The sequence below is a fragment of the Marivita sp. genome, from assembly GCF_020055675.1.
Classification (GTDB): domain Bacteria; phylum Pseudomonadota; class Alphaproteobacteria; order Rhodobacterales; family Rhodobacteraceae; genus Marivita.
Genome location: NZ_JAIPUS010000017.1, coordinates 1 through 56,747, shown reverse-complemented (window position 1 = coordinate 56,747; position 56,747 = coordinate 1). Strand labels below are relative to the sequence as shown.

Sequence of the window (56,747 nt, the reverse complement as noted above, 5' to 3'; positions counted from 1 at the left end):
CATGGGGGAAGGCGAGTTTGCCCGGGTCGAAGAATTTGCCGGACGGTTCCCCGGCTGGGCCGCGCTTCTGGCCGAGAGCCAGCGCCGGATTGAAACGCTTCAAAGCAGTGTCGAGGCGCTGACCGACCGTCTCACGCATGACCCGCACCTGGCGGCCTCGCTGCACGAAATGCTGTCGACCGTGACGGCGATCCGGTCCGCCGCCTCGATCCTAGCCGAGCCGGAGGACATCGAACCGGAGTGGCAGCGCCGGTTCAATCGCAACATCTACGAGGACAGTGCGCGTTTGGCGGACACGAGCCGCAGCCTCGCGCATTATCTCGAAGCATCCGACACCGAAGCCACCGAAACCAACGCGCCGCAGGACGAGGTGGATGCGGTGTTCAACAAGACCGGGTTTCACATCCCGGCACTGGAACGGGATGTGGCCGATGTCGAAGACGTGACGGCGGTGCTTGGGGAAGGAGTGTCGCATTCGGCGCGCTGGCTGTTGCACCGCACCCTGCGGCGCTACCGCGATGACGCGGCGCGTATGCCGCTGGCCGTTTGTGCCGATGCAGTCGCCGAAACAGGCAGCGATCCGGTGGCGCTCGCCGCCCGGTTCGGCACCGACGTGGCCAGTGCCATGCGCCGCCTGGCGAGTTTGCCGGATGACCTGTTGGCCGAGCCTGTGGGTCTTGCCATCTGTGATGGCTCCTGCGTGACCACGTTTCGCAAACCCTTGCCGGACTTTCCCTTGCCGCGACTGGGGGCCGGATGCGCGCTGTGGCCGCTTTATCGATCGCTCGCGCGGCCGATGATGGTACATTCCGAAGTGATGGAACAATCCGCCCGCACCTCGGCCCGGTATCGGGCCTATGCCATCGCACAGCCCACCGGGCCGGTCCGTGCCGGGCAGGATGTCTTGTTTGAAAGTCACATGCTGGTTGTTCCCGAACCATCACGTGATATCGCCGAACCGATCCACGAAGTCGGATTGACATGTCGGATCTGTCCCAATTCTTCTTGCGAGGGGCGTCGTGAACCATCGATCATGGGCACCACGGACGCGCGGAGGTTTTGACACTGCGGACCGTGTTCGTAATAGTCTGTGCAGGGCGATCAAAAAATACGTCTCAAGACGATTGGCGATATGATGCGTCCGGGGGGAGGATATGCATGTCGAAACAGGTTCTGTTGATCGAGGATGAGCCCAACATCATCGAGGCGATCAGCTTCATTCTGTCCCGCGACGGCTGGACCGTGAAAACCCATTCCAACGGGGCAGACGCGCTTGATATTCTGCGCGACCGCAAACCGGATGTGGTGATCCTGGACGTAATGCTGCCGGGCAAGAGCGGATATGACATCCTGCGCGAATTGCGCGAGGATCCGGTGAACGCGGCAATGCCGGTGCTGGTGCTCACCGCGCGGGGCCAGTCCAAGGACCGTGAAATCGCCGAGCGGGCAGGGTGCAATGCCTTCATGACGAAACCGTTTTCCAATGCCGACATGCTGGAGACGGTGAGACGCCTCGCCGGGACATGACATCCGGCGCTGACAGGCCGGGCTCGCCGGCGAATTTCCACGAGAAAGGCACCTATCGCAGGCGCCGCCTGACGGATGCCGCCCGACTGGCCCCGATCCTTGCGCTGATCCTTTGGTTCATCCCGCTGATCTGGCCGCAATCGGGGGCGGGCACGGTCAGCAGCGCCACCGCGCTCATCTATATCTTTCTGGTCTGGGCCGGTGTGATCGTGATGACATGGGGCCTGTCGCGTCTGTTGGCGGATGACCCGACAGACCGCGCCGCGGATGACGGACCCGAGAAATGAGCACCCTGAACCTGCTCATCGCGGTGTGTATCGCCTATGTCTCCTTCCTGTTTCTTGTCGCCTTCGCGGCCGACAGGCTGGCCTTGCAGGGCAAGAAAGCATGGCTGCGGTCGCCGCTGATCTACACCCTGTCTCTTTCGATCTATTGCACCGCCTGGACGTTTTATGGCGCCGTTGGATCCGCGGCGCGCAATGGGTTCGAATACCTGACGATCTATCTTGGTCCGACGCTGGTCATGGTCAGCTGGTGGTGGCTGTTGCGCAAGATGCTCCGTATTGGCAGAACGCAAAAAATCACGTCGATCGCCGACCTCATTTCATCCCGTTACGGAAAATCCAGCCTTCTGGCCGCCGGGGTGACGACCCTCGCCGTGATCGGAACCACCCCCTATATCGCCTTGCAGCTACAATCGGTGACACTGTCGTTCTCGGTTTTTGCCGCAGGAGCCGACGGGTCAAATCCGGACGTCTCCCGCGATCTGGGGCTTTGGCTGTCACTTGGGTTGGCCGTGTTCACCGTCCTGTTCGGGACGCGCAACCTTGATGCGAAAGAACGCCATGACGGGGTGGTCATGGCCATCGCCGTCGAGGCGGTCGTGAAGCTTGTCGCGCTGTTGTCCGTTGGCATCTTCGTGGTCTGGGGCGTCTCGGGCGGCCTATCGGAGGCGCTTTACCAGATCGACGCGTCAGAGTTCGGCCAATGGCACACGGATCGCAGCCGTTGGGCCGGTCTGATCTTCCTCTCCGCTGCCGCCTTCCTGTGTCTGCCGCGCACCTTCCAGGTGCTTGTGGTGGAAAATGACGATGAACGCCATCTGCGCACGGCCAGCTGGGCCTTCCCGCTTTATCTTTGCCTGATCAGCCTGTTTGTCGTGCCAATCGCTGTTGTGGGATTGAGCATCATGCCCGAAGGGTCGAACCCCGACCTCTTCGTGCTGACCGTACCGCTGGCGCTGGGCGAGAACGGATTGGCGATGCTGTCCTTCCTGGGCGGCTTCAGTTCGGCGACTTCCATGGTGATCGTCGCCGCGATCGCGCTTTCGACAATGGTGTCGAACCATATCGTCATGCCGATCTGGCTCCGGCTGCGACCGAGCGGAGCCAGCGTGTCGGGCGATGTTCGGGCGGCTGTGCTGATGGCGCGGCGTCTGTCGATCGTCGGCGTCGTGATGCTGGGCTACCTCTACTACCGCTTTTCCAGCGGGGGCGCGGCGCTGGCGTCCATCGGTCTGGTGGCGTTCTGCGGCCTGGCGCAGGTGTTGCCGGCGATGCTGGGCGGCATGTTCTGGCGCGGAGCCACGCGGCTGGGGGCCTTTGCCGGTCTGACAGCGGGATTTGCGACATGGCTTTACACGCTTTACCTGCCCAGCTTCGGGGTCGGCACGATCCTGCCCGCGACGATCATTGACAACGGTTTGTTCGGATGGACCTGGCTGAAACCCGATGCGCTGTTCGGGATCTCGGGGATGGACCAACTGATGCACGCTCTGCTGTGGTCCATGCTGTTCAATGTCTTGGCCTTTGTCACGGTTTCACTTCTGAGCTTCCCGTCGCCATTGGAGCGGCTACAGGCGGCGCAGTTCGTGAATATCTTTGAACACTCCGCCAACACGCGCACCTGGTCGCGTGGCGGTGCGCAGACCGAGGACCTGATGGTCATGGCGCAGCGCATCCTTGGCGCGCAGGAGGCGCAGGCGCTGTTTTCGGGCCATGCGCGCAAGCAGGGGGCGCGGGGCGATCTGCCGGAACCGACGCCTGATTTCCTGGAAGTGCTGGAGCGCGAGTTGGCCAGTTCCGTTGGTGCCGCCACGGCACATGCGATGGTGGGTCAGATCACGGGTGGTATGGCAGTGTCGGTCGAAGACCTCATGGCGGTTGCGGATGAAACCGCGCAGATGCTGGAGTACTCGGCCCGGCTCAAGGAGCAGTCCGAAGAGCTGAGCCGCACTGCCTTGGAATTGCGCAACGCGAACCAGAAGCTGACCAGACTGTCGATCCAGAAAGACGCGTTCCTGAGTCAGATCAGCCATGAGCTGCGCACACCGATGACCTCCATCCGGGCGTTCTCGGAAATCTTGCGCGACACGGATCAAATCCAGCCGGAAGACCAATCGCGCTATGCGTCGATCATCCATGACGAAGCGCAACGCCTGACACGGCTTCTGGATGATCTGCTGGATCTGAGCGTGGTCGAGAATGGTCAGGTGAACCTGAACCTGCGAGACGGCACATTGCGCGATGCACTCGATCGTGCGGTGTCATCCGCGGCCGTGGGCGAGGACGGTGCACAGCTCGATATCAAGCGCGATCGTGCGCGCGAGGATATCCAGCTGTGCACCGATCTCGATCGGTTGAGCCAGGTGTTCATCAACCTGATCGCCAACGCGCGCAAATACTGCGACGCGCCGAACCCGTGCCTGACGATCCGCGTGATGCAGGACACCGATCGCATCGTTGTCGATTTTCAGGACAATGGCAGCGGAATCTCGTCCGAGGCCGCGGACCTGATTTTCGAAAAATTCGCCCGCGTCAGCGATCAAAAGGCAGGCGGGGCCGGTCTGGGGCTGGCCATTTGCCGGCAGGTAATGACCCGTCTCGGTGGGTCGGTGGAATATGTGCCGGCCTTGCGCGGGGCGAATTTCCGCGTCGTGTTGCCGTATCGGACCGCTCTGGCGGCGCAATAGGGGCGGGATCGGTCTTTGGTAAATCCTTGGTAACCAATTCTCGCCATAACCGGCGACAGGCGATGACGGGGATAGACACACAGCCATGACAGAAGACACGGCCGACACCGTTTTGGAACGCAAGGTGCGGGCGCAGCGCAAGGCGCGGGGCGACGGCGCCCTGTTGGTTTCGCGCGCGCTTGGGCGCGGCCTGTCGATTGCTGCTGATGCGCTTTGGGGTCTTGCCCTTGCGGCGGCGCGGTCAAGCGACGACACCATGAAGGTGGACCGCGCCCTCGCCCAGGTCGGTGATGACGCGCTGCTGATCATTATCGAAAACGATCAGGACCCCTGCGGGCTCGTCGCGCTCGATCGCGAGATTGTCACCGGTCTGATCGAGGTGCAGACCTTGGGCAAGGTGACGCGCTTTCCCTCGGACGACCGCGCCTTTACCCCGACCGATGCCGCGATGATGGCGCCGCTGCTGGATGCGGCCTTGCCGCGCTTTGCTTCCTTGCTGGCGGGACAACCCGAATTGGCGCATTTGCAAGGCTACCGGTTCGGTGCGCTGGCCGAAGATGTGCAGGTCGCCGGGCTGACCCTGGAGAGCGAGGCGTACCGTGTCAGCACCTTCGATATCGCGCTGGCGCAGGAGACCCGTACCGGGCGTGCGGTGTTCCTCTTTCCCGATCCGCCAAAGCAGGAGCGAAAGGACAAGACACCCAGTGCGGGGAAACATGCCACGACGCTCCGGCTGGTCCCGGCGCGGATGCAGGCAGTGCTGACCCGCATCCATTTGCCGTTGGACAAGGCGCAAGCGCTCAAACCCGGTGACGTCTTGCCTATCTCGACGCAAGCGGTGTCATCGGCGGCACTTGTGGTTGCCGGTGGCCATGTCGCAGCGCGCGGCAAGCTGGGCCAGATGAACGGTTTCCGGGCGGTCCGGATCGGAACAGAACCTGTCCATGCGCCGACATCGGACCCCGGGCCTGAACCACCCGAGAACACGGAACCATCTGCCACGCCGCCGCCGCAGCAGGGCGGGTCACAGTCTTTGACAGGGTTTTCACTTGATACGGCGCTGGACGAAATCGCGACCGGCCTGCCAGCCGCGATCCAGACAGTCGATCCCTAACGCGGGGCGTTTGCGGCGGCATCCAATGTTGGGCGCAGGGCCGAGAGTTCGTATCCCGCCTTCGAAAGGGCGCTCAGGATCGCATCGGTGCTTTGCTGCCCCGCCTGACCAAGCGCCCACACGACCGAACATCGCGTTCCGGAGGCGCAATAGGCCAGAACCGGCCCTTCCGAGGCGTCGACAATGGCCGATTGTGCGGCCACGCGATCAGGTGTCATCGTCTGATGCGTGATCGGCAATACCTCGAAGCGTAAACCTTCTGCCTCGATCGCGGCACGAAGGGTTTCAGCCTGGTGCGATGGCGGCACTTCGGCATCCGGACGGTTGCAGATGACGGTTGTGATCCCCGCCGCCTTGATCGCCGGAGCATCTTCCGGGTCGATCTGCGGGGACACGGCGTAGCGGTCGGTGATTTGACGAATATCCATGGTCTAGGACTACTGCGCCGGTGCAGCCCTGTCCAGCCATCCGCGAAGGCCGGGCATCAAGGCCATGCCGGCAAGCATCGCACCCAAGAACACCAGCCCGGAAGTCCCTCCATAGCTGAGCGAGGCCACCGCTGGTCCGGGGCAGAGCCCGACAAGGCCCCAGCCCATGCCGAACAGGACCGATCCGACAACAACATTCCGGCCCAGCCTTGGGTCCGGCGGGGGCGGCATGGCCTCGCCCATGAGCCCAAACCGCCGTTTCGCGGCCACGCGCCAGGCAATCGCCATCGGCAGGATCGCGCCGCCCATGACAAAGGCCAATGTTGGATCCCAATCCCCGAAGATATCGAGCCACCCTTGCACCTTGCGCGTGTCGGTCATTCCGGAAACGAACAGACCGGCGCCGAACAGGCCACCGGCCAGAAATGCGAAGACATTGCGCATCAGACGATCCCCAGCAAATGACGAAACAGAACAATGGTCAGACCACCAGCGAGGATGTAGAACACCGTGGCAACCACCCCACGCAATGACAGGCGCGAAATTCCGCAGACGCCGTGACCCGACGTGCACCCATTGGCAAGCCGCGTCCCGACGCCAACCAGCAGACCCGCCGCGACGAGAAGCGCGAGGTTGCCTGTGGCATGGGTGTCTTTCGGACCCAGGAAAAACAGCACAACCACCGGGATCAGCGCCAACCCCGCCAGAAAGCTGAGCCGTTCCCACATCGTGTTGCGCGCGCTGCCATCGACCAGCCCTCCGATGATGCCGCTCGCGCCCATGATGCGCCCATTGGCGAGCAGATATACCGCGCCGCCCGTGCCGATCAGCATCCCGCCGATCAGCCCGTAAATCCAATCCGGGTTCATGTCTTTACAATCCGTTTACTGGAACTTTGAGGAAGACCTTGCCGTCATCATCTTCGGGCGGCATTTGTCCCGCCCGCATGTTGACCTGCAGGGACGGGATGATCAGCTTGGGCATGGACAATGTGGCATCCCGCGCATCGCGCATTTCCACGAAAGCGTCTTTGCTCTTGCCTTGGCCGACATGCACGTTCCTGGCCTTTTGTTCGCCAACAGTGGTCTCCCACGCGTATTCTTCGCGGCCCGGCGCCTTGTAGTCATGGCCTACGAAAATCCGGGTTTCGTCCGGCAGGGCGAGAATTTTCTGCACCGAGTCGTAAAGCTGGTTCGACGACCCGCCCGGGAAATCGCACCGCGCGGTGCCGAAATCCGGCATGAACAGAGTATCGCCGACAAACGCCGCATCGCCGATCACGTAAGTCAGGCAGGCCGGTGTGTGACCGGGCGTGTGCAGCACATCCGCGCGCATCTGTCCGATATGAAAGCTGTCGCCCTCGGTAAAGAGCTTGTCGAATTGGCTGCCATCGCGCTGGAACTCCGTGCCTTCGTTGAACACTTTGCCAAAGGTATCCTGAACAACCTGAATGCGGTCGCCGATACCGATCTTTCCGCCCAGAGCCTCTTGCAGATAGGGCGCGGCACTCAGGTGGTCGGCATGGACATGCGACTCGAGCAGCCATTGCACATCGAGATCATGCTCTTTGACGTGAGCAATGATGCTGTCCGCCGATCGAGTATCGGTGCGGCCCGAGGCATAGTCGAAGTCCAGAACGCTGTCGACAATGGCACAGGCCCGCCCCGAGGGGTCTTGCACGAGATACGATATGGTATTCGTGGCGTCGTCGAAAAAGCCGGTGACGATAGGTGTCATGCGAGAGCCTCCCTGCGCTGAAATCCTGACAAAAGAACATATAAATAAATCGGAATACGTTTCAAGCCTCTTGCAGCACGTCCATCACTCAGACTGGCCTCCCGTGGCGGGATCGGACAGATAGGCCAGAACGTCGTTCTTTCCGATCACCCCGATCGGTTTGCCGTTCTCTGTCACCGCCAGATCGGTTTCGGCACGCACAAGGGTTTTCATAACCGCTTGCACCCGTGCGTCGGCATCCACCGCCTCGGCTCCGGCCGGTGCGGACAGCGCGCGCATGACGTCGCGTGCGCGCAACACGCCAAGCGGATTCATGTGCTGCACGAAATCGGCCACATACGCATTCGACGGGTTGCGGAAAATATCCTGTGGCGTGCCGGATTGCACGATCCGGCCACCTTCCATGATGGCGATGCGGTTGCCGATCTTGAATGCCTCGTCCAGATCATGGCTGACGAAAACGATCGTGCGTTTCAGTCGCTCCTGCAATTTCAGCAGCTCATCCTGGAGCTTGGTGCGGATCAGCGGATCCAGCGCGGAAAAGGGCTCGTCCATCAGCAGGATCGGCGCATCGGTGGCAAAGGCGCGGGCCAGGCCAACGCGCTGTTGCATGCCGCCCGACAATTCCGCGACCTTGCGGTCGGCCCAATCCGACAGACCGACCAGCGCCAGCTGTTCTTCCACCCGCGCCCTGCGTTCGGTCTTGGACTGGCCGCCCAGTTCAAGGCCAAGGCCGACATTTTCACGTACCGAGCGCCAGGGCAAAAGGCCGAATTGCTGAAAGACCATCGCCACATGCTTGAGCCGGAGCCTGCGCAACACATCGGCATGTGCATGGGTCACATCGACAAGGCCAGAGCCGTCATGCACCCGGACGCAGCCGCGCACCACGGGGTTCAGCCCGTTCACCGCGCGCAACAGCGTCGACTTGCCGGAACCGGACAGCCCCATGAGGACAAGGATCTCTCCCTTGGACACGGTCAGCGAGCAATCATGCACGCCCAGCACTTGCCCGGTGTTGCGCTGGATCTCGCCGCGCTCCTGGCCCTGGTCCATCAGCGGCAGCGCCGTTTCCGGCCGATCGCCGAAGACAATGGAGACATTGTCGAATTCCACGCGTGGATCGGTCATTTCCGGCGCTCCATTCGCAGCATTCGGTCAAGGATGATCGCGACCACCACGATCACGAAACCGCTTTCGAACCCCTTGGCCGTGTTCACCTGGTTCAGGGCACGCACCACGGGCACCCCCAGCCCGTCGGCGCCGACCAGTGCTGCGATCACGACCATCGAGAGCGAGAGCATGATCGTCTGGTTCAGCCCCGTCATGATCTGCGGCAGGGCGGAGGGCAGTTCGACCTTCCACAAAAGCTGCGACTTGGTCGCGCCAAAGGCCTGTGCCGCCTCGATCAGCGGCATGGGTGTCGAGCTGACGCCAAGATGCGTCAGCCGGATCGGCGCGGGCAGCACGAAAATCACCGTGGCAATCAGGCCCGGAACCATGCCGATGCCGAAAAACACGATGGCCGGGATAAGATATACGAAAGTGGGAAGGGTTTGCATCAGGTCCAGGACCGGCCGCATCCAGGCGTATAGCCTTGGCCGATGCGCGACCGCGATCCCGATGGGCACGCCGACGCCCATGCACACGATGCAGGCCGCGAGCACCAGCGTCAGGCTTTCGGTTGTTTCCTCCCAATAGCCCTGGTTGATGATGAACAGGAATCCGAGCCCGACAAAGAGGCATACCTTCCAACTGCGCTGAAAGCCCCATGTCAGTGCCACGAAGATGGCGACGATCAGCAAGGGATGCGGCGTTAACAGCAGCCACAGGAAGCCTTCGATCATCGCGTCCAGCGCGTCCGACAGGGCGTCGAAGAAGAACGCGCCATTGCTTTCAAGCCAGTCGAATGACGTTCCGGCGATATCACCAACCGGGATCTTGTTGTCTGTCAACCAATCCATGCGTGGTCCCTATCCCGTAACGGAAAGGGCGGCCCGAGGCCGCCCTTTCCGGGTGTCAGCTTTTATTGAAGCGCAGCCGTCACGGCTGCCATGGCATCGCCACCATCCTTGGTGGTCACACCGTCGAGCCAGCCTGTCATGGCCTCCGGGTTTGCCGTGAGCCAAACGGTCGCCGCATCGCGCGCCTCTTCGCCGTCGTTCAGGATCGCACCCATGATCTCATTTTCCATGGCGAGCGAGAATTCGAGGTTGTTCAGCAGCGTGCCGACATTTTCACAGTCTTCGACGAACCCGGCCCTGGTGTTGGTGTAGACGGTCGCACCGCCCAGATTGGGTCCGAACCAATCGTCCCCGCCTTCGAGGTAGGTCAGGTCGAAATTCGCATTCATCGGATGCGGTTCCCAGCCAAGAAAGACAACAGGCTCACCGCGTTCCGAGGCCCGATCCACCTGCGCCAACATTCCCTGTTCCGAGCTTTCGACCACGTCAAAGCCCTGAAGGCCAAAGGCGTTCTCTTCGATCATGTCCATGATCAGGCGGTTGCCGTCATTGCCCGGTTCAATCCCGAAGATCTCGTCGTCGAGCGCGTCGCTGTGCTCTGCAATCGCATCAAAGCTCGTGATGCCAAGCTCGGCCCCGGCCGCGTTCGTGGCAAGCGTGTATTTCGCACCTTCGAGGTTGGCGCGCACCGTGTCGACGGTGCCGGCCTCGCGATAGGGGGCGATATCGGCCTCCATCGTCGGCATCCAGTTGCCAAGGAACACGTCCACGTCACCTTCGGCCAGCGCGGTGTACGTAACCGGAACAGACAGAACTTTCACGTCTGTCTCGTATCCGAGGGCATCCAGGACCACCGTGGTTGCTGCCGTGGTTGCGGTGATGTCGGTCCAGCCAACATCGGAAAAGACAACCGTATCGCAATTGGCCGAGGCCGCGCCGGCGGCACAGATGGCGAGGATCGAAAGCGAAGATTTCATCATGTGAGTTGGTCTCCCTGAGTGAAGTCGGTTTTTGTTGATTGACGAGTCAATTAAGAACGCCATACAGTCCGGCCGTCAACCTGGAAGGAAAAACATGCCGAAGCTCGGGATGGAGCCTATACGCCGCGAGGCCCTAGTAAAAGCCACGATCACCGAGATCGGCCGGGCAGGCTCCCTCGACGTGACCGTATCCCAGATCGCGCGGCGGGCCGGGATGTCGGCGGCGCTCGCGCATCATTACTTTGGCGGCAAAACCCAGATTTTCCTCGCCGCGATGCGCCATACGCTTGGCGTCTACGGGGCAGAAGTCCGAGGGGCCTTGGCGATGGCGCAGGGGCCGCGTGCGCGGACCGAAGCGATTGTGCGGGCCGGGTTTACCAGCTCCAATTTCCGCCGCGACGTGGTGGCGGCGTGGCTCAATTTCTATGTTTTAGCCCAATCCGATGATCAGGCGCGGCGCCTTTTGTCTGTCTATCAGCGGCGGCTTCATTCGAACCTCGTCTTCAATCTGCGCCCCCTTGTCGGGTCCAGGGCGAACGAGGTTGCCGTGCGTATCGCAGGCCTGATCGACGGGCTTTATCTGCGCGAGGCGCTGGGCAGGGACATCCCATCGGGAGACGCTGCCACGGGTCAGGTGCTGACCGCGCTGGAGCAAGACCTCAAACAGACGGAAAGGGATCCCCGGCCATGAGCTATGACACGCAACCGAAGGCGAGCCATTTCATCGATGGAACCTATGTCGAGGATACGGGCGGGCCGACGATCCCGGTCATCTATCCTGCGACGGGCGCGCAGATCGCCGAGCTTCACGCGGCGACCCCTGCGATCATCGACCGCGCGCTGTCAGCGGCGCATCATGCGCAAAAGCAATGGGCAGCGCTGTCGGGCACCGAGCGAGGGCGCATCCTGCGCCGGGCCGCCGATATGATGCGCGAGCGCAACCGTGATCTGTCGGTCCTGGAAACCTATGACACCGGGAAACCCTTGCAGGAAACACTGGTCGCGGATGCTACCAGCGGTGCCGATGCGCTGGAATATTTCGGCGGCCTTGCGGGCAGTCTGACCGGAGAACATATCCAGCTTGGCGAAGATTGGGTCTACACCCGTCGCGAACCGCTGGGCGTCTGCTTGGGCATCGGTGCGTGGAACTATCCGACGCAGATCGCCTGCTGGAAGGGTGCCCCGGCGCTTGCCTGCGGGAATTCGATGGTCTTCAAGCCGTCCGAGACGACGCCGCTCTCGGCGCTCAAGGTTGCCGAAATCCTTGTCGAGGCGGGCCTGCCGGCCGGGGTTTTCAATGTCGTTCAGGGCTTTGGCGATGTCGGGTCCTCGCTGGTCAGCGACCGGCGCGTCGCGAAGGTGTCGCTCACCGGGTCGGTGCCCACCGGCAAGAAGGTCTACGCGGCAGCGGCGGCACAGATGAAGCATGTCACGATGGAACTGGGCGGCAAATCACCGATGGTGATCTTTGATGACGCCGATCTCGACAATGCGGTCGGGGGCGCGATCATGGGCAATTTTTATTCCTCCGGGCAGGTGTGTTCGAACGGCACACGGGTTTTCGTGCAAAAGGGGCTCAAGGCGGCGTTTCTTGAACGGCTGACAGAGCGTTTGTCCAATGCGGTGATCGGCGATCCAATGAACGAGCAGACCAGCTTTGGCCCGATGGTGTCCGAGAAACAGATGAAAATCGTCCTCGATTATATCGAAAAAGGCGAAAAGGAAGGTGCCCGGCTGGTCACCGGCGGCAAGCGGCTGGATCGTGACGGGTTCTATCTGCAGCCCACGGTTTTCGCCGATGTGACCGACGACATGACCATCGCCCGGGAAGAGATTTTCGGCCCCGTCATGGCGGTTCTGGAGTTTGAGACCGAGGAGGAGGCGATCCGCCGGGGCAATGACACGGAATTCGGCTTGTCGGCTGGCGTCTTCACCCGCGATCTGTCGCGGGCGCATCGCGTCATCGGGCAGCTCGAGGCGGGGAGCTGCTATATCAATTCCTACAATGATGCCCCGGTCGAAGCGCCTTTTGGCGGCACAAAGATGTCGGGCGTCGGGCGCGAAAACTCGCGCGAGGCGATCAACCACTACAGCGAATTGAAATCCGTTTACGTGCGCATGGGTGACATTGAGGCCCCGTACTAAGGCTCTGAAATGAATGCAGATTATGTCATAGTTGGCGCGGGCTCGGCGGGCTGCGCGATGGCCGCCCGTTTGTCCGAGGCAGGTCGTTCGGTGATCGTCATCGAACACGGCGGCTCCGATGCGGGGCCGTTCATCCAGATGCCTGGCGCGCTCAGCTTTCCGATGAACATGAAGCGGTACGATTGGGGCTACCGGACCGAGCCGGAACCGCATCTGGGCAACCGCCGGTTGGCCTGTCCGCGGGGCAAGGTGATCGGTGGCTCGTCTTCGATCAATGGCATGATTTACGTTCGCGGCCACGCCAAGGATTTTGACCATTGGCGCGACCAAGGCGCAGCAGGCTGGGGATTTGCGGATGTTCTCCCGTATTATCAGCGGCTTGAGAATTGGCATGACGGTGGACATGGCGGCGACCGCGATTGGCGCGGAACCGATGGGCCGCTGCGTGTGACGCGCGGCGCACGAGACAACCCGCTGACCCGGGCCTTTGTCGACGCCGGGGAACAGGCTGGATATTCCGTCACGGGCGATTACAACGGCCAGCGTCAGGAAGGGGTCGGCCCGTTTGACATGACGGTGTGGCGCGGCGCGCGTTGGTCTGCGGCCAAAGCATATCTCCGCCCGGCGCTGAAACGGAAAAATTGTAACCTTGTCAAAGGCTTTGCGCGAAAAGTTGTAATCGAGAACGGGTGCGCAATCGGCGTGGAGATCGCAAAAGGCAACCAGATCAGCACGATCCGCGCCGATGTTGAAGTGATACTTGCAGCATCAGCTATCAACTCTCCGAAATTGCTCATGCTTTCGGGCATTGGTCCGGCCAAACATCTGCGTGAAAACGGAATCGACGTCGTCGTAAACCGCCCCGGCGTGGGGCAGAACCTCCAGGACCATCTCGAGGTTTACGTGCAGGCTGCGGCGCGCCAGAAAGTGAGCCTGTACAAATACTGGAGCCTGCTTGGAAAAGCCTATGTCGGTGCAAGGTGGCTCCTGACAAAAACCGGGCCGGGTGCGTCTAACCAGTTTGAAAGTGCTGGGTTTATTCGCTCTCGGGCAGGGGTGACCTACCCGGATCTGCAAATCCATTTCCTGCCCATTGCGGTGCGCTATGATGGTCAGGCATCTGCCGAGGGGCATGGTTTTCAGGCGCATGTCGGGCCGATGCGGTCGCCCTCGCGCGGCGAGATCACATTGCGCTCTGCCAACCCCGAGGATGATCCGCGCATTTTTTTCAACTACATGAGTCATGACGCGGACTGGACCGATTTCCGGCAGGGCATTCGCCTGGTGCGGGACATCTTTGCGCAGGAGGCATTCAAGCCCTATTACAAGCACGAGATCCAGCCTGGCGATGCCGCGCAAAGTGATGAAATGATTGATGAATTCATTCGGCAGCATGCCGAAAGTGCGTATCATCCCTGCGGCACGTGCAAGATGGGATCGCGCGATGATCCGATGGCGGTGGTCGATCCGGAAACCCGTGTGATCGGGGTCGACGGTTTGCGGGTGGCGGACAGTTCGATCTTTCCGCGGATCACGAATGGAAATCTCAATGCGCCTTCGATTCTCGTCGGCGAAAAGGCCTCGGATCACATTCTGGGTAAACCTGCTCTGGCGCCCGACAACCGGGCGCCCTGGGTGCATCCGGACTGGCGAACCAAGCAGCGCTGATCGCCGTACGCTCCGTACAATCTGCACGGTCGGATTGTACGGTTGATCCGTAAGGTCAGCGGGATCACGTCGATGCCGCAACGGAACACGGAGGCCGGAGACGGTCCGGGAACCGGCAAGGGTGCTGAACGTTTGGCCGTGACGCTACTGTTAACACCTCTATTGATCGCGTATCACACCCAAATGCCCGACTCGCTGTCCAACATGATCGCCTGCCCGAAATGCGACGCGCTGCACAATGTGCCGCGGCTCAGCCCGGGCGCGCAGGCAAAATGTGTACGCTGCGGCACGGTTCTCATGGCGCCGCGGGAAAACGCGATGACGCAGATCGTGATGCTGGCAACCACCGCGCTGATCCTCATGGTGGCTGCCGTGTTCTTTCCGTTTCTTGAACTGAGCACGCATGGGTTGGGGCGCAAGAGTTCGGTCTTTGACGCCATCCTCGCGTTTTCCGATGGGTTGATGTTGCCGCTCTCTTTTGCAGTGGCGGCGTTGATCGTGGTCCTGCCGGTGATCCGGTTCATCGCGCTGATCTACGTCTTTGCGCCAATGGCGCTGGGCTGGAGCCCGGCGCGTCATGCCAGGGACGCGTTCCGGCTGGCCGAGGCGATCCGCCCCTGGGCAATGGCCGAGATTTTCATCATCGGTGTGGCGGTTGCTCTGGTCAAGGTGGCGGGGCTGGCCCAGGTCACATTGGGACCCGCGTTCTGGGCTTTCGTCGGGTTGGTGATTGTCACCATCCTAAAGGACAATTTCATGTGTCGGGTGACGGTATGGCAAACGTTGAACGCGCGCAGCCCGTCCTGACCGCGCGCGCCGCTGGACTGGTGGGATGCGCGGAATGCGGCCATGTCTATCCCAGGGGCACGCCGCAATGCGACCTGTGCGGAACACCGCTGGTCAGCCGTGACAAGGCCAGCCTGCAAAAGGTCTGGGCCTGGCTGCTGGCCGGGATGGTTGTCTATATCCCGGCCAATGTCTATCCGATGCTGCGCACCAGCACCCTGGGGAAAACGCAGGAAAGCACCATTGTCGGCGGTGTGTTCGATCTGATCGACCACGGCTCCATCGGGGTGGCATTGATCGTCTTTGTTGCATCGGTCGTGATCCCGATCGGCAAGTTCATCGCGATCGCGTATCTTGCCCTGCGGGTCAAAAGTGGAAAACCCGGCACCTCCGTCCATCTTCACCTGTACGAACTCGTGGAGTTCATCGGCCGGTGGTCGATGATCGACGTGTTCGTCGTTGCGATCCTGTCTGCCCTGGTGCAGTTGAATTTCGTCGCCACGATCAATCCCGGTATCGCGGCGGTGAGTTTCGCGCTTTCGGTTGCATTCACCATGATTTCCGCCAATAGCTTCGATCCCAGACTGATCTGGGATGCCCCGCCTGAAGGAGCACCGGTTTGACCGAGCCTACCCCTGCCGACATGAACGTAACGCCGCCGAAAAAGTCGGTGCTGCGCAACCTGTCTTTCGTGTGGGTCATTCCGTTTCTCGCGCTTGCGGTATCACTGGGTATCGCATGGCAGAGCTTTGCCGACCGTGGCACGCTGATCGAGATTTCGTTCGAAAACGCGTCCGGCGTGGTCGCGGGAGAGACCACCCTGCGGTATCGCGAGGTCGTTGTCGGCACGGTCGAGGATGTGGGGTTTTCCAGCGATCTGGGCCGGGTGATCGTCTCGGTACGGGTGGACAATGATGTCGCCCCGTTCATCGATGCCGAAGCCCTGTTCTGGGTTGTGCGCCCCGAAGTCTCGGCGCGCGGGATCAGCGGTCTGTCCACCGTGCTGTCCGGTGTCTATATCGAAGGTGCCTGGGACAATGAGCCGGCTGCCGAAGCGCGGGATTTCATCGGGATGAGTTCACCGCCGCTGACCCAGCCGGGCCGCCCCGGCAAGCGGATCACGCTGGCCACGGATGACGGGACAACCATTTCCAACGGGTCTCCGGTGCTGTTTCGCGGGGTCGAGGTGGGGCGGCTGGAAACGCCGCGCCTGTCCGCGGATGGGCGCACGGTCATGGTCGATGCCTTTATCGACGCGCCGCATGACGCGCGTCTGACGCAGGCAACGCGGTTCTGGGATACCTCCGGGTTCAAGCTGTCCTTCGGCACATCCGGCTTTGCCGTGGATTTCGACAGTCTGGCGTCACTGGTCACGGGGGGTGTGCAGTTCGACAACCTGTATGACGACGGCGACCCGCTGCCGCCGGGCTATGTGTTCAACCTCTATGAAGAGGAAGAGGATGCCCGCCGCAACACATTGGTGCGCGGTCCGGCGCAAGGTGTGCCGTTCTCGATCCAGTTCTCGGAATCCGTGAACGGGCTCGAAGCGGGAGATGACGTGACCTATCAGGGCCTTGAGGTTGGTGTTGTCACCGAATTGCGGTCGCGCGTGATCGAGTCGCAGTTCGGTCCGGAATTGTCGCTGCTGGTCAACGTGTCGATTGATCCGCAGCGGATGGGGCTCGAGGCCGGCACAACGCCCGAGGAAACAGTCGATTTCTTCCGCTTCGCGGTGGACTCCGGGATGCGGGCGCGGCTGGCGACCGAGAGCCTTCTGAGCAGCGATCTGCGGATCGAGCTGGTGGTGCTGGACGATGTCGCGCCGGCCCGACTGCGGGAAGATGACAATGATCTTCCGCGCCTGCCCAGCGTCGAATCGAACCTGTCGGATTTCACTGCCACCGCCGAAGGTGTGCTGGAACGGATCAACGCGCTGCCGATCGAGGAGGTGATGCAGCGGGCGATCAGCCTGATGGATTCGGTCGAGGCTCTGGCCCGGAACGAGGATTTGCAGCGCATGCCCGGATCGGCCGTGGCGCTGCTGGATGACACACGTGCAATCGTCGGCAGCGAGGCGATCCAGTCGATCCCGGCGCAACTGGACGCGGCGGTGACCGACCTGACCGATTTGGTCGCCGAAGTGCGCGAAGGCGGCGCCGTTGCATCGCTCAACAGCGCATTGGCCCGTCTTGACGAGGCCATGGTTGGGATCAACGAAGCCTCGCGACAGGCGCCGGCGCTGACGCAGAACCTGACCAAGCTGACCGAAGAGGAGATCCCGGCGGTTCTGGCCGAATTGCAAGGCGTCGCCGAAACCGCGCAGACGCTTGAGCTTGAGGGCCTGGTGGGCAGTGCCACGCAGACGCTGAACCGGATCGACGCCCTGATTGCGCAGGACGCCGTTCAGGGCATCCCGGACGCGGTGAGCGCCGCGATTGACGATGTGCGCGAGGTGGTGGCCGATGTGCGCGCAGAAGGGGCCGTTCAGACGCTGGGGTCTTCGCTGCGCAATCTTGACCGGGCGATGGCCGATATCAGCACGGCCACGCAGGACGCCCCCGCCGTTACCCGGAACCTGCGCCAGATCACGGAAACCGATATCCCGGACTTGTTGGCGGAGATCGACGCCGTCGCGACCAAGGCGCAAGAACTGGAATTGCAGGCCTTGGTGGACAGCGCGACCGGCACGCTGAACCGGGTGGATGCCCTCGTGGGCAGCGACGAGACGTTGGATTTGCCCGGAACCTTGAACGACGCGCTGACCGAGATGCGCCTTGCCCTGGCGGAATTGCGCGCCGGTGGCGTCGTCGAAAACCTGAATGCGACGCTGCAATCGGCCTCGGATGCGGCCGGATCGGTGGCGCAATCGGTCGAGGATCTGCCGCAGCTTACCGCGCGGCTGGAGCGATTGGTGGCCGAAACCGAAACCGTCATCACCTCTTACGGGGAACGATCGGATTTCAGCACGCAGACCCTGTCGGCTCTGCGCGAGGTGCAAAGCGCCGCCAAGGCAATTTCGAACCTGGCGCGTGAAATTGAACGCAGCCCGAATTCCCTGATCTTCGGGCGTTGAGGAAGGACGAGACCCCATGACCGTATTGATCTTGCGCAGACTTGCCCTTGTCGTGGCCCTGCCGCTGGTGTCGGCCTGCGCCGCGGGCGATACAGGGCGCTACCTGATCGATACGCCGGCGCGGGGCGGCGACGCGGCGACGCGCGTTGCGGTGCGCACGGTGGAATTGCGGGACGTGTCCTTGCCGGGCCACGCGTCCGGTACTGCCATTCTGGTCCGCGACGCCGAAGGCGCGTTGCGCCCGCTTGGCGATGCGGAATGGGCCGACGACCCGGACCGCGCGGTGACAGGCATATTGGCGCAATTGCTGGATGAACGCAGCACCGCGACCGTTGCGGCCGAACCCTGGCCGCTTCGGGACGGGCCGTCGGCGCGGCTCGATGTGCGGATCGACAAGATGCTTGCGGATATGTCCGGCACCTTCGAGATCACCGGCCAGGCGGCTGTCAGCGCCGTGGAGGGGCGTCCGCGCGAACGGGTGGAAAGGTTCGCCGTCTCCGTGCCTGTGACCGCGATCACACCGTCTGCCGTGACGGCCGCGCAGGGCCGCGCACTCGCGGTGCTGGCAGACGATCTGATCGGGTTGATGCGCTAGCGATTATGGCGTTCACCCCCTCCAACCTGCCGGATCTGCTGGATCACGGGTTCGATACCGTGATCGATGTGCGCAGCCCGGCGGAATATGCCGAGGATCATGTGCCCGGCGCGATCAACCTGCCGGTTCTCGATGATGACGAGCGCGCGCGCGTGGGCACCATCTACAAACAGGTGAGCCCCTTCGATGCGCGCAAGATCGGCGCGGCTCTGGTGTTCCGCAATGCAGCGCATCACGTCGAAACCGCGCTGTCGCACCATGATGGCGCGTGGCGTCCGCTGGTCTATTGCTGGCGCGGCGGGCAGCGGTCCGGATCGTTTGCGTGGCTGCTGGCGGAAATCGGCTGGCGGTCCGAGGTCATTCGGGGCGGATACAAGACATATCGGCGGCTGGTGGCGGACATGCTGCACCGCGAGGCGTTGCCGTTCCGCTTCGTGCAGCTGGGCGGCTATACCGGCACTGCCAAGACCGAGCTCTTGCCATATCTTGCGCAGCGGGGTGTGCAGGTGATCGATCTGGAAGGGCTTGCCAATCATCGCGGGTCCTTGCTGGGCAGCATGGGGGGGCAGCCCGCGCAGAAAGGGTTCGAAAGCGCCGTGGCCCGGCAGCTTTGCCGGCTCGATCCGGCGCGCCCCGTTCTGGTCGAGGCGGAAAGCAGCAAGATCGGCGATCTCCTGATCCCGCCGAGCCTTTGGCAGGGGATGAAAAAGGCCCCGTGGATCGAAGTGTCCGCCCCCATCGTCGCGCGGACCGAGTACCTTGTGCGCGCTTATGATGACATCCTGTCGGACAGCGCGGCGCTTCATGCCAAGCTGGCCCCGTTGAAAGCCCATCGCGGTGAGGCATTGGTGGCGCAGTGGATCGCGCTAAGCGCTGCGGGGGATATGCGGGCACTCACGCGCTCGTTGATGGAGGATCACTACGATCCGGCCTATGCAAAGTCGATGAAGGCGATGTCGCCAAAGGTGATCGGACGCGTCGAAACAGAGGGCCTGTCGCCCGGCGATCTCGAAACGGTCGCCGCAGAAATCGAAGCGGCGCTTCAGCTGATGGAGACCTGACCCGGCGAGCCGCTGTGCAGGTAGCCGATCCGGGTCGCATCGGGATAGCCCGCATCGCGCAAATTGGCGAGTGTCTCGTCCGCCCTTGCCTCGGGAACCGCCGCAACAAGCCCGCCGCCGGTTTGTGGATCGAACAGCAGCCGGGTTTTCGGGGTATCCGGAATATTTGAAAATCCGGCGCGATTGTTCGTATAGAGCGACGAGTGTTCGCCGCGTCCGGACAGGTCCAGCGCGCCGGTCAGCAGCGGGATCGCATCGAGCGTCAACCGTGCGGACAGGCCCGAGGCGGTACAGATGTTCTGCACGTGGCCCGCCAGGCCGAAGCCGGTGACATCCGTCATTGCCTCTGCGGTCTCGCGCAGGATATGCGAGGCCGCCATTTGGCCCTGCTGCATCGCCTCCAGCGCTGCGGCCACATGGGCGCCGCGCGCGGTGCCGGACATCGCCGCGGCCATCAGGACGCCGGTGCCGATCGGTTTTGTCAGGATCAGCGCTGCCGCGTCTTTCGCGCCGCCCAGGGTGATCGGATCGCGCGTACACAGCCCCGTGACGGCAAGGCCGATGGTCAGCTCATCACCGATGCTGCTATGCCCGCCAACAATCGCCGCACCGGCCTCGCGCAGAACCTGGTCGGCCGCTGTCAGGATTTCGGTCATGCTGCGTTGCCCCAAGCGGTCGGACAGGCGGGGCAGGGTGATCGACAGGGTTGCCGCCTGCGGATCGGCGCCCATTGCCCAGACATCCCCCAGCGCATGATGCGCCGCGATGCGCGCCATGACGGCGGGATCGGCCCAGAAGCTGCGCAGATGATCCGTGGTGAAGACCTGGCGCGCGCCGCCGGTGGTCAAGACCGCCGCGTCATCGCCGGGCAGGGAGACGATGTCCCCCCGGTGTGATGGCGGCAGCGTCGACACGGCCTGTGCCAGTGCATCGCGCCCCAGCTTCGCGCCGCAGCCACCGCAAAGCGGTTTCGGACCGAGTGCCGCCGTACTGCCCTTGGCGCGCGGGTAGGGCAAGGGCGGCGTTTGCATCCTGGGCAGGGTGTCGAACCGCGCCATGAATTTGCGGTCGATGCTGTCTTTCCAGCGCCAGACCCAGGGACCGGCAAAATTGACCCCGAACCGGTCGCCAAGGGCCGATTTTTCACCAAGCGAGATAAGCTTCAGGTAATCCTTTTGCGGTTTATAGGATTTCAGCGCACCAGAGGACAACGCGGAAGTCAGGTTATGAAAGAGCACAGGCGCCTGGCGCACGGCATAAACGCCTGCCTTGGGGCGCGGCGCATGGGCCATATATGCGCAGTCGCCGACAGCGAAGATGCGCTTGTCGCTCGTTCGCAGCTTTTCGTTGACGACCAGGAACCCGTCATGGGTTTCAAGACCGGACTCGGCAAGCCATGGATAAGGCCGGGCCCCTGCGGTCCCGGTGATAAAGTCGGCCTGGATGCTGCGGGCGCCGTCCAGATGGACGGTGTTTTCGCTTAGATGGGTGACCCGGACGTTTTCGTGCAGGACAACCTCAAGGGATCTCATCGCGTCGCGCAGGCGCTGCGCGCTTTTGGCGGGCAGGGTCGACAGGATCGTGGAATTGTCGATCAGATGGATCGTCGCCGGGCGGCCGCGCAGGGCATGTGCCATCGCCATGGCAAGCTCTGATCCGGCGACACCGCCGCCGATCACCGCCACGCGTGTCGGGCCGCTCGCGGCGCGGAACGCCTCCCAGCGGGCGGCGAAGGGGCCAAGTGGCTTGGCGGGAACGGCATATTCGGCAAAGCCGGGAAGGCTCGGCATGTCGGAGGTAATGCCGATATCGACCGAACAGCTGTCAAAGCCCACCGCCGGATGGGTGTCGATCCGGACAGATCCGCTGGCAGGGTCGATCCCTGTCGCGGCCCCGATGATGAGCCGGGCGTTCGCGGCCCCTGTCAGCCGGACCAGGTCGATATCCAGCTGATCGCGGCTGTAATGCCCGGCGACGAACCCCGGCAGCATGCCGGAATAAGGCGCGGTCGGGCCGGGGTTGATCAATGTCAGACGCGCTCCGGGCAGGGGCCTCATCGCCCATTGGCGCAGGACCAGCGCATGTGTGTGGCCGCCGCCGATCAGAACGAGGTCTTGCGAAAGCGGCAGGGTCGGTTGGTGCATGGGTCTGTCCTTTGTCTTTGCGCGCGACCTATCACGGTGTGGCGGCGGCGCCCATGCGACGGTGGGTCAAGTTTCGACACCTATTCGTGGGTGAGGGGCTTTTCATTGCCCGACCTTTCGGTGAATGTCGGAACCAAGCGGCGCAAAACATTGGGGGGAATGATGGCAAACACCGTGAAAGACTTGCTGGGAGGGCATGATCCGGAGTCCGTGGCAATCGGCGCACCGGGGCGCGACTGGCTGAGCTATGGCGCGCTTCGCGCGCTGTCGGAACAGGTCGGCGCGGATTTGCGCAGCCTGGGGATTGGCGCTTCGGACCGGGTTGCGATTGTCCTGCCCAACGGTCCCGAGATGGCGACGGCCTTTGTCACCATTGCGCAGGCGGCGACCACCGCACCGCTGAACCCGGCGTATCGGGAGGATGAATACCGGTACTATCTCGAAGACCTCGGGGCCAAGGCCGTCGTGCTTGCCGAGGACGAGGACGGGCCGGCGCTTGTCGCGGCGCGAGCGCTCGGGTTGACGGTGTTGCGCGCGGCCGTGTCCGACGGCGCACCGGCCGGAATGTTTGCCCTGCGCGCCGATGGCGCGGGCGGCGACCCCAAGTCCGGGGACATGCCGGGCGAGGGGTCCGTGGCGCTGATCCTGCATACCTCGGGCACCACCTCGCGGCCCAAGATCGTACCGTTGTTGCAATCGAATGTGGCCGCGTCGGCGCGGAATATCGCGGCGTCGCTTGATCTGGCCTCGGACGACCGCTGCCTGAACGTGATGCCTCTGTTCCATATCCATGGGCTGCTGGCCGCCGTGTCGGCCTCATTGTCGGTCGGCGCATCGATCTGGTGCGCGCCGGGGTTCGACGCGCTGCGGTTCTTCGGCTGGATGCGGGAGGCAAAGCCAACCTGGTACACTGCCGTGCCAACCATGCACCAGGCGATCCTGAGCCGGGCCAAGCGCAACGCGGATGTGATCGAAGAAGTACCGCTCAGGTTCCTGCGGTCGTCTTCGGCGTCCTTGCCAGGGCAAGTGATGGAAGCGCTGCGCGAGACGTTCAATGCCCCGGTGATCGAAGCTTATGGCATGACAGAAGCGGCGCATCAGATGTGCTGCAACCCCTTCGACCGGCAAAAGCCGGGCGCGGTGGGTGTGGCCGCTGGCCCCGAGGTGCGCGTGGCAGACGAGGTCGAGAATGGTCTGATCGACGGCACCGGCGAGGTGGTGATTTCGGGTCCCAACGTGACGCCGGGCTATGAAAGCAACCCCGAGGCCAATGCCAAGAGCTTCTTCGAGGCGGATGGCAAACGCTGGTTCCGCACCGGCGACCAGGGCGCATTCGACGCCGACGGCTTTTTGCATCTGACCGGGCGATTGAAGGAGATCATCAATCGCGGCGGCGAAAAGGTCTCGCCGCTTGAAGTGGATGGCGTCTTGCTGGACCATCCGGGCGTCGCGCAGGTGGTGACCTTCGCGCTGCCGCATCCCAAGCTGGGAGAAGAGGTGGCCGCGGCGGTCGTGCTGGTCGAGGGATCGGAGGCGACCGAGCGCGAGATCCGTGATTTTGCCGCCGGGCGCATGGCCGATTTCAAGGTGCCGCGCAAGGTGATCCTTCTTGACGAGATCCCCAAAGGGGCAACGGGCAAGATGCAGCGCATCGGCCTGGCACAGAAGCTGGGGCTGGTGGAATCGGCCTGAGCAAGAGATGTGACGATGCGCCGGCTGGCCCCTGTCGGAGCCTCCGGCGGGAGTTTTTTCCGGCAAGATGAAGGAGGAGCGGTTCGCCATAGACCAGCGGATCGTTTCGGGGAGAGCGATGAAGATTTGCGTATTCGGAGCGGGCGCCATTGGCGGCTACATGGGAGTAAAGCTGGCGCAGGCGGGGGCGGATGTGAGCCTTGTGGCGCGCGGGCCGCACCTGGCGGCGATGCAGGCGAATGGGCTGACGCTGATCGAGGAAGAGAACGAGGCGGCCGTTAAGGTTAATGCCTCTGAAGATCCGGCGGCGCTGGGCGTGCAGGATTATGTGATCGTGACCTTGAAGGCGCATTCGGTGCCGCCCATTGTCGACAAGATGCAGCCACTGATCGGGCCGAACACCACGATCGTCTCCGGTGTGAACGGGGTGCCGTGGTGGTATTTCCACAAGATCGGCGGCGCGCATGAGGGCACGCGGCTTGCCTCTGTGGACCCGGGCAATGCGCAATGGGACGGCTTCGGGCCGGACCGGGTGCTGGGATGTGTTGTCTATCCGGCCGCAGAGGTGACCCGTCCCGGCGTGGTCAAGCATATCGAGGGCAACCGCTTTTCGTTGGGCGAACCGGACGGGTCGAAATCGGAGCGCGCCACGGCGCTGTCGAAGGCGCTGTCCTCGGCGGGGCTGAAGGCGCCGGTGCGGCCACGGTTGCGGGACGAGATCTGGGTGAAGCTTTGGGGCAACCTGTCGTTCAACCCGATCTCGGCGCTGACCCATGCGACGCTGGATGTGCTGTGCACCGACGCGGGCACGCGGGGCGTGGCCAGGGGCATGATGCTCGAGGCGCAGGAGATCGCCGAGGCGCTTGGGGTGAAATTCCCGATTGACGTGGAGCGGCGCATCGACGGCGGGGCGGCTGTTGGCGCGCATCGTACGTCGATGTTGCAGGATCTGGACCAGGGCCGTCCGATGGAGATCGACGCGCTGGTCGGATCGGTGCAGGAGCTGGGCCGCGTGGTGGGTGTGCCAACACCGACGATCGACACGGTGCTGGCGCTGGTGCAGCTTCGTGGGCGGACCGCCGGGCTTTATTCGTAGGCGGCGGTCACTATCACTTCGACCTTGAGCTCGGGGCGGGCCAGTTTGGCCTCGCCGCAGGCGCGGGCGGGGGCATGACCTTCGGGGACCCAGGTATCCCAGACCGCGTTCATCTCGGCGAAATCCGCCATGTCGGCGACCCAGATGATGGCTTGCAGGATCTGCGCGCGCGACGATCCGGCCTTTTCGAGCAGCGCATCGACGCGGGCGAGGCAATCCTGCGTCTGTTCGGTCACGCTGTCGCCTGCGCCGACCTGACCGCACAGATAGACGGTGCCATTGTGTTTGACGATCTTGCTCATCCGTTGCCCGGTTTCCAATCGCTCGATCATGTGGTGTCTCCTTGTTCGTGTTCGCGCTGACACTTGCTGGTGGTGCGTGGATTGTCCAGCGCGGTCAGGTCAGATGCAGGGCGTAATGCGATATCGGACGGGCGCGCCAACTGGCGGCTCCGGGTGCTGCCGGAGATCGTGCGGGAGCATCCCGGGCAGGGTGTGGAGGGCGCTGTCCCCGGGCTGTGGTTCGGGGGCGCTGCCCCCGTCGCCCCCCGGGCGACTCCCCCGGAGTTTTTCGGGCAAGATGAAGCTGCGGACCGTGTCATCACGCGAACGAGCATCATCGGGCCGGGCTGGACAGGCCGGTGCCGCCCCGTGACGTGACGCGAGAGGACGGGGGCGATCACCTTTGCCGTCGGGCTGGAGCGGCGGCGGGTGATCGATGTCTGCCGTGTTGCCGCGTCGGTGCTGCTTGGCAGGTCAGCTTGCCGCGGGCGGCGAATGTGGGTTTCATGACGGCCAAGCGCATTATCGGGCCGGGGCAGATTTTTCATGGATTCTTCATCCGCGACGTGTGTTTATGGACGCAGAAAAACGGGGGGATTTGGCAATGAAAAAAATTGGTTTCATGAAGCTGGCCGGCACGACCGCCGTGGCGGCGATGCTTGCCACCGGGGCATTTGCCCAGGATGTGACTTTGCGCATGCACCAGTTCCTGCCAGCGCAGGCCAATGTGCCCAAGAACGTGTTGGTGCCCTGGGCCGAACGGGTCATGGCGGCGTCTGATGGGCGGATCGAGATCCAGCATTTCCCGTCGATGCAGCTGGGCGGTACGCCGCCGCAGTTAATTGACCAGGCGATTGACGGTGTGGCCGATATCATCTGGACCGTTGCCGGCTATACGCCGGGTCGCTTCCCGCGCGCCGAGGTGTTCGAGCTGCCTTTCCTGATGTCGGATGCCGGGGATATGTCCGCAGCCTTTTGGGACCTGGCCGAGGAACGGATGATGGATCAGGACTTTGCCGATTTCAAAGTGCTGGGCGTTTGGGTGCATGGTCCCGGCGTGATCCATTCGACCGATCCCGTGTTGGAGCCATCGGATCTGAACGGGATGAAGCTGCGCGCGCCGACACGGGCGACAACCAAGCTGTTGTCGGATCTCGGGGCCACCACCGTGGGTATGCCGGTACCCGCTATCCCCGAGTCGCTGTCCAAGGGGGTTGTCGATGGCGCCGTGATCCCTTGGGAGGTGACCGGCGCGCTCAAGGTGGCGGAGCTGGTGCAGAACCACACCGAGTTCGAGGGGAACGCGCTTTATACCACCAGTTTCATCCTTGCGATGAACAAGGATGCTTACGAGGCCTTGCCGGATGACCTGAAAGACGTGATTGACTCGCAGTCCGGTGCGGAGTTCAGCCGCATGGCGGGTGCGCAGATGCAGGCCGATGACGGCCCGGCCCGCGACGCAGCGCTGGATGCGGGCAACAGGATCATCACCATCAGTGCCCAGGAGGCCGCCGGATGGCAGGAAGCCGCCGCAGTGACCAGGGATGACTGGATCGCGGAGATGGATGAAAAGGGTCTGGACGGTGCTGCGCTTGTCGAGCGGGCAAACGCGCTGCTTGAAAAGCACAGCACGCAGTAGGAAGCGCCGCGCGACCCGGGGGCCGGCTCCGGATGGCGCGGGTGGCACGCAGGACGACAAGGGGCGGGCGGCATGACCACGGCGATTGAACGCCTTGCAAGATCCATGGCGGTGCTGGGGGGCGGTGTCTTGAGCCTCCTTGTTTTGCTGACCTGCGTGTCTGTCCTGGGCCGCGGGCTCAACAGCATCGGCCATTCCAACTGGCTTGCGGCGATTTCCGCGCGGGCGGGTGATGTGCTGATCAGCACCGGCGTCGGGCCGGTCACCGGTGATTTCGAGGTGGTCGAAGCCGGGATTGCCTTTGCGATCTTCGCCTTCCTGCCGGTCTGCCAGCTTTATGCGGGCCATGCGACGGTGGATATCTTCACCTCCGGCCTGTCGGAGCGGCTGAACCGCTGGCTAGTGGCATTCTGGGAGGTGGTGCTGACGGCAGCCATCGTGGTGATCACCTGGCGGCTGGGCGTGGGCATGATGGACAAGATCAGCAATGGCGAGACAACGTTCCTGCTGCAATTCCCGATCTGGTGGGCCTATGCAGCAAGCCTTGTCGCAGCCGTCGTGGCCTCTCTGACGGCGGTATATTGCGCCGTTGGTCGCGTGCTGAGGGCCGCGACGGGGCGCGATATCCTGCCCGCCAGCGGGGCGGAGGGAGCATGAGCCCTCTGGAGCTGGGCCTCTGGTCTTTCCCGGTGCTTCTGGTGCTGATATTCCTGCGTGCCCCGATCGGGCTGGCCATGTTGCTGTGCGGGATCGGCGGGCTTTGGCTGTCGCTGGGCAGCCCGGACGTGGTTTTGGCCAAGCTCAAGTCGGAAACCTATTCGACCTTTTCAAGCTATTCGCTGTCGATCATCCCGATGTTCTTGTTGATGGGCCAGTTTGCCACGCTGTCCGGCCTGTCATCGGCCTTGTTCAAGGCGGCCGAGTCCTGGCTTGGCCACCGCAAGGGGGGTGTTGCCATGGCGGCGGTCGGGGCATGCGCCGGCTTTGGCGCAATCTGCGGGTCGTCGCTGGCCACTGCCGCCACGATGAGCCGCGTGGCGCTGCCCGAGTTGCGCCGCAACGGGTATTCCGGCGGTTTTTCGACGGCGACCCTGGCCGCGGGGGGCACCCTGGGTATTTTGATCCCGCCATCGGTGATCCTGGTCATCTACGCGATCCTGACCGAGCAGAATATCGCCAAGCTGTTCCTTGCGGCCTTTGTCCCGGGGCTGTTGGCTGCGCTCGGATACATGATCGCGATCTCGATCTATGTGCGGCGGCATCCGGAGGCGGCGGGAATGCGCGCGCCGGTGCCCTATGCAGAGCGTTGGCGGGCCTTGCTTGACGTGTGGCCGGTGCTCGTGGTCTTTGCGCTGGTCGTCGGGGGGATTTACCTTGGCTGGTTCACGCCGACCGAAGGCGCGGCGGTTGGCGCGGCGGGCACCGGGCTGATCGCGCTGGTGTCGGGCAGCCTGTCCTGGGCGGTGTTCAAGCAGAGCATCATCCAGACGGCGGTGAGCACCGCGATGATCTTTTTCATCGTGCTGGGGGCGTCTTTTTACAATGGCTTTCTCGCGTTGAGCCAGGTGCCGCAGGAACTGTCGAACTGGGTTGTGGACATGGGGTTGAGCCCGTTCATGGTTCTGTCCTTGATCCTGCTCTTCTACCTTGTCTTCGGGTGTTTGATGGACAGCCTGTCGATGATCCTTTTGACCATCCCGATCTTCTTCCCGGTGATATCGGTGATGGATTTCGGCTTTGTCGATCTGGCGGCGATGCAGGCGGATGCCGCGCGCGAGGCGCTGGCGGCCGGGGCGGTCAACGGCATGGGGCAAGAGATGCTGGCCTCGATCGAGGCGGCGCTGGCGACCGGTGCAGAGCTGACCCGCGAGCAGATGCAGGCGCTTGATATTCGTGTGACACAGGGAATGGCAAACCGGATCGAAGCGGAATGGGTGGCAATCTGGTTTGGTATCCTTGTCCTGATCGTGGTCGAGGTCGGGCTGATCACGCCGCCGGTGGGGATGAATTTGTTCATCATCAATTCGATGGATCGCGACACGCCGATGATGGAGACCTACAAGGCAGTGATCTGGTTCGTGACCTCGGATATCCTGCGGGTGATCCTGCTGGTGATGTTCCCGGCGATCACGCTGTTCTGGCTTTACTGATCCTTCATCGCGCTGCGATATTGCAACTGTGCACAGGCGCACAGCGGGTTTTCACGTCTTCGGTGCAATTGAGGCGTGTCAAACTGAACTGTTCGGTTTAGTTGACGCGCATCAGGCGTGGAACGTCCCGTGACAAAGGTCGTTTCCCTGCCAATGTGACAGAGACCGGGAGTTTCGCCATGCGCCGCCTATTGTTTTGCCTCTTGCTGCTGGTCGGCCCGACGATGGGGGCGGCGCAGGACATGCGGCTGGCCAAGATCATCAATGTGACGGCGGTCGATGGTGCCATGACACGGCAATTTTTCGGGCATGTCGTCGCCAAGGAAACGGTTGACCTGGCCTTCCAGGTGGGAGGGCAAATCGTCAAGTTGCCCCTCATTGAAGGCAACCGGATCAACGAGGATTCCGTGATTGCGCAGCTTGATCTTGAACCCTTTCAGCTGGCGCTGGATCAGGCGCGGGTGCAGCGAAACCAGGCGGAGCGGACGCTGGAGCGACTGCAGAAACTGCAAGGAAGCACGGTGAGCCAGGTTTCAGTGGATGATGCCCAGACCTCGCTTGAATTGGCGGAAATCTCGGTGCGGAATGCGGAACGCGAATTGAAGAACGCGACCTTGCTGGCGCCGTTCGACGCGCTTGTGGCGTCGCGCAACGTGGCCAACTTTTCGACCATATCGGCCGGAACGCCGGTGGCGCGGTTGCACAACATGTCGGAGCTGCGCATTGACATCGAAGTGCCGGAAATCCTGTTTCAAAGAGCGGGCACCGATCCGGGGGTCGACCTTTGGGCAAAGTTTCCCACCGGTGACGAGCGCTACCCGGTGACGCCGCGCGAATTCAACGCGGAGACCTCGCAGGTTGGCCAGACCTACCAGATCACCCTGGGCATGGAGCCACCCGAGGGCAAGAGGATCCTGCCGGGATCGTCGGTGACGGTCTATGCGACACTGGACGCCGGCACGCAGGATATTCGCATCCCGGCATCGGCGGTCGGCACGATGAATGATGGCGCACCCACGGTGTTGGTATTCACACCCGTTGGTGCAGAAGAAGGCACTGTCGCGCGCAGGCGCGTGACCGTCGAGCCGACGATCCGGGGTGAGGTGCGCGTGATCGCGGGGCTGGAGCCGGGCGAGGAAATCGTCGCCAGCGGGGCGAGCCAATTGGCAGACGGGGACCGCGTCAGACGGTTCACCGGATTCCCGAACTGAGTGCTGCGCCATGAATATTGCAAAAGCCTCCATTGATCGCCCGATCCTCACGTGGCTGATCATGCTTGCGGCCCTGCTTGGCGGTATCTGGGGGTTCTTCACCCTTGGCCGATTGGAAGATCCGGCCTTCACCATCAAGACAGCGGTCGTGGTCACCGAATACCCCGGTGCCAGCGCCGCGCAGGTGGCGCGCGAGGTGTCGGAGCCGTTGGAATCCGAGATCCAGAAGATGTCGGAGATGAAAGAGGTGCGCTCTGTCAACCGACCCGGGCAATCACGGATCACCGTGGACATGAAGGATCAGTACGACGGCGAGGAATTGCCCGAGATCTGGACCAAGCTGCGCAACAGGGTCAGTTCGGTACGCTTGCCGGCCGGGGTCGGGACGCCTTTCGTGAATGAAGGGTTCGGGGATGTCTACGGCATTTATTATGCCGTCACGGCCCCCGGGTTTTCCGATGCCGAGATCAACAACCTTGCCACCTTTCTGCGACGTGAATTGCTGACTGTCGATGGCGTCGCCGATGTAAGCCTGTCCGGCGTGCCGAACGAGGTCATCTATGTCGAGCCTGACTTGGCCTTGACCACCAATCTGAATGTGCCGCCATCGGCCATTCAGGGCGCGCTGGCGACAGCCAATTCCGTGGTCGATGGCGGATCGATTCAGGACGAGGATGGCAGAACCCTCATACAAGGCCCGGACGGGTATGACACGGTACAGGAGATTGCCGGCCTCACGGTGGGGGTCGGCGGCGAGCTTTTGAACCTGTTCGACTTTTCCGAGGTACGGCGGGCGCGTGAGGAAACGCCCGACATGCTGATCCGGCACAACAGGGTCGAGGCCTTCACGGTGGGTGTGGCCGGCATCGGGACCGAGAACATCGTCGATGTGGGCAAGCGCGCGGACGCCAAGCTGGACGAGCTGGCGCCACAAATCCCTGTCGGCGTGGAGTTGCAGCCGGTCTACCAGCAGCATGTCGTGGTGGAAGAGGCCTCGAACGCCTTCCTGGTCAACCTCGCCATGTCGGTGTCAATCGTGGTGGTCGTGCTGGCCGTGTTCATGGGCTGGCGCGCGGCCATCGTCGTCGGGGTGACGCTGCTTCTCACCGTGGTGGGCACGCTGTTCTTCATGTCGGTCTTTTCCATCGAGATGGAGCGCATTTCGCTGGGCGCATTGATCATCGCGATGGGGATGCTGGTGGACAACGCCATCGTGGTCGCCGAAGGCATGCAGATCGCCATGCGACGCGGCAAGGACAGCCGGGCGGCAGCGGATGAGGCCGCCAGCAAGACGCAGATTCCGCTCCTGGGCGCGACGGTGATCGGGATCATGGCGTTTGCCGGAATCGGTCTCAGCCCGGACGCGACGGGAGAATTCCTGTTCTCGCTGTTCGCGGTCATCGGGATTTCGCTGCTGTTGTCATGGGTGCTCGCGCTGACGGCGACGCCGCTTCTGGGGCATTACTTTTTCAAGCGGGCCAGTGGCGACGCGGAGGATGCCTATGGAGGAGTGTTTTTCAGGCTCTATGCCGGCACCCTGCGCGCAGCGCTCCGGGTCTGGTGGTTGGTGATTGCCGCCCTGGTTGCGATCACCGTGGTCTGCTTCATGTTGTTCGGCCAGATCAAGCAGCAGTTTTTCCCGGACAGCAACACGCCGCTGTTCTTTGTTCATTACAAGTTGGACCAGGGCGCGTCGATTCAAGAGACCTCGGGCGATATCGGGGTGTTGGAAGACTGGCTGGCCGGGCAGGAGGACGTGGTGTCCGCGACTGCCTTTGTCGGGCAGGGGGCGGACCGGTTCATGCTGACCTACCAGGCGGAAGATCCGAACCCGAGCTACGGCCATATCATCGTCAGAACGGACACGATCGAAGAGATTCCGCCGTTGATTTCCGATCTCGAGGCGTTTGCCGCGCGGGCCGTGCCGCAGGGGGAATTCCGCGCCAAGCGGCTGGCCTTTGGCCCCGGTGGCGGCGACCCGATCCAGGCGCGGTTTTCCGGCTCGGACCCGGACATGCTGCGCGATCTGGCGGATGAGGCTATGGCGCGCTTGACCGAGGCGTCGGACAATATCGTGACGCCACGCATCGACTGGCGCGAACAGGAACTGATCCTGAAACCGGTTTACGCCACGGACCGCGCGCAGGAGGCCGGGATCACCCGCGACGACATCACGTCGATCCTGCGCTTTGCGACCACGGGTATCGATGCCGGCGTGTACCGCGAAGGCGACAGGCAGATCCCCATCGTGCTGCGCGCCAAACCCGAGGATAACCTCGCTCTGACGGATCACATGGTCTATTCGCAGAACGCGCAAAGCTTCGTGCCGCTGGAACAGGTGACAGACGGTCTGACCTTCGAGGCGCAGAACACGTTGTTGAAGCGGCGCGACCGGCTGCTGACGATCACCGTGGGCGCCGATATCGTCAAGGGCCTCACGGCGGCGCAGGTGCAGGCCGAGGTGACCCAGACGATCGAGGACATGGAGCTGCCGTCCGGCTACAAGATGGAATGGGGCGGCGAGCTTGAAAGCTCCTCGCAAGCGCAGGAAAGCCTTGGGCGGCAATTGCCGATGAGCCTGATCATCATGATCGTGATCTCGGTGCTGCTGTTCAACGCGCTCAGGCAACCCCTGATCATCTGGCTGCTGGTGCCGATGTCGGTGAACGGGGTCAGCCTTGCGCTCTTGGGGACCGGGTTCCCGTTTACCTTTACCGCGCTTCTAGGTCTGTTGTCGCTCTCGGGGATGTTGATCAAGAACGGGATCGTTCTGGTGGAAGAGATTGACCTGGTGCGCGCCGAAAGGCCGGGGCAGACATTGAAGGAGTCGATTGTCGAGGCATCGACATCGCGTTTGCGGCCGGTGATCCTTGCCGCCGCGACAACGATCCTCGGCATGACGCCGCTGATCTGGGATGCGTTTTTCCGGTCGATGGCGGTCACCATCATGGGCGGTCTGGCCTTTGCCTCGATCCTGACTTTGGTGGCCGCACCGGTGTTTTACTATGCGTTCTTCATGCACAGTGCGGCACCATCACGGCAGGAGGCGGCATGACGGGGTTTGCGAAGACTTGAATTCATCATGATAAATTGCTTGCATGGCGCGACTGCCCGTTTCGGGGCAGGCATATCCGGGCCTATCGCGCATGACAGCCGTCACCCCACCTGAAAGCTCCGCCCGTCGGCCCCGCCGGTCGCGCCCCGTTCGCGTGGCCGAGGCGATCAAGGATTGGGTGGTCGAACAAGGGCTGAGGCCCGGCGATCGGCTGCCCGGTGAAGCGGAGTTGATCGCGCGGTTCCAGATGTCCAAGGGCACGATCCGTGAGGCGATGCGCATCCTTCAGGCGCAGGGCCTGGTCGAGACCAAGACCGGCCCGGGTGGTGGCAGTTTCGTCGGCGAGGTGTCACGCGAGCGGGCACACGCGCTTTTGGCGAACTACTTCTATTTCCAGAACCTCACCATCGCGGATGTCTATGCCCTGCGCCTGTCGCTGGAGCCGGAACTGGCGGCCTCCTTGGCGGGCCGGTTGACGGAGGCGCAGCTCGCCGAGCTGGACGAGATCATGAAGGCCTACGCGGTGCCTGCCGAGGATTCCGAGGGCGAGCGCGCGCAGCATGTGGCCTCGCTGCGGTTTCATGCGCGTTTGTCGGATTTCGGCGACAACGCGCTGCTGGGGTTCTTCATTGGCTTCATGGCGCAGATCCTCACCGACCTGACGGTCTACAAGCGCCTGTACGCGGCGCCCAACCATGACCTGTGGCGACGCGGCCGCGACCATCAACTGCAGCTCATCGCGGCGCTGCGATCGGGCGATGCCGCCGCCGCGCGACAGGTGATGGAGAGCCATATGAAAATGGCACGCGACCTGATGGAGGATCAGGAAGCCGAGGTCATGAAACGGTTTATCGCGGAGTGACGGGGCGGTCGGTGGATTGGAACGGCAGGCTGCGCTGCGGATCGTCAAGCGTGGGCACATGGCCGAGCCAATCCGCGTAGAGCCCGGATGTGGCCCGCGCATGCAATGCGCGCAGATCGGTCAACGGCGTTTCGGAATAGTCCACACGCAGTGTCATCGGCGGATCTGAGCGGCGGACGATCAAGAGCGCCGCTGACAACAGCCCCCGGCTGTCCCCGCCAGCACGTGACGCCGCGTCGAGCGCCTCCAGCAGGCGTGTGTCGAGCGGACCCGTTGCGGCAAGAAATCCGTCGAGGCAGGCATCCAGAACCGAGCCCGAGGTCAGAAGATTGCCGGTGACCACCACATGCGGAGCGGTCCGGGCGTCAGCGACGGCAATGCTGTTGCTGCCGGTGAAATGCCCGGTTTGCCCTGCCGGATCAAGCGCGGCCAATTGACGTTCGGCGCGGCCCGCATCGGCGGATGTGACCTGGGCCACGGCCGCCGCCGCGTCGGTCCCGCCACGCATGAGGGTCAGAACGTCGGTGCCCCAAAAGGTACTGGGCAGCGATCCTTGCGAGGCCGACAGTCCCGATTCGGCATCGCCGCGCAGGACCCAACCGCCAACACACAGGCTTCCGGTGGTCGCGGCACCGCCATAAGCGCCCTTTTTTTCATCGAAAGCCAGTATGGAAATGGTCATCTGCAATCCTGTTATCACCGGACTTGAATTTATCATGAAAATTTGGCCTGATGCAATTTATCATGATAAATAAGAGTCGATATCTCAGGAGAGGACGTCACCCATGCCGCTATTTCACCTCACCCGCCGCAGCCTGCTGGCCGCCGGCACCGCGCTTGCGCTGAGCTTCGGGGCAAGCGATCCGGCCTTTGCACAAACTCCCCCCGGCGTCTTGATCGTCGGCCAGATCGCCGAGCCCAAGGCGCTCGATCCCGCGGCGGTGACTGCCGTAAACGATTTCCGCATCCTGATGAATGTCTATGACGGGCTGGTGCGGTACCGCGATGGCACGCTCGAAGTGGAGCCTGCGCTGGCCAGCGACTGGGAGATCAGCGAGGATGGCACCGAATATACCTTCACGCTGCGCGAGGGGGTTCAGTTCCACGATGGCAGCGATTTCAATGCCGAGGCCGTAAAGTTCAATTTCGAACGGATGCTGAACGAGGACCACCCCTATCACGACACGGGTCCTTTCCCGTTGGCGTTCTTTTTCTCTGCCATCGAAACCGTGGACGCAGTGGATGACCTGACGGTGAAATTCACGCTGAACGCGCCATATGCCCCATTCCTGTCGAACCTCGCCTATCCCACGGGCCTGATCGTGTCGCCTGCCGCCGTCGCACGGCACGGCGCGGAATTCGGTCGCAACCCGTCGGGGACTGGCGCCTTCACTTTCGCGGAATGGCGATCGAACGAGGCGGTCGTGGTCGAAGCGAACCCCGATTACTGGGATGGCGTGCCCGAGTTGGAGGCGGTTGTCTTCCGCCCGATCACCGATGCCAATACCCGAACGGCGGAAATGCTGGCGGGGGGAATCGACCTTATGGTCGAAGTGCCGCCCGTGGCGCTGTCGGAGTTCCAGGGCGACAGCTACACCGTGCATGAGCAGGCCGGGCCGCATGTCTGGTTCCTGATCCTGAACGCCAAGGAAGGCCCTTTCGCCGACAAGCGGGTCCGCCAGGCGGCGAATTACGCGGTCAACAAGACGGCGTTGGTCGAAGAGGTGCTGGAAGGCACCGCGGAAGTGGCCGCAGGTCCGACACCGCCGGCCTTTGCCTGGGCCTATAACGAGGAGCTGGAGCCCTATCCCTACGATCCCGACCGCGCCCGCGAACTGATCGCCGAGGCCGGGGCCGAGGGCGCGGAACTGACCTTTTTCGTGACCGAAGGCGGGTCGGGGATGCTGGATCCGGTGGCAATGGGCACCGCCATCCAGGCCGATCTGGAGGCGGTCGGTTTCGATGTGAGCATCGAGACCTACGAGTGGAACACCTTTCTGGGCGAGGTGAACCCCGGTCTGGAGGGCAAGGCCGACATGGCCGAGATGGCGTGGATGACGAACGATCCCGACACGCTGCCCTTCCTTGCGCTGCGCACCGAGGCGTGGCCCGATGCCGGTGGCTTCAACTCGGGCTATTATTCCAACCCCGAGGTGGATGCGCTCTTGGAGGCGGCGCGGGTGGCGACCGACCAGGAAGAGCGTGCGCGGCTTTACAAGCAGATGCAGACCATCGTGCAGGAAGACGCGCCCTGGGTCTTCGTCGCCAACTGGAAGCAGAACGCAGTGACCAATGACGCGGTCGAGAATTTCTCGCTCCAGCCGTCCTTCTTTCTTTTGCTGGATGACGTGGTGAAGAACTGAGCCTCGGACGGGCGGGGCCCGTCCGACCGGCGGGGGGCCAGCCCCCCGCACCCCCCGGAGTTTTTCCGGCAAGATGAAGGACCCCTGCGTGACCGGCTACATCCTGAAGCGTTTGCTGTCCGCGATCCCGGTGCTGCTGGGCATTACCGTGATCGTCTTCCTGATCATGGCGCTGATCCCTGGTGACCCGGCGATGGCGATCCTTGGCAGTTACGCGACACCGGAGAATGTCGAGAAGCTCAACCGGGATCTGGGATTGGACAAGACGCTTGTTGAGCAGTATTTCATCTGGTTGGGTAACATGTTGAGCGGGGATTTCGGCACGAGTTTCGCGCTTAACCGGCCGGTGCTCGATGAGGTGCTCGAGCGGTTCAACGCGACCCTGGTTCTGGCCGGGACGGCCTTTGTGCTGTGTTCGATCCTCGGCATCATCGCCGGGGTGATTTCGGCGGCGAACCAGTATGGCCTGGCGGACCGCGCGATCACCTTCGTGGTGTTGCTCGGGATTTCGATTCCGTCGTTTTTCCTGGGGATGATGATGATCCTGTTCTTTGCGGTGACCCTGCGCTGGTTCCCGGTGTCGGGCATGTGGCCGATCTATGGCGCGCGGGATATCTGGGCGCTGATCTCGCATCTGGCGATGCCGGCGGCGGCGCTGGCGGTGGTGGCGACGGGGGTGATCGCGCGGCTGTCACGATCGGCCATGCTCGAGGTGTTGCGGCAGGATTTCATCCGCACCGCGCGCGCCAAGGGCGTGCATGAGCGCGGCGTGATCTGGCGCCATGCGCTGCGGGCGGCGATGGTGTCGATCATCCCGGTTCTGGGAATCCAGGCCGGTTTCGTGCTGTCCGGCGCGGTCTATATCGAGATCGTCTTCCAGTGGCCTGGCATCGGGCGGATGCTGGTCGATGCCATCCTGACGCGCGATCTGCTTCTGGTGCAGGGCGGCGTGGTGTTCGTGGCCGCCTGCTACGTGCTGTTCAACATCGCGGTGGATGTGGCGCAAAGCCTGCTTGACCCGAGGATCAAGACATGAGGGCGTTTCTTGTCCTGCTGGCGCGCAACCGGCTGGCGCTCGCGGGGGGCGTCGTGATGTCTTTGGTGCTGCTGCTGGTGCTGCTGACGCCGATCCTGCCTTTGGCCGATCCGGATGTCACCAATACGAGCAACCGGTTCCAGCCGATCTTTTCCGACGGCGCGCTCTTGGGGACCGATCACCTGGGGCGCGATCTGCTGTCACGGCTGATGTGGGGAACGCGCTTGTCCTTGGCCGTCGGGTTCGCGGCGGCGATCGTGGCGGCAACGCTGGGGGCGGCCATCGGGATCATCGCGGGGTTTTACGGCGGGCGGACCGACAACATCATCATGCGCGGCGTCGATATGCTGATGGCGTTTCCCTATATCCTGCTGGCGCTGGCGATTGTCGCGGCTTTGGGGCCGGGGCTGTTCAACGCGCTGATCGCGGTGGCGGCGGTCAACGTGCCGTTCTTCGCGCGCAACATCCGGGGCATCACGGTGGGCATCGCGCATAAGGAGTTTGTCGATGCGGCGCGGTTGGCGGGCCTGTCGAACACGCGGATCATCCTGTCCGAGATCCTGCCCAACGTGATCCCGGTGATCGTGATCGCCATGTCCACCACCATCGGCTGGATGATCCTCGAGACCGCCGGTCTTTCGTTTCTTGGCCTTGGGAGCCAGCCGCCGCAGGCCGATCTGGGCTCGATGCTGGGCGAGGCGCGGTCGGCGTTGATTACCAATCCGCATACCTCGATCGTGCCGGGAATGATGATCCTGATCATCGTCATGTCGATCAACCTGCTGGGTGACGGGGTGCGCGATGCGCTGGACCCGCGGCTGAAGTCCGGGGCACTGTCGCGGCCGATGGCAACGACGAAGGTGGATCGAAAGGGCGCGGTGCCTGAACCCACCGGCAAGGGGCTGCTGGAGGTGCAAGGGCTGGAGACGCAGTTTCATGTCAAGGATCGCGTCTACCGCGCCGTGGGCGGTGTCGATCTGCATGTGGAAAAGGGCGAATGCCTGGGCATCATTGGCGAGAGCGGATCGGGCAAATCCGTCACCGCGCTGTCGCTGATGGGACTGGTGGCCTCTCCGCCGGGGGTAATCACCGGCGGGGCGGTGCATTACGACGGCGAAGACCTGATCGGGGCACCCTACCGGCGGCTGCGGGACATGCGGGGGCGCAATGTGGCTTATATCTTCCAGGATCCGCTGGCGACCTTGCATCCGCTTTACCGCGTCGGCGACCAGTTGATCGAGGCGATCCGGTCGCATCGTCCCATCGGCAAGGCCGAGGGGCAGGCCAAGGCGGTCGAGCTGTTGCGCGCGGTGCGGATCCCCAATGCCGAAAAGCGCGTGTCGGATTATCCGCACGAGATGTCGGGCGGCATGCGGCAGCGCGTGGGCATCGCGATGGCGCTGGCCAACGATCCGGACATCATCATCGCGGACGAGCCGACGACGGCGCTCGACGTGACGGTGCAGGCGCAGGTTCTGACGATCCTCGACGATCTGCGCCGCTCGCGCGGGCTGGCGATTGTCTTCATCACGCATGATTTCGGTGTTGTGGCGCAGCTTTGTGACCGGGTGGCGGTGATGTATGCCGGCCGTGTCGTCGAGGAAGGCAGCACGAAAGACATCCTGCAGGCGCCGCGCCATCCCTACACCGCGCGGCTGATGGCCTGTGTTCCCGAGTTGGGCGGCGGCAAGCGGCGGCTGGAGGCCATCACGGGACTGCCGCCCGCGGTGGACAGGCTGCCCGAGGGTTGCGCCTTTGCGGATCGCTGCCTCAAGGTGCAAACGGAGTGCCGGCGCGGGAAGATCCCGCTGGACTGGCAGGGCGACCGCAAGGTGCGGTGTCTTTATCCCGAACAGGGCACGCGCGAGGCGGCAGAATGACACATGCGCTCAGATTGATGGACGTCTCGAAGACCTTCCCGGTGGGACGGAGCCTGTTGGGCCGGGCCAAGGGGTCGGTCAAGGCGGTGCATCCGGTCACGCTTGACGTCCAGCAGAACGAGACACTGGGCATCGTGGGCGAATCCGGTTGCGGGAAATCGACCCTCGCGCGGATGCTGGTGGGGCTGCTGGAGCCAACCACAGGCACCATCGAGATCGACGGAGAGGCGCTGGATACGGCGGACCCGGCGCTTTTTGGTCGGAAGATCCAATACGTATTCCAGGACCCGATCTCTTCGCTCAACCCGCGCAAGACGATCCGGCAGGTGATGGAGGCGCCGCTCAAGCATCTTTATGGCATGGACGCGACCGAACGGCAGGCGCGGATTGCCGAGATTTTCGACAGCGTGAACCTGCGCGAGGAATTCCTTGATCGTTATCCGCACGAGTTTTCCGGCGGGCAGGCGCAGCGCATCGGCATTGCGCGCGCGCTGGCGGCCAAGGCGCGCATCCTGATCCTCGATGAGCCGGTATCGGCGCTGGATGTGTCGGTACAGGCGCAGGTGCTGAATCTGCTGGCGGACCTGAAGCGCGAGTTTGACCTGACCTATCTCTTCATCAGCCACGACCTTGCCGTGGTCGAAGCGGTGAGTGACCGGATTGCCGTGCTCTATTTCGGGTCGGTGGTCGAAATCGGTCGGGCCGAGGACATCTTTGCAACGCCGCGTCACCCTTATACGCGGCTGCTGGCGCAAAGCGCGCCGGTGGTGGGACGCCCCCTGACCGAACCCGAGGCCAAGGGCATGGAACTGCCCGACCCGCTGAACCCGCCACCTGGTTGCGCCTTTGCGGCCCGTTGCCCGCGCGCACAGGCCCGTTGTTCGGCCGAGACTCCGCATTTGTCCCGGCAGGGCGAAACCACCGAAGTGGCGTGCTTTTTCCCCTTGGATGAATAGGGGGGTGGTGCGTGTCGTCCCGGAGGTGGCTTGACAAAAAGATGGCTATGGTCGCGTGACGGCAACCGCGTGCGACCCACTCTGACTGGCAGATACCCGGAGCGCGCCCCGGGCGAGTTACCCGTATCGCGCCACCGGTGTGCCGGCGATGGCGGCCATGTTCAGCAACCCTCGCGCGGTGATGCCTTGTGTGACAACATGTGCCCGGTTGCCCATTCCCATCAGGATCGGCCCCACCTCAAGGCCCCCGGCGCGCATCTTGAGGATGTTGCGCGTGGCCGAGGCTGCGTCGGCATGGCCGAAAATCAGCACGTTGGCCGGCCCTTGCATGCGATTTGCCGGCAGGATGCGGGCGCGCAATTCGGGGTCCAGCGCCGCGTCCACGTTCATTTCACCTTCGTAGCAGAAATCGCGTGGCTCCGCATCCAGCAGCGCGATCGCGTCGCGCAATCGCTTTCCGGAACCTTCCTGCTGGTTGCCGAACTGTGATTGCGAGCAGAACGCGATATTTGGAGTCAGGCCAAAACGGCGGACATGGCGGGCTGCACCAATCGCGGTGCGGGCCAGCTCTTCGGGTGTGGGCAGGGACCGCACATGGGTGTCCGCAATAAACAGCGGCCCGTCTTCGAGGATCATCATGCTGAGCGCGCCATGCGCCGTCTGTGTTTCGGAGCCAAGCACTTGCTCGACATAGCCGAGATGCCACCGGAATTCGCCGAAGGTGCCGCAGATCAGGCTGTCTGCCTCGCCGCGATTCACCATCACCGCACCGATCGCGGTGGTATTTGTGCGCATGATCGCGCGGGCCAGATCGGGGGTTACGCCGCGCCGCGCCATGATCCGGTGGTAGGTTTCCCAGTAATCGCGGTAGCGCGGATCGCTTTCCGGGTTCACCAGCGTGAAATCGCGCTCGGGGCGGATTTCCAACCCCAATCGCTCGCAGCGCCGCGCGATGACCTCTGGGCGGCCAATGAGGATCGGCGTCTCTGTCGTTTCCTCCAGGATCGCCTGTGCCGCGCGGAGCACGCGCTCGTCCTCGCCCTCGGCAAAGACAATCCGTCGTGCCGCGGTGCCGGCCGCTTCGAAGACCGGGCGCATGAGCAGGGCGGATTTGTAGACGCTTGCATCCAGATGCGCCTTGTAGGCGTCCACATCCTCCAGCGGTCGCATCGCGACGCCCGATTCCATTGCCGCTTGCGCCACGGCGGTGGAAACGACACCCGACAGGCGGGGGTCAAACGGTTTCGGGATCAGGTAGTCCGGCCCGAAGGTAAGCTGTTCGCCGCGATAGGCGGCGGCGGCTTCGGCGCTGGTGGTTGCGCGTGCCAGTTTGGCAATGCCCTCGACGCAGGCCACCTGCATCGCATCGTTGATCTCGGTCGCGCCGACGTCGAGCGCCCCGCGGAAGATGAACGGAAAGCACAGCACGTTATTGACCTGGTTGGGAAAATCGCTGCGCCCCGTGGCCATGATCGCGTCAGGAGCGACCTCGCGCACCTGGTCTGGAAGGATTTCGGGAGTCGGATTGGCCAGGGCAAAGACGATGGGATGGTCGGCCATTTTGGCCACCATTTCGGGTTTGAGCACTTTTGGTCCGCTCAGCCCGAGAAACAGGTCCGCATCGTGGATCACATCATCCAGCGACCGCAGGTCGCTGTTTTGCGCAAAGGCCGCCTTTTGCGGGTTCATGTCTTCGGTCCGGCCCTCATAGACCAGTCCGTGAATGTCGCAGAGCCAGATGTTTTCGCGCTTCACCCCCAGCTTGAGCAGCATGTTGAGACAGGCAATGCCCGCCGCGCCGCCGCCCGTTGAGACGATCTTGATATCCTCGAATGTCTTGCCGGCGACATGCAGCGCGTTGGTTGCCGCCGCGCCGACAACAATCGCCGTGCCGTGCTGGTCGTCGTGGAACACGGGGATATTCATCCGCTCGCGGCACAGCTTTTCGACGATAAAACAATCGGGCGCCTTGATGTCTTCAAGGTTGATGGCGCCAAAGGTCGGCTCCAGCGCGCAGACGATATCGGCCAGCTTTTCGGGATCGCTCTCGTTCACCTCGATATCGAAACAGTCGATATTGGCGAATTTCTTGAACAGGACCGCCTTGCCCTCCATCACCGGCTTTGAAGCCAGCGCGCCGATATCGCCCAAGCCCAGAACCGCCGTGCCATTGCTCACCACCCCGACGAGATTGCCCTTGGCGGTATAGCGCGCGGCATTGGTTTCATCCGCTTGGATCTCGGTGCAGGCTTCGGCCACGCCGGGGCTGTAGGCGCGGGCCAGATCGCGCCCATTGGCCAGCGGTTTTGTGGCGCGGATTTCGAGTTTTCCGGGTTTTGGGTGTTCGTGGTAGAACAACGCCGCCTGACGCAGTGACTCGTTGCTGTTGTCGGACATGTTGTTTCCTCCCCCGTTCGCTCTGGTTCAGGCGTAAACCAGTTGCGCGCCAAGAGGAAGGACGTTCCGGCGGCGCCAATTCGATAAGGTTACTTCAGATATTCTTGAAGATGGGCGATCCGTCGCTGTGCCTGACGATAGGTGAGGCTGGCATCGAATGCCTCGTCCGCGCGGGCTGTCAGCTCGCGCAGTTTGACGGCCTGTTCCTCGGTCATTCTCTGTTCGGGGTCGGGGCCCAATCCGACGGCCGGATCAAGCGATATACTGTTTTGCATTGGCATGGCGGTCTCCTGTTTTCGGGACGGGAACGCGGATCGGGACGTGCGGGTTCCCGCCGCCCCTTGCAATCGGGCGCGTGGCCTCGCAAACATGCTAGCCAGAGCGATGGAGGCAGTGAACAGATGGACCTGAGGAACGCAGCACGGCAAGTGCGGGACAACGCCTACGCGCCATATTCGAATTTCAAGGTCGGCGCGGCGTTGCGCTCGGGGGATGGGCGTCTTCATGTCGGGTGCAACGTGGAAAACGTGGCCTATCCCGAAGGCACCTGCGCCGAAGCGGGGGCCATCGCCGCGATGATCGCCGCGGGCGCACAGGACATCGTCGCGGTGTATGTGATCGCCGACAGCCCCGATCCGGTCCCGCCCTGCGGTGGCTGCCGGCAAAAACTGGCCGAATTCGGTGCCCAGGATGTGCCGGTCACGCTCGCCAATCTGCACGGCGCGGAACGCGAAACGACAATCGGCAGCCTTTTGCCCGGTGCATTCGGCGCGGGCCATATGGACCGATCCTGATGCAGGCGCGATCCATCATCGCCGGTCTGCGCCGGGGCGAAACACCCGGCAGCGCGGCCCTAGACTGGTTTGCCCATGCGCTTGCCGATGGCAGCGTCAGCGATGCGCAAGCCGGCGCGTTTGCCATGGGGATCTGTCTGAACACGCTGGACAACGCAGGGCGTGCCGCGCTGACCGCCGGGATGCGCGACAGCGGCAAGGTTCTGAGATGGGACCTTGGCGCGCCGGTACTGGACAAACACTCCACGGGCGGCGTCGGGGATTGCGTGAGCCTTGTTCTGGCCCCCGCGCTGGCGGCCTGCGGTGTCCATGTCCCGATGATTTCGGGCCGCGGGCTCGGGCATACCGGCGGCACGCTCGACAAGCTCGAAGCGATCCCGGGGGTCCGCACCACCCTGACCGAGGAACAGTTCCGCCATGTCGTGTCCGATGTCGGCTGCGCGATTGTCAGTGCCAGCGCCGATATTGCCCCTGCCGACAAGCGGCTTTACGCCATCCGCGACGTGACCGGGACGGTCGAAAGCCTTGACCTGATCACCGCGTCGATCCTGTCCAAGAAGTTGGCAGCGGGTCTCGACGGGCTCGTGCTCGACGTGAAATGCGGCTCGGGGGCCTTCATGAAATCCGCCGATGAGGCGCGTGCGCTGGCCCGCGCGCTGGTCGATACGGCCAACGCGACAGGCTGCACGACCACGGCGCTCATCACCGATATGTCGCAGCCGGTGGCGTCCAGCCTTGGCAACGCGCTCGAAGTGGTGGACGTGATGCGCGTTCTGACGGGGCAGGGCAGTGGGCGCCTTGCCGAGCTGACCATCCAACTCGGCGCGACCTTGCTGGATCAGGCGGGGATCGACAGCGGCGTGGACAGGCTGCGCGACGCGATCAGCTCGGGTGCCGCCGCCGAGAAGTTCGGTGCGATGGTGTACGCGATGGACGGTCCGGTGCGCTTTGTCGAGGATTGGTCGCGCTTCCTGCCCGAAGCGCCGGTGATCCGCGAGGTGCCCGCATCAAACTCCGGCACCGTTGCCGCGATTGACGGAGAGGCGCTGGGCCTGGCCGTGGTGGCGCTGGGTGGCGGGCGGCACGTGGAAACCGACACGGTCGATCCCGCTGTCGGGCTGAGCGATGTGGTCTCCATCGGCGAGACGATCAGCAAAGGCCAGCCGCTGGCCCGCATCCATGCTGCCCGCGAAGGGCAGGCCGACGCGGCGGCGCGGGCGGTTCTGGCCGCGATCACGCTTGATCGGGGCCGGATGACGGCGCCCGACCTTGTGCTGGAGCATGTGACATGACCCGAGCGTTCCTGATCGTCATGGATTCGGTGGGAATCGGTGGTGCACCCGATGCCAAGACGTTCTTCAACGGACGCACGCCGGATACCGGGGCAAACACCGTGCGGCACATCGCCGTGGCCTGCGCGGAAGGCCGGGCCGAGACCGGACGCAGCGGCCCGCTGGCCGTGCCGACCCTGGACGCGCTGGGTCTTGGCCGCGCCGTCGAACTCGCCTGCGGCGAGACCGCGCCGGGCCTGACAGCGACACCGCACGGCAGCTGGGCCGCCGCGACCGAGATTTCGCGTGGCAAGGACACACCGTCGGGCCATTGGGAATTGGCAGGTCTTCCGGTCCCGTGGAACTGGACCTATCTGCCGGATGCCAAGCCGTCCTTCCCACCCGAAATCACCGAACGTATCTGCGAGCTGGCGGGCACGGATGGCATTCTTGGCAATTGTCATAGCGACGGCGTCAAGGCGATCGAGACATTCGGGGCCGAGCATCTGCGCAGCGGCAAACCGATCTGCTATACCTCGGCTGACAGTGTCGTGCAGATTGCGGCGCATGAGCAGAGTTTTGGCCTCGACCGCCTGCTGAGGCTCTGCAAGGATCTCGCGCCGATGGTGCATGAACGCCGGATCGGCCGTGTCATCGCGCGGCCGTTCATCGGGCAGGAGGGCGCTTTCAAACGCACGTCCAATCGACGCGATTTTGCCATCGCACCACCCGAGCCGGTGTTGACAAACTGGGTGCAGGACGCCGGCCAGCCGGTGATCGCCCTTGGCAAGATCGGCGACATCTTCTCCATGTCCGGCATCGACGACGTGCACAAAGGTCCAGACACCACGCTGATGCAGCACCTTGCCACGCAGATCGACACCGCGCCGGAAGGTGCGCTCGTTTTTGCGAATTTTGTCGAGTTTGACAGCAAATATGGTCATCGCCGCGATGTGTCGGGCTATGCACGCGCACTTGAATGGTTCGACGCCGAACTGGCCAAGCTGCTGCCGCGTTTGCGCTTTTCCGATCTGATGGTGATCACCGCCGATCATGGCAATGATCCCACCTGGATCGGCAGCGACCACACCCGCGAACGCGTGCCGGTCTTGATGGCCGGGGCCGGGGCCGGCGAGATCGGCCATGTCGGGTTCGCGGATGTCGGACCAAGTGTTGCAACCCATCTGGGTGTGTCGTCATCCGGATCCGGACGGAGCTTCTTGTGATGGATGAGGACCGACTGGACCGGGTGGTCCGCCTGCCCAAGGTGGAACTGCACCTGCACCACGAAGGCGCCGCGCCGCCGGCTTTCATCAAGGGTCTGGCACAGGAAAAGTCGGTTGACCTGTCCAGCGCATTTGCCCCGGACGGCAGCTATGCCTTCCGCGACTTTGTCCATTTCCTGCGCGTCTACGAAGCCGCGACAAGCGTGCTTGAAACGCCCGAGGATTACGCGCGCCTGACCAGCGCGATCCTTGAGGAAAGTGCTGCAAATGACGTGATATATTGCGAAACGTTCCTGTCGCCCGATTTCTGTGGCGGGGGTGATCTCGGGGCGTGGCGCGAATATCTGCACGCGATCCGCGATGCCGCGGAAAAGGCGGAACAGACCCATGGCATCATTCTGCGCGGCATCGTGACCTGCATCCGTCACCTGGGCCCGGAAAGGGCCAAGCCCGCTGCGCGCTGTGCGGCGGAAACGGCAGGAGACTGGATCGTCGGTTTCGGCATGGCAGGGGATGAATCGCGCGGCAAACCCAAGGACTTCACCTACAGCTTTGACATGGCACGCGAAGCGGGTTTGCGCCTGACGGCACATGCCGGCGAATGGGGTGGCGCGACATCCGTGCGCGATGCGCTGCAAGATTTGCGCGTCGAACGGATTGGCCACGGTGTGCACGCGATCGATGATCTGTCGCTTGTGGACATGCTTGTGGAAAAGGGAATTACGCTCGAAATATGCCCCGGTTCGAACGTGGCTTTGAAGGTCTATCCCAGCCTCGCCGCCCATCCCATTGAAAAACTGCGCCAACGCGGTGTCAACGTCACGGTTTCCACCGATGACCCGCCGTTCTTTCACAGCACGATGCGCGACGAATACCGGAACCTTGCCGAAACCTTTGGCTGGGACGAAGATGTGTTTGCCAAGATCAACGAGACGGCCGCCCGTTCGGCCTTTTGCGACGAGGACACCCGCAGGCGTGTCCTGAAACGACTGGAGCGCCCATGACCGATCATCTTACCATTGTCCGACACCCGCTTGTTCAGCACAAGCTGAGCCTGATGCGTGAAAAGGACACCTCGACCAAGTCGTTCCGCCAACTGCTGCGTGAAATCAGCCATTTGCTCGCTTACGAGGTGACACGCAACCTGCCGCTCACCACCAAGCGGATCGAGACCCCGATGTGCGAAATGGATGCGCCGGTGATCGATGGCAAGAAGCTCGCCCTCGTGTCGATCCTGCGCGCGGGGAACGGACTTCTGGATGGCATCCTCGACCTGATTCCGGCCGCGCGTGTGGGATTTGTCGGGCTGTACCGCGACGAGGAAACGCTGAAACCCGTTCAGTATTACTTCAAAGTGCCGACCCAGCTGGACGAACGCGTGACCATCCTTGTCGATCCGATGCTGGCAACCGGCAACAGCTCGGCCGCCGCGGTGGACCTTGTGAAACAGGCGGGCGCCAGCAACATCATATTCCTGTGCCTGCTGGCCGCCCCCGAAGGCGTTGCCCGGATGAAGCAAGCACACCCGGATGTGCCTGTCGTGACCGCCGCGTTGGACGAGCGGTTGAACGAACAAGGCTATATCGTCCCGGGCCTTGGTGACGCCGGCGACCGGATGTTCGGGACCAAATAGCGGCCTTATGTGTCACACGCACCAACAATCTGGCTGATCTTCTGCGCCGTGTGAATCATCATGCTGGGCAGGATTAAGCAGTTGAAGATGAACACGCACAGCGATGAGACAATCAATATCCCGCTGTACTACCTGCGCGCTCAGATCATCCGCGAGGGGACGGACGGGCTAAAGCACGTCAAAGGGCTTATGAAATTACGCGGGCTTGCTCTGGACGCACGGCCAGTGCCTTAAAACCGCAACAGACGGTTTCGCAAGGATCAGCTACGGCAGGCGATACTTGATGAACTCCGCAAAGGGCCGCGCACGTCACGTCATCGAGGGCGTCGATTTCATCAACGGCATCAAGCCATCAAACACAGATCAGGCCGCCGCATGACGATCACCAAACACCAGATTTGACAATAGCTCGGCGTTACGCCGCCCGCTGCCACTACACGTTCGAAGTCCGGCTGACCAGTGAACCTATGGCGTTGCTTGCCAGCGTGTGTGCCAGAGTGCCGTTGTCGGTGCGGCGGTTTCCTTCCATCCATGCGGCGTGGTTTGCGTCCTGGTGAAGGTATTGCGGGCTAACGTGGTGGTGCTGACCCATCACCATGCGGCGCAGGTGTGAGACCTAGCTTTCAACCATGTTGGTGTGCTTGCCGTGGTCGCTGTAGATTTCGGGGTGGTTGACGCGCTCAACATTCCAACCCGCGTGCAGCAAGTCCCGATGGCTTGCTTCCACATCCCGCCGTAGCTTGATGCGTTTGATACCTAAGGCCGCCAAATAGACCTTTACACAGCATTTTCGGACAGGCAGGTTCGGCGCTGACCTGTGGGGACAGAGACATGAGTAGAGATTTTTTGGCGGCCGCGATTGCTGCCGCCGCATTGGTGACGCTGGGTGCAGATGTATCGGCGCAGAATGGAACCGCGGTTGGTCCGCCTGCGGAATATCCGCCGTCGACGTTCGAGGGACGTCAGTTCGTGGACAGCCGGGGCTGTGTCTATGTCCGGGCTGGCGTCGATGGTGCGGTGAATTGGGTTCCGCGCGTGTCGCGGCAGCGCGAAGTTGTTTGCGGCCAGACCCCGACCTTCGCGCGCCAGGAGCCGGAGAACGCCGCACAGGCAGAGCCGGTCGAGGTCGCGCAGGAAGAGCCGGTGATCATCACGCCGCAGCAGCCGGCGTCCCCGAAAGCCCGACCGCGCAGCGCGTCGCAGCGGGGCGACAAGGCCCAGCCACAGCGGCGCGCGACCGCCGAGAGGATCGTGCCGAAACATGTCCATGATGCGCAGGGCGACACTCTGCCGCCGATGCCCAAGGGCTATAAACGCGCCTGGGAGGATGACCGCCTGAACCCGCATCGCGCCCACATGACCCGCGAGGGCCATCGCGCCACGCAGCAGGTCCTGAGCAATACCGTCCCGCGCAGATCGCTCACCGTGCCGCAGGATATCCGGACGCCCAAGATCGTTGGCCGCGGCAAAGGTCCCGGCCACTGATCAGGCGCCGCAGATGCCCTGAAGGCGGAGCCAGTCCGCATCGCTCAGCACAGGGCGCGGTGATCTTCCGGACATTGGATCGGCTTCGATGAGAGGCAGGGTGCTTTCGCCCGTGATATCAACGGAATAGGCATATGGCGTGCTGCGCAGCTCGGCCGCGGCAAAGGCGGAAAGCATCGTCTCCACAGGAAGCGGCGCGGCGGGTTGGGCCAACAGGTGTTCGCTGTAGCGGTCCAGATCGTCCGTGGACATCTCTCCGGTGGTCAACAGGCGCAGGCTCGACCAAAGACCGGTCTGGATCAACATTTTCTCGAGCGGGTCCTGGCTTTGAGAGCGCAGGCGTTCGGTCAGGATATATCCGGCCGGCACCTCGGGGTCTTCCGGGTCCTCGATCAGGGATCGGTTCAGCAGGATGCGCCCCCCCGGCAAATGCGCCGTCTGCACCACGCCGCCCGGCAGCACCACGAGCGATCCCCGCTGCGCCGGTCCAAGCACGCGCGAGGCCAGCCGACTGAGAGGCTCGCGCGCGTCGCGTGTCATGCAGGGCTGCCCCGAGATGCGCGTGACCCGCGCCAGAAGCGCATTGCCGATCTCGACCCGTTTGACAGCCGGCACCACCTTCACGGTGTGGCGCAACAGCGCATCCGGGAGCCAGAACAGGATCCCGGCCACAATCGCGGCCGCGATTGTCCCGGTGATCCAGAGGCGCAGCTTGCCCGGCTTGGCGCGGCTCCTCTCGATGGCGGCGCGGATTGTCTCGATGGCGTCGATCATCTGTGCGCCGTCTTCGCCGAATTCGAGCGTTTCGCCGGGATCGCCATCGGGATGGTAGATCGCGGGGCGCTGACCCTTGTTGGCCCGCACCACCGCCGCGACCGACCAATGTGCCAGCACGTTTTCCCGCAGATCCAGGATCGTCAAGGAGGCATCTCCCAACGACACGATCACATCCTTGCGCTGGTCTGTGGGCGTCGCACGCCATACAGCTTCGGCCTCGAGCCGTTGAAATTCCTTCAAAGCGGTCATGCGGGCTGCTCTGCCTCATTGATTGGCCAAAAGAGTACACCCGCACGGGATGTCGCGCAATGCAGCAAAGCGCGCGCGCCGAGGCGCGCCCTGCCTCGGGTCTGGCGGGTCTCTTTGAAATCCTGAAACGGATGTGTGCCGGCTTTGCGGACCATTGCCGACGCTTGCCATCCCGCCATCAAGCAACCTACACTTCGAAAAATGTCTTCAAATGGCTGACAAGATGACTTCGAATGCCGGGTACGTGCGTCTGATGGGACGACTAATTTGCGGATCGGTGGGCGATGCCGAGATCTTGCAAACTCATCTTCCCGAGCATATCCGCCTCACGACAGCCGAACCCGGCTGCATTTCTTTCACTGTCGTTCAGTCGGATAACCCTCTGATCTGGCACGTGGAGGAATGCTTCTTCGACAAAGAGGCCTTCGAATTTCACCAGCAACGAACGCGAGCTTCACCATGGTGGACGGCAACGGCAGGCATTCCTCGGGATTACGAAATATCTGGACTCGAGTGACCCCGGCGAACGGTCGCGTCCGGCTCGTTCCCGGCACTCTTCCCGGACAATGCACCAGATCGCCGGCACGAGAAGTGGACATGGCGCAGCGATCTCGCTTTGGCAAAAGCAAATCCTTGCCTTGGCACCGGCCCGGTGGCACCTCTGGCGCATGATCATCTCGCCCGGACGGAATTTCATCTTCGTACACATCCCCAAGACCGGCGGGACGTCCTTGGCCCTCGCGCTGGAGGCGCGCGCGCATCGCGACGACATCCTGATCGGCGACACGCCCAAGGCGATCCGGCGCAAGGGGCGGGTCAGGAAGCTTGCCGCGCAGGGGCGGCTATGGAAACACAGTACGCTGGCGGATATCGACGGGGTTCTGCCGCCTGGAAAGCTGGAACAGATGTTCGTGTTCACCCTGGTGCGCAATCCTTGGGACCGGTTGGTCAGCTATTATCACTGGCTGCGCACACAGAGTTTTGACCATCCGGCTGTGAGGTTGGCCAAGGCGCTGAGCTTTGCGGATTTCGTGCAGCACCCCGGCACATATGGCGCGATGCATGCCTCGCCTGCCGCCAGTTACGTGACCGACGCAACGGGCATCAACCGGGCGTCAGCCTACATCCGGCTTGAGGCATTGCCAGAGGATCTGGCACCGCTGGAGCGGCACCTGGGCTTTGCGCTTGACGTGCCGCACGCCAATTCCTCGGCCCGGCCGAAGGATTACCGCCGGGCCTACACCGACCGAACCGCGCAGATCGTGGCCGATATGTGCGCCCGAGACATCGCGCAATTTGGATATCGGTTCGGTGAGTGACGTGTCGGCGCGCAGGTGATCTCTGCCCGCTCTCTAGGTCCGGACCCGGCAGACCCGGCGCGTATTGCTGCCATGCGGCAATGGACCAAAGCCGCGGGATGCGCGCCAAGCCCGTTGGGTCGCAGTGCGGATGCTTGGTGCACGACGGCCCCGGATCGGCCGGATCGACCGTTTTGCCGCGCCTCGGGCAGAGCAGGGGGCCCAAGCTGGCGCGACGGCTGCGCCCCGGACCTTGCCGGGGGCGCACCGAATGTCTGGCAAGCGCTCTGTCCCGCCGGACTGCGCGGTGTTCAGGCCGCAGACGCGGCTGGTGCGAACCGACCATAGAAGCTCTGGCCTTTCGCCGCCATCTCGCGCAGCAGGTCGGGGCAGGCAAAACGGTCACCATGGGCCGCGACCAGCTCATCGCAGCGATGCGCGGCATATTCCGCGCCCAGCATGTCGAGCCATGACAGCGGGCCGCCTGACCACGGCGCAAAGCCCCAGCCAAGGATTGCGCCGACATCGCCTTCGCGGATGTCCATCAGGACCCCGTCTTCCAGGGCGCGCACCGCTTCGAGCGATTGTGTGAACAAAAGCCTGTGCTGGACGTCGATCAGATCGGGCTGGTTTTCCGATTGCGGGTATCGTCGCATCACAACGTCCGACAGTCCCTGCCGCTTGCCCTTGTCGTCATAGTCGTAGAACCCCGCCTTGGCCTTGCGGCCCAGACGGCCCTGATCCTCCATCCAGAAGATCACCTCGTCCACCTCGCCATCCGGATAGGCATCGCCCATTGCCGCCTTGGTGGCACGGGCGATCTTGGCCCCCAGATCAATCGAGGTTTCATCGACAAGCTGCAACGGACCCAGCGGCATGCCGACCATCTTGGCGGCGTTCTCGATCAGGGCGGGGGCAACGCCTTCCTTCACCATCCGGATGCCTTCGTTGATATAGGGGATGATGCAGCGATTGGCATAGAAGAACCGCGCGTCATTGACGACAATCGGCGTCTTCTTGATCTGGCGCACGAAATCGAGGGCTTTGGCGACGGCACGGTCGCCGGTTGCCTTGCCCTTGATGATCTCGACCAGCATCATCTTTTCTACCGGGCTGAAGAAGTGAATGCCGATGAACTGTTCCGGGCGCTGGCTGGCCTTGGCCAGATCGGTGATCGGCAGGGTCGAGGTGTTGGTGGCAAAGATGCAATCTTCGCGCACAACCTTCTCGACCTGTGCCGTGACCTCGGCCTTGATCTTGGGGTCTTCGAACACCGCTTCGACGACCATGTCACAGCCTGCCAAGACAGCGTAATCGTTTGTCGCCTTGATCCGCGCCAGCATCGCATCGGCCTTGTCCTGCGTGATCTTCTTGCGTGATACCCCCTTGGCCGCGTAATCGGCAGAATAGGCTTTGCCCTTGTCCGCCGCTGCCTGATCCCGGTCCAGAAGTACCACCTCGATCCCGGCCTGCGCCGACACCAGCGCGATGCCCGCGCCCATCATGCCGGCACCAAGAACGCCCACTTTGCGAACCTTCTGATCGTCGATCCCGTCGGGCCGCACTGCGCCTTTTTCAAGCGCCTGCTTGTTGACAAACAGCGACCGGATCATCGCGCCGGAAGACGGGTTCATGATGATGTTGGTGAACCAGCGCGCCTCGATCTTGAGCGCGGTGTCAAACGGCACAAGCGCACCTTCATAGACCGCGCTCAGCAGCGCCTTGGCCGCTGGGTAGACACCCTTGGTCTTGCCGTTGACCATTGCCGAGGCACCGACGAATGTCATGAACCCCGCCGGATGATAGGGCGCGCCGCCGGGCATCTTGTAGCCCTTGGCATCCCACGGCTTGATCAGATCGGCATCCTTGGCGTTCAGCACCCAGTCGCGCGCCGCCGCCATCGGATCATCGGCGACCTCGTCGATCAGGCCCGCGGCCTTGGCTTTGGCCGGATCGGACAGCCTGCCTTCCAGCAGGAAGGGCGAGGCCGCCATCGCCCCCATCTTGCGCGCCACGCGGGTTGTGCCGCCCGCACCGGGGAAGATGCCGACCATGATCTCCGGCAGGCCGATCTTGGCCTTGGGATTGTCGGCGGCAAAGATGCGGTGACAGGCCAGCGGAATCTCCAGCCCGATGCCAAGCGCCGTGCCCGGAAGTACCGCCGCCACCGGCTTGCCGCCCTTGTTGGTCTTGGCATCCATGCCCGCGCGTTCGATCTTGCGCAGCACGCCGTGCATTTTCATGATGCCGTCGAACACCGCCTCGGCCCCGGCCTCTTTCAGCGTGGCCAGCACGTTGAGGTCCATGCCCGCCGCGAAATCCGGCTTGCCGCTGGTGATGATGATGCCCGTGACGGCGTCATCCGCCAGCGCGTGCTCCATCAGGTCGCTGAGGGTTTCGAGCCCCTCAAAGCTCAGCACGTTCATCGATTTTTCCGGAACGTCCCAGGTGAGCGTCGCGATGCCATCGGCGTCGGTGGTCATTGTGAAGTCTGTCATGGTCATAATCCTTCCGATCACACGCGCTCGATGATGGTTGCCGCACCCATGCCCGACGCGATGCACAGCGTGGCAAGCCCGGTGCCCTTGCCGCTGCGCTCCAGCTCGTCAAGCAGCGTGCCGATGATGATCGCGCCGGTCGCCCCCAGCGGATGCCCCATCGCAATGGCGCCGCCGTTGACGTTGACCCGGTCCGCATCGACATCGAACGCCTGCATGAAACGCAGGACCACGCTTGCGAAGGCCTCGTTCACCTCGAACAGGTCGATGTCACTGATGCTCATGCCGCTGTCGGCAAGGATCTTTTCCGTCACCGGCACCGGCCCGGTCAGCATGATGGTCGGATCGGTGCCGATCTTGGCGGTGGCCTTGATCCGGGCGCGGGGCTTCAGGCCCCATTTTTCGCCAAATGCCTTGTTGCCGATCAGCACACCCGCGGCCCCATCGACGATGCCCGAAGAATTGCCCGCGTGGTGGATGTGGTTGATCCGCTCCAGATGCGGGTATTTCATCAGCGCCACCGCATCGAAGCCCGGCATCGCCTCGCCCATCTGCTTGAACGAGGGATCGAGCGCGCCAAGCGACGGCAGGTCGGTGCCGGGGCGCATGTGTTCGTCCCGATCCAGGATCGTCAGGCCGTTCTGGTCGCGCACGGGAATAATCGATTTGGCAAAGCGCTGATCTTCCCATGCCGCCGCGGCCCGGCGCTGGCTTTCCACGGCAAGGCTGTCGGCGTCTTCGCGGGAAAATCCGTACTCGGTGGCGATGATGTCGGCCGAAATGCCCTGCGGGACGAAATAGCTCTCCATCGCGACGCTCGGATCAACCGCGATCGCCGCCCCGTCGCTGCCCATGGCCACCCGGCCCATCATTTCCACGCCACCGGCGATATAGCCGTCTCCAGCACCACCGCGCAGCTGGTTCGCGGCAAGGTTGACGGCCTCCATGCCGGAGGCACAGAACCGGTTGATCGCAAGGCCGGGGATCGACTGGTCCAGGTCCGAGGCCAGCACGGCGGTGCGCGCAAGGCAGCCGCCCTGTTCGCCCACCTGGGTGACATTGCCCCAGATCACATCCTCGACCGCGTGACCCTCCAGCCCGTTGCGCTCCCTGACGGCATTCAGCACCTGTGCGGACAGGCGCAGACTCGTCACCTCGTGCAGGCTGCCGTCCTTGCGGCCCTTGCCCCGCGGGGTACGCAGGGCGTCGTAGATATATACGTCAGTCATTCGGCTCTCCGTCTCAGGCCCGGTCCGAAGGGGATCCGGGCATCAGGTCATAAGGGTGTTTCCAGCCGGGCAGGGCTTGGATGTTGGACATCCACCGGTCGATATTGGGCCAGTCGGCACGGTCAAATCCGAAGGGTTCTGGATAATAGAGATAACCGCAGCAGCTTAAGTCTGCGTTGGTGACAGCATCCCCGACAATCCAGTCACGGCCCGCCAGATGCGCGTCAAGTACCCCGTAGGCCGATTTCATCCGGCCTTGCATGAAGCCAATCACTTCGGCTGGTCGTTTGTCTTCGGGCAGGAAGTTCATGAGGAAGCGCAAGGCGCCGGAGGTGCCGCTGAATTTCTGGTTGTCCCAGAGAATCCAGCGCAGGATCTCGAGCCGCTCCATCGCGTCCTTGCCACCGTACTTGCCGTATGTGTCAGACAGGTAGGTCTGGATCACACCTGATTGTGACAGCGTGACGTCGCCATCCACCAGCACCGGTGCTTCGCCCATTTCGTTCACCTTGGCACGATAGTCCGAACTGCGCGTCTCGCCCCCAAAGAAATCGACTTTCAAGGGGGTCCAATCCATCCCCCCAAGTTCAAGCGCGAGCGCGGCTTTGTAGGAATGTCCGCTTTCGCCGAAGCAATAGAGGTGCATGGTCATGGGCGAAGTCTCCTGTTGTGAAAATGTCGAGGGACGATGTGGGGGTTTCACACCCCCACCCCCCCCGTGGAGTTTATCGGGCAAGATGAAGCTGGAGCCCGTTTCTTCTTCATCCTCCGTTAAGGTTAATTGGCGTATCAACGCGGTGCATGGCAGGCTGGAGAGCTGAGCCATGTGCAAGGTGAAGCCCCGCCGACAGTGCCTGACACCGCGTGGTAAAGAGGCCGACCGGCGGGGTGGAGCTTGCCGCGCTCCTTCATCTTGCCGGATAAACTCCCGCCGGAGGCATCCCGAACCTGTTGTTTGCGCAATGGCTGACAGCATCAGAGCGCCCTCGCGATCAGCTCTTTCATGATCTCGTTGGTGCCGCCGTAAATCCGCTGCACGCGCGCATCGGCCCACATCTCGGCGACGGCGTATTCCTGCATGTAGCCATAGCCGCCATGCAGCTGCACACATTCGTCCAGCACTTCGCCCTGCGTGTCCGACAGCCAGTATTTCGCCATCGCGGCTTTCTCGACCGACAGGTCTCCGCGCAGGTGCTCTTCCATGCAATTATCCAGAAAGGCGCGCGCCACGGTGGTCTTGGTCTGGCATTCCGCCAGTTTGAAGCGGGTGTTCTGGAACTGCGTCAACGGCCCGCCGAAAGCTTCGCGTTCCTTGCAATAGGCGATGGTGCGGGCAACAGCGCCTTCCATCGCACCCACGGCGCCGCATCCGATGATGAGCCGTTCCTGCGGCAATTGCTTCATCATCTGATAGAAGCCCTGACCTTCTTCGCCGCCCAGCAGGTTTTCCGGCGCGATCTCGACATTGTCGAAGAA

Annotated in this window: 51 protein-coding genes and 1 pseudogene (1 of these 52 running past the window's edge); 34 read left to right on the top strand and 18 right to left on the bottom strand. The window is 63.0% G+C overall.

Annotation, left to right across the window (positions count from 1 at the left end; all coding sequences use genetic code 11):
• The 5 genes from LCF59_RS11990 to LCF59_RS11970 form a co-directional block, all read left to right on the top strand.
• A protein-coding gene (locus tag LCF59_RS11990) for a helix-turn-helix domain-containing protein (RefSeq protein ID WP_292287811.1) crosses the window boundary here: on the top strand, positions 1–1,063 show its 3' portion. Its footprint begins 254 nt before the window's first position; the window shows 1,063 of its 1,317 coding nt (coding positions 255–1,317); the start codon falls outside the window, past its left edge; it ends in the stop codon at positions 1,061–1,063.
• A gap of 95 nt (positions 1,064–1,158) precedes the next feature.
• Positions 1,159–1,527 (top strand): response regulator transcription factor, encoded by a 369-nt coding sequence (locus LCF59_RS11985; RefSeq protein ID WP_292287809.1) that lies wholly within the window; start codon positions 1,159–1,161, stop codon positions 1,525–1,527.
• The gene (locus LCF59_RS11980) at positions 1,524–1,814 is read left to right on the top strand and encodes a hypothetical protein (protein WP_292287808.1); all 291 of its coding nucleotides are present in this window, start codon (positions 1,524–1,526) and stop codon (positions 1,812–1,814) included. Before LCF59_RS11985 ends, LCF59_RS11980 begins: the two co-directional genes overlap by 4 nt.
• Positions 1,811–4,498 (top strand): ATP-binding protein, encoded by a 2,688-nt coding sequence (locus LCF59_RS11975; RefSeq protein WP_292287806.1) that lies wholly within the window; start codon positions 1,811–1,813, stop codon positions 4,496–4,498. The genes LCF59_RS11980 and LCF59_RS11975 overlap by 4 nt, the downstream gene beginning before the upstream one ends.
• An 85-nt stretch (positions 4,499–4,583) precedes the next feature.
• A complete protein-coding gene (locus tag LCF59_RS11970) occupies positions 4,584–5,612 on the top strand; it encodes a FliM/FliN family flagellar motor switch protein (RefSeq protein ID WP_292287804.1) in 1,029 nt (342 codons plus the stop codon).
• On the opposite strand, the gene LCF59_RS11965 is transcribed toward LCF59_RS11970, so the two are convergent.
• The 7 genes from LCF59_RS11965 to choX form a co-directional block, all read right to left on the bottom strand.
• Positions 5,609–6,040 (bottom strand): TIGR01244 family sulfur transferase, encoded by a 432-nt coding sequence (locus tag LCF59_RS11965; RefSeq protein ID WP_292287802.1) that lies wholly within the window; start codon positions 6,038–6,040, stop codon positions 5,609–5,611. The genes LCF59_RS11970 and LCF59_RS11965 overlap by 4 nt on opposite strands.
• A gap of 9 nt (positions 6,041–6,049) precedes the next feature.
• The gene (locus LCF59_RS11960; RefSeq protein ID WP_292287800.1) at positions 6,050–6,484 is read right to left on the bottom strand and encodes a DUF6691 family protein; all 435 of its coding nucleotides are present in this window, start codon (positions 6,482–6,484) and stop codon (positions 6,050–6,052) included.
• The gene (locus tag LCF59_RS11955) at positions 6,484–6,909 is read right to left on the bottom strand and encodes a YeeE/YedE thiosulfate transporter family protein (protein ID WP_292287798.1); all 426 of its coding nucleotides are present in this window, start codon (positions 6,907–6,909) and stop codon (positions 6,484–6,486) included. The genes LCF59_RS11960 and LCF59_RS11955 overlap by 1 nt, the downstream gene beginning before the upstream one ends.
• Before the next feature lie 4 nt (positions 6,910–6,913).
• On the bottom strand, positions 6,914–7,777 hold the full coding sequence (locus tag LCF59_RS11950) for an MBL fold metallo-hydrolase (protein ID WP_292287796.1): 864 nt from the start codon (positions 7,775–7,777) through the stop codon (positions 6,914–6,916).
• A gap of 84 nt (positions 7,778–7,861) precedes the next feature.
• On the bottom strand, positions 7,862–8,908 hold the full coding sequence (choV, locus tag LCF59_RS11945) for a choline ABC transporter ATP-binding protein (protein WP_292287794.1): 1,047 nt from the start codon (positions 8,906–8,908) through the stop codon (positions 7,862–7,864).
• Positions 8,905–9,741 carry a choline ABC transporter permease subunit gene (choW, locus tag LCF59_RS11940; protein WP_292287792.1) on the bottom strand — a complete coding sequence of 279 codons (837 nt, stop codon included), beginning with the start codon at positions 9,739–9,741 and terminating at the stop codon, positions 8,905–8,907. Before choW ends, choV begins: the two co-directional genes overlap by 4 nt.
• A 62-nt stretch (positions 9,742–9,803) precedes the next feature.
• On the bottom strand, positions 9,804–10,718 hold the full coding sequence (gene choX, locus LCF59_RS11935; protein ID WP_292287826.1) for a choline ABC transporter substrate-binding protein: 915 nt from the start codon (positions 10,716–10,718) through the stop codon (positions 9,804–9,806).
• Positions 10,719–10,815: 97 nt separating this feature from the next.
• Here choX and betI point away from each other — a divergent pair, with 97 nt between their 5' ends.
• The 8 genes from betI (at position 10,816) to mnmH (ending at position 20,049) form a co-directional block, all read left to right on the top strand.
• Positions 10,816–11,412 carry a transcriptional regulator BetI gene (gene betI / locus LCF59_RS11930; protein WP_292287790.1) on the top strand — a complete coding sequence of 199 codons (597 nt, stop codon included), beginning with the start codon at positions 10,816–10,818 and terminating at the stop codon, positions 11,410–11,412.
• Positions 11,409–12,866: a betaine-aldehyde dehydrogenase gene (gene betB / locus LCF59_RS11925; RefSeq protein ID WP_292287788.1), complete on the top strand. Its 1,458-nt coding sequence runs from the start codon at positions 11,409–11,411 to the stop codon at positions 12,864–12,866. The genes betI and betB overlap by 4 nt, the downstream gene beginning before the upstream one ends.
• A 9-nt stretch (positions 12,867–12,875) precedes the next feature.
• Entirely contained in the window at positions 12,876–14,534 is a 1,659-nt protein-coding gene (gene betA, locus LCF59_RS11920; protein ID WP_292287786.1) for a choline dehydrogenase, read from the top strand.
• Between the two features lie 183 nt (positions 14,535–14,717).
• Positions 14,718–15,341 (top strand): paraquat-inducible protein A, encoded by a 624-nt coding sequence (locus LCF59_RS11915; RefSeq protein WP_292287824.1) that lies wholly within the window; start codon positions 14,718–14,720, stop codon positions 15,339–15,341.
• Positions 15,308–15,943 carry a paraquat-inducible protein A gene (locus LCF59_RS11910; RefSeq protein ID WP_292287784.1) on the top strand — a complete coding sequence of 212 codons (636 nt, stop codon included), beginning with the start codon at positions 15,308–15,310 and terminating at the stop codon, positions 15,941–15,943. Before LCF59_RS11915 ends, LCF59_RS11910 begins: the two co-directional genes overlap by 34 nt.
• On the top strand, positions 15,940–18,393 hold the full coding sequence (locus LCF59_RS11905; protein ID WP_292287782.1) for an MlaD family protein: 2,454 nt from the start codon (positions 15,940–15,942) through the stop codon (positions 18,391–18,393). Before LCF59_RS11910 ends, LCF59_RS11905 begins: the two co-directional genes overlap by 4 nt.
• A gap of 16 nt (positions 18,394–18,409) precedes the next feature.
• Positions 18,410–18,988, top strand: coding sequence for a membrane integrity-associated transporter subunit PqiC (locus LCF59_RS11900; protein WP_292287780.1), 579 nt, complete (start codon positions 18,410–18,412; stop codon positions 18,986–18,988).
• A 5-nt stretch (positions 18,989–18,993) separates the two neighbouring features.
• Positions 18,994–20,049: a tRNA 2-selenouridine(34) synthase MnmH gene (gene mnmH / locus LCF59_RS11895; protein WP_292287778.1), complete on the top strand. Its 1,056-nt coding sequence runs from the start codon at positions 18,994–18,996 to the stop codon at positions 20,047–20,049.
• Here mnmH and selD read toward each other — a convergent pair.
• Positions 20,031–22,193 carry a selenide, water dikinase SelD gene (gene selD, locus LCF59_RS11890; protein ID WP_292287776.1) on the bottom strand — a complete coding sequence of 721 codons (2,163 nt, stop codon included), beginning with the start codon at positions 22,191–22,193 and terminating at the stop codon, positions 20,031–20,033. The genes mnmH and selD overlap by 19 nt on opposite strands.
• Positions 22,194–22,355: 162 nt before the next feature.
• On the opposite strand from selD, the gene LCF59_RS11885 reads away from it, so the two are divergent.
• Entirely contained in the window at positions 22,356–23,885 is a 1,530-nt protein-coding gene (locus LCF59_RS11885) for an acyl--CoA ligase (protein WP_367273394.1), read from the top strand.
• A gap of 118 nt (positions 23,886–24,003) precedes the next feature.
• Positions 24,004–24,981 (top strand): 2-dehydropantoate 2-reductase, encoded by a 978-nt coding sequence (locus tag LCF59_RS11880; RefSeq protein ID WP_292287772.1) that lies wholly within the window; start codon positions 24,004–24,006, stop codon positions 24,979–24,981.
• On the opposite strand, the gene LCF59_RS11875 is transcribed toward LCF59_RS11880, so the two are convergent.
• The gene (locus LCF59_RS11875; protein ID WP_292287771.1) at positions 24,972–25,313 is read right to left on the bottom strand and encodes a RidA family protein; all 342 of its coding nucleotides are present in this window, start codon (positions 25,311–25,313) and stop codon (positions 24,972–24,974) included. The genes LCF59_RS11880 and LCF59_RS11875 overlap by 10 nt on opposite strands.
• Before the next feature lie 553 nt (positions 25,314–25,866).
• Here LCF59_RS11875 and LCF59_RS11870 point away from each other — a divergent pair.
• From LCF59_RS11870 to LCF59_RS11845, 6 genes are all read left to right on the top strand, one after another.
• Positions 25,867–26,901, top strand: coding sequence for a TRAP transporter substrate-binding protein (locus LCF59_RS11870; RefSeq protein WP_292287769.1), 1,035 nt, complete (start codon positions 25,867–25,869; stop codon positions 26,899–26,901).
• A 72-nt stretch (positions 26,902–26,973) separates the two neighbouring features.
• The gene (locus tag LCF59_RS11865) at positions 26,974–27,558 is read left to right on the top strand and encodes a TRAP transporter small permease (protein ID WP_292287767.1); all 585 of its coding nucleotides are present in this window, start codon (positions 26,974–26,976) and stop codon (positions 27,556–27,558) included.
• Positions 27,555–29,051, top strand: coding sequence for a TRAP transporter large permease (locus LCF59_RS11860; protein WP_292287765.1), 1,497 nt, complete (start codon positions 27,555–27,557; stop codon positions 29,049–29,051). The genes LCF59_RS11865 and LCF59_RS11860 overlap by 4 nt, the downstream gene beginning before the upstream one ends.
• Positions 29,052–29,230: 179 nt before the next feature.
• A complete protein-coding gene (locus LCF59_RS11855; RefSeq protein WP_292287763.1) occupies positions 29,231–30,262 on the top strand; it encodes an efflux RND transporter periplasmic adaptor subunit in 1,032 nt (343 codons plus the stop codon).
• 10 nt (positions 30,263–30,272) lie between these two features.
• The gene (locus LCF59_RS11850) at positions 30,273–33,317 is read left to right on the top strand and encodes an efflux RND transporter permease subunit (protein ID WP_292287761.1); all 3,045 of its coding nucleotides are present in this window, start codon (positions 30,273–30,275) and stop codon (positions 33,315–33,317) included.
• A 91-nt stretch (positions 33,318–33,408) separates the two neighbouring features.
• The gene (locus LCF59_RS11845) at positions 33,409–34,179 is read left to right on the top strand and encodes a FadR/GntR family transcriptional regulator (protein ID WP_292287759.1); all 771 of its coding nucleotides are present in this window, start codon (positions 33,409–33,411) and stop codon (positions 34,177–34,179) included.
• On the opposite strand, the gene LCF59_RS11840 is transcribed toward LCF59_RS11845, so the two are convergent.
• The gene (locus LCF59_RS11840) at positions 34,166–34,861 is read right to left on the bottom strand and encodes a DUF1028 domain-containing protein (protein ID WP_292287758.1); all 696 of its coding nucleotides are present in this window, start codon (positions 34,859–34,861) and stop codon (positions 34,166–34,168) included. The two genes, LCF59_RS11845 and LCF59_RS11840, sit on opposite strands and share 14 nt — an antisense overlap.
• A gap of 103 nt (positions 34,862–34,964) precedes the next feature.
• Here LCF59_RS11840 and LCF59_RS11835 point away from each other — a divergent pair, with 103 nt between their 5' ends.
• The 4 genes from LCF59_RS11835 to LCF59_RS11820 all read left to right on the top strand — a co-directional run bounded on the left by LCF59_RS11835 (position 34,965) and on the right by LCF59_RS11820 (position 40,414).
• Entirely contained in the window at positions 34,965–36,542 is a 1,578-nt protein-coding gene (locus tag LCF59_RS11835; protein WP_292287756.1) for an ABC transporter substrate-binding protein, read from the top strand.
• 88 nt (positions 36,543–36,630) lie between these two features.
• Positions 36,631–37,578 (top strand): ABC transporter permease, encoded by a 948-nt coding sequence (locus LCF59_RS11830; protein WP_292287753.1) that lies wholly within the window; start codon positions 36,631–36,633, stop codon positions 37,576–37,578.
• Positions 37,575–39,458, top strand: a complete 1,884-nt coding sequence (locus tag LCF59_RS11825) for a dipeptide/oligopeptide/nickel ABC transporter permease/ATP-binding protein (protein WP_292287751.1) — start codon at positions 37,575–37,577, stop codon at positions 39,456–39,458. Before LCF59_RS11830 ends, LCF59_RS11825 begins: the two co-directional genes overlap by 4 nt.
• Positions 39,455–40,414: an ABC transporter ATP-binding protein gene (locus LCF59_RS11820; protein ID WP_292287749.1), complete on the top strand. Its 960-nt coding sequence runs from the start codon at positions 39,455–39,457 to the stop codon at positions 40,412–40,414. Before LCF59_RS11825 ends, LCF59_RS11820 begins: the two co-directional genes overlap by 4 nt.
• A 117-nt stretch (positions 40,415–40,531) precedes the next feature.
• On the opposite strand, the gene LCF59_RS11815 is transcribed toward LCF59_RS11820, so the two are convergent.
• Positions 40,532–42,811, bottom strand: a complete 2,280-nt coding sequence (locus LCF59_RS11815; RefSeq protein ID WP_292287747.1) for an NADP-dependent malic enzyme — start codon at positions 42,809–42,811, stop codon at positions 40,532–40,534.
• A gap of 89 nt (positions 42,812–42,900) precedes the next feature.
• Complete coding sequence (locus tag LCF59_RS11810; protein WP_292287745.1) at positions 42,901–43,092, bottom strand: DUF3072 domain-containing protein; 192 nt, start codon at positions 43,090–43,092, stop codon at positions 42,901–42,903.
• Positions 43,093–43,212: 120 nt separating this feature from the next.
• Between LCF59_RS11810 and LCF59_RS11805 the strand changes: the two genes are divergently transcribed.
• From LCF59_RS11805 to LCF59_RS11780, 6 genes are all read left to right on the top strand, one after another.
• Positions 43,213–43,605, top strand: a complete 393-nt coding sequence (locus tag LCF59_RS11805; RefSeq protein WP_292287743.1) for a cytidine deaminase — start codon at positions 43,213–43,215, stop codon at positions 43,603–43,605.
• Positions 43,605–44,897, top strand: a complete 1,293-nt coding sequence (locus LCF59_RS11800; protein ID WP_292287741.1) for a thymidine phosphorylase — start codon at positions 43,605–43,607, stop codon at positions 44,895–44,897. The genes LCF59_RS11805 and LCF59_RS11800 overlap by 1 nt, the downstream gene beginning before the upstream one ends.
• Positions 44,894–46,102, top strand: a complete 1,209-nt coding sequence (locus LCF59_RS11795) for a phosphopentomutase (protein WP_292287739.1) — start codon at positions 44,894–44,896, stop codon at positions 46,100–46,102. Before LCF59_RS11800 ends, LCF59_RS11795 begins: the two co-directional genes overlap by 4 nt.
• Positions 46,102–47,106: an adenosine deaminase gene (locus LCF59_RS11790; RefSeq protein ID WP_292287737.1), complete on the top strand. Its 1,005-nt coding sequence runs from the start codon at positions 46,102–46,104 to the stop codon at positions 47,104–47,106. Before LCF59_RS11795 ends, LCF59_RS11790 begins: the two co-directional genes overlap by 1 nt.
• Positions 47,103–47,735, top strand: coding sequence for a uracil phosphoribosyltransferase (gene upp / locus LCF59_RS11785; RefSeq protein WP_292287735.1), 633 nt, complete (start codon positions 47,103–47,105; stop codon positions 47,733–47,735). Before LCF59_RS11790 ends, upp begins: the two co-directional genes overlap by 4 nt.
• 87 nt (positions 47,736–47,822) lie before the next feature.
• Positions 47,823–47,969, top strand: a complete 147-nt coding sequence (locus LCF59_RS11780; protein WP_292287733.1) for a hypothetical protein — start codon at positions 47,823–47,825, stop codon at positions 47,967–47,969.
• Positions 47,970–48,168: 199 nt separating this feature from the next.
• Here the strand turns inward: LCF59_RS11780 and LCF59_RS11775 are convergent.
• A pseudogene (locus LCF59_RS11775) lies at positions 48,169–48,459 on the bottom strand (transposase); the annotation flags it as partial.
• A 107-nt stretch (positions 48,460–48,566) separates the two neighbouring features.
• Between LCF59_RS11775 and LCF59_RS11770 the strand changes: the two are divergent.
• The gene (locus LCF59_RS11770) at positions 48,567–49,220 is read left to right on the top strand and encodes a hypothetical protein (protein ID WP_292287731.1); all 654 of its coding nucleotides are present in this window, start codon (positions 48,567–48,569) and stop codon (positions 49,218–49,220) included.
• Here the strand turns inward: LCF59_RS11770 and LCF59_RS11765 are convergent, their stop codons facing one another.
• Positions 49,221–50,246 carry a hypothetical protein gene (locus LCF59_RS11765; RefSeq protein WP_292287729.1) on the bottom strand — a complete coding sequence of 342 codons (1,026 nt, stop codon included), beginning with the start codon at positions 50,244–50,246 and terminating at the stop codon, positions 49,221–49,223.
• Between the two features lie 211 nt (positions 50,247–50,457).
• Here LCF59_RS11765 and LCF59_RS11760 point away from each other — a divergent pair, with 211 nt between their 5' ends.
• A complete protein-coding gene (locus LCF59_RS11760; protein ID WP_292287727.1) occupies positions 50,458–50,763 on the top strand; it encodes an antibiotic biosynthesis monooxygenase in 306 nt (101 codons plus the stop codon).
• 151 nt (positions 50,764–50,914) lie between these two features.
• Positions 50,915–51,565 carry a sulfotransferase family 2 domain-containing protein gene (locus LCF59_RS11755; protein ID WP_292287822.1) on the top strand — a complete coding sequence of 217 codons (651 nt, stop codon included), beginning with the start codon at positions 50,915–50,917 and terminating at the stop codon, positions 51,563–51,565.
• Positions 51,566–51,855: 290 nt separating this feature from the next.
• On the opposite strand, the gene LCF59_RS11750 is transcribed toward LCF59_RS11755, so the two are convergent.
• The 4 genes from LCF59_RS11750 to LCF59_RS11735 all read right to left on the bottom strand — a co-directional run.
• The gene (locus tag LCF59_RS11750) at positions 51,856–54,042 is read right to left on the bottom strand and encodes a 3-hydroxyacyl-CoA dehydrogenase NAD-binding domain-containing protein (RefSeq protein ID WP_292287725.1); all 2,187 of its coding nucleotides are present in this window, start codon (positions 54,040–54,042) and stop codon (positions 51,856–51,858) included.
• Between the two features lie 17 nt (positions 54,043–54,059).
• A complete protein-coding gene (locus tag LCF59_RS11745) occupies positions 54,060–55,271 on the bottom strand; it encodes an acetyl-CoA C-acetyltransferase (RefSeq protein WP_292287723.1) in 1,212 nt (403 codons plus the stop codon).
• Positions 55,272–55,284: 13 nt separating this feature from the next.
• Entirely contained in the window at positions 55,285–55,923 is a 639-nt protein-coding gene (locus tag LCF59_RS11740) for a glutathione S-transferase family protein (RefSeq protein ID WP_292287722.1), read from the bottom strand.
• Between the two features lie 323 nt (positions 55,924–56,246).
• Positions 56,247–56,747 (bottom strand): acyl-CoA dehydrogenase family protein (locus LCF59_RS11735; protein ID WP_292287720.1); only part of this gene is annotated, 501 nt, incomplete at its 5' end.

Excerpts from the sequence above, each read along its gene's own strand:
- LCF59_RS11880 (WP_292287772.1), top strand. The coding sequence starts at position 24,004 with ATGAAGATTTGCGTATTCGGAGCGGGCGCCATTGGCGGCTACATGGGA.
- selD (WP_292287776.1), bottom strand. The coding sequence starts at position 22,193 with ATGCACCAACCGACCCTGCCGCTTTCGCAAGACCTCGTTCTGATCGGC.
- LCF59_RS11850 (WP_292287761.1), top strand. The coding sequence starts at position 30,273 with ATGAATATTGCAAAAGCCTCCATTGATCGCCCGATCCTCACGTGGCTG.
- LCF59_RS11825 (WP_292287751.1), top strand. The coding sequence starts at position 37,575 with ATGAGGGCGTTTCTTGTCCTGCTGGCGCGCAACCGGCTGGCGCTCGCG.
- LCF59_RS11885 (WP_367273394.1), top strand. The coding sequence starts at position 22,356 with ATGGCAAACACCGTGAAAGACTTGCTGGGAGGGCATGATCCGGAGTCC.
- LCF59_RS11840 (WP_292287758.1), bottom strand. The coding sequence starts at position 34,861 with ATGACCATTTCCATACTGGCTTTCGATGAAAAAAAGGGCGCTTATGGC.
- LCF59_RS11960 (WP_292287800.1), bottom strand. The coding sequence starts at position 6,484 with ATGCGCAATGTCTTCGCATTTCTGGCCGGTGGCCTGTTCGGCGCCGGT.
- LCF59_RS11965 (WP_292287802.1), bottom strand. The coding sequence starts at position 6,040 with ATGGATATTCGTCAAATCACCGACCGCTACGCCGTGTCCCCGCAGATC.
- LCF59_RS11805 (WP_292287743.1), top strand. The coding sequence starts at position 43,213 with ATGGACCTGAGGAACGCAGCACGGCAAGTGCGGGACAACGCCTACGCG.
- upp (WP_292287735.1), top strand. The coding sequence starts at position 47,103 with ATGACCGATCATCTTACCATTGTCCGACACCCGCTTGTTCAGCACAAG.
- LCF59_RS11910 (WP_292287784.1), top strand. The coding sequence starts at position 15,308 with ATGGCAAACGTTGAACGCGCGCAGCCCGTCCTGACCGCGCGCGCCGCT.
- LCF59_RS11760 (WP_292287727.1), top strand. The coding sequence starts at position 50,458 with ATGGCTGACAAGATGACTTCGAATGCCGGGTACGTGCGTCTGATGGGA.
- LCF59_RS11875 (WP_292287771.1), bottom strand. The coding sequence starts at position 25,313 with ATGATCGAGCGATTGGAAACCGGGCAACGGATGAGCAAGATCGTCAAA.
- LCF59_RS11835 (WP_292287756.1), top strand. The coding sequence starts at position 34,965 with ATGCCGCTATTTCACCTCACCCGCCGCAGCCTGCTGGCCGCCGGCACC.
- LCF59_RS11750 (WP_292287725.1), bottom strand. The coding sequence starts at position 54,042 with ATGACAGACTTCACAATGACCACCGACGCCGATGGCATCGCGACGCTC.
- choV (WP_292287794.1), bottom strand. The coding sequence starts at position 8,908 with ATGACCGATCCACGCGTGGAATTCGACAATGTCTCCATTGTCTTCGGC.
- choW (WP_292287792.1), bottom strand. The coding sequence starts at position 9,741 with ATGGATTGGTTGACAGACAACAAGATCCCGGTTGGTGATATCGCCGGA.
- mnmH (WP_292287778.1), top strand. The coding sequence starts at position 18,994 with ATGGCGTTCACCCCCTCCAACCTGCCGGATCTGCTGGATCACGGGTTC.
- LCF59_RS11985 (WP_292287809.1), top strand. The coding sequence starts at position 1,159 with ATGTCGAAACAGGTTCTGTTGATCGAGGATGAGCCCAACATCATCGAG.
- LCF59_RS11915 (WP_292287824.1), top strand. The coding sequence starts at position 14,718 with ATGCCCGACTCGCTGTCCAACATGATCGCCTGCCCGAAATGCGACGCG.
- LCF59_RS11845 (WP_292287759.1), top strand. The coding sequence starts at position 33,409 with ATGACAGCCGTCACCCCACCTGAAAGCTCCGCCCGTCGGCCCCGCCGG.
- choX (WP_292287826.1), bottom strand. The coding sequence starts at position 10,718 with ATGAAATCTTCGCTTTCGATCCTCGCCATCTGTGCCGCCGGCGCGGCC.
- LCF59_RS11795 (WP_292287739.1), top strand. The coding sequence starts at position 44,894 with ATGACCCGAGCGTTCCTGATCGTCATGGATTCGGTGGGAATCGGTGGT.
- LCF59_RS11810 (WP_292287745.1), bottom strand. The coding sequence starts at position 43,092 with ATGCCAATGCAAAACAGTATATCGCTTGATCCGGCCGTCGGATTGGGC.
- LCF59_RS11955 (WP_292287798.1), bottom strand. The coding sequence starts at position 6,909 with ATGAACCCGGATTGGATTTACGGGCTGATCGGCGGGATGCTGATCGGC.
- betA (WP_292287786.1), top strand. The coding sequence starts at position 12,876 with ATGAATGCAGATTATGTCATAGTTGGCGCGGGCTCGGCGGGCTGCGCG.
- LCF59_RS11970 (WP_292287804.1), top strand. The coding sequence starts at position 4,584 with ATGACAGAAGACACGGCCGACACCGTTTTGGAACGCAAGGTGCGGGCG.
- LCF59_RS11900 (WP_292287780.1), top strand. The coding sequence starts at position 18,410 with ATGACCGTATTGATCTTGCGCAGACTTGCCCTTGTCGTGGCCCTGCCG.
- betB (WP_292287788.1), top strand. The coding sequence starts at position 11,409 with ATGAGCTATGACACGCAACCGAAGGCGAGCCATTTCATCGATGGAACC.
- LCF59_RS11800 (WP_292287741.1), top strand. The coding sequence starts at position 43,605 with ATGCAGGCGCGATCCATCATCGCCGGTCTGCGCCGGGGCGAAACACCC.
- LCF59_RS11950 (WP_292287796.1), bottom strand. The coding sequence starts at position 7,777 with ATGACACCTATCGTCACCGGCTTTTTCGACGACGCCACGAATACCATA.
- LCF59_RS11870 (WP_292287769.1), top strand. The coding sequence starts at position 25,867 with ATGAAAAAAATTGGTTTCATGAAGCTGGCCGGCACGACCGCCGTGGCG.
- LCF59_RS11740 (WP_292287722.1), bottom strand. The coding sequence starts at position 55,923 with ATGACCATGCACCTCTATTGCTTCGGCGAAAGCGGACATTCCTACAAA.
- LCF59_RS11975 (WP_292287806.1), top strand. The coding sequence starts at position 1,811 with ATGAGCACCCTGAACCTGCTCATCGCGGTGTGTATCGCCTATGTCTCC.
- LCF59_RS11755 (WP_292287822.1), top strand. The coding sequence starts at position 50,915 with ATGATCATCTCGCCCGGACGGAATTTCATCTTCGTACACATCCCCAAG.
- LCF59_RS11790 (WP_292287737.1), top strand. The coding sequence starts at position 46,102 with ATGGATGAGGACCGACTGGACCGGGTGGTCCGCCTGCCCAAGGTGGAA.
- betI (WP_292287790.1), top strand. The coding sequence starts at position 10,816 with ATGCCGAAGCTCGGGATGGAGCCTATACGCCGCGAGGCCCTAGTAAAA.
- LCF59_RS11770 (WP_292287731.1), top strand. The coding sequence starts at position 48,567 with ATGAGTAGAGATTTTTTGGCGGCCGCGATTGCTGCCGCCGCATTGGTG.
- LCF59_RS11765 (WP_292287729.1), bottom strand. The coding sequence starts at position 50,246 with ATGACCGCTTTGAAGGAATTTCAACGGCTCGAGGCCGAAGCTGTATGG.
- LCF59_RS11860 (WP_292287765.1), top strand. The coding sequence starts at position 27,555 with ATGAGCCCTCTGGAGCTGGGCCTCTGGTCTTTCCCGGTGCTTCTGGTG.
- LCF59_RS11820 (WP_292287749.1), top strand. The coding sequence starts at position 39,455 with ATGACACATGCGCTCAGATTGATGGACGTCTCGAAGACCTTCCCGGTG.
- LCF59_RS11855 (WP_292287763.1), top strand. The coding sequence starts at position 29,231 with ATGCGCCGCCTATTGTTTTGCCTCTTGCTGCTGGTCGGCCCGACGATG.
- LCF59_RS11865 (WP_292287767.1), top strand. The coding sequence starts at position 26,974 with ATGACCACGGCGATTGAACGCCTTGCAAGATCCATGGCGGTGCTGGGG.
- LCF59_RS11745 (WP_292287723.1), bottom strand. The coding sequence starts at position 55,271 with ATGACTGACGTATATATCTACGACGCCCTGCGTACCCCGCGGGGCAAG.
- LCF59_RS11780 (WP_292287733.1), top strand. The coding sequence starts at position 47,823 with ATGAACACGCACAGCGATGAGACAATCAATATCCCGCTGTACTACCTG.
- LCF59_RS11980 (WP_292287808.1), top strand. The coding sequence starts at position 1,524 with ATGACATCCGGCGCTGACAGGCCGGGCTCGCCGGCGAATTTCCACGAG.
- LCF59_RS11815 (WP_292287747.1), bottom strand. The coding sequence starts at position 42,811 with ATGTCCGACAACAGCAACGAGTCACTGCGTCAGGCGGCGTTGTTCTAC.